Raw genomic sequence first — 57671 nt, forward strand, 5'->3', positions numbered from 1 at the left:
CATGGAACCTCTCGGCTATATCCCACCCGCTGAAGCTGAGGCAAACTACTACCGGCAACTCAGCAACGCAGTTGCGATGCCGGCATCAACTTAAACCAACCAGCCTCCACGATTCCCGGGGCGATTCAGTCCATCGGACCTCAAGAATACCGAGTAGCCGCCGATAGTAAGCCATGATTGAAAACCAAGTAGCGATGACAGCCGTTCCACTCGGTGAGCCCGACTTGGGCCCCGGGGGATCTCCCAATAGGTCCTTTGATCGAGCCCCTCACGTCCGCCGCGCGTTTTCCTATCAGGACTACGCCGCTTATGCGCTGCTTTTGAGGTCCATCGACGGTTTTCCGCATAGAGAGCTTTGGGTCGAACACCACGAAGACATTCTCGCGATTCGGTCGGATGGACGGTATGACCTCTTTCAAGTCAAAACGTCCGACTCGTCGCCTGAACCTTGGATGATTGGGGACAAACCAATACATGATGCGATAGCTCGATTTTGCGCACATGAGGCTATACATCGAGACGAAATCGTTTCGTATTTTCTGTACTCAAACGTTCGTCCCTATGTGCCGGCGAATACCGCGACAGTAGAGAGGCGGGCACGATCATTCAAGATTTTGCAGCACGAGCTTTCCCAGAAGGGTGTTAACCAACTGACGCCCGAAATTGCTGCCTCACTTGCCATCGTTCAAAAGGCGGTGAGCGTGAGTCAGGATACTTTGCTCGAAGTTATCCGTAAGCTCCGTTTCATGGTAGGACCGTCGATAGATACGATCAGCGATAACTGGCCCTCCGCTCTGTGCGTAGCACGCCCGGCTTTGAAGCGCTGGCCGATCCACGAGGTGGTCGACCTGCAAAACATGCTGATACATCGCATTCGGTCAGCCGGGTCAGCCGGTGCTCCCCCACTGCTATTGCATACATCGCCTGTCTCCGCCGGTGGCCTTTCGACCGCCGAAGTGATGTGGCGTCGAATTGACGTTGGCGCTATGCGTCGCAAGGTATCTCGGCGGATGTCGAGACGGAAATGGAGCCGCGTGTTGCTTTCCGTCGGAAAGATTGCAATATGGATGGTCGTCGGAGGCATCGCATTGAGACCAATACTGCAAGTCAGTCCTTTACAGCAGGCGGTAAACGTCATCCAACACAGTCGAAACGGAGTCCTTCCGGCGGATTTCAACGAATCTGTCGCCATCGTACGCGCTGCCCATAAGCCGTTGGAGCACCTCGATCTCGAGGGGGCGACCGTACAATGTTTGGATTTATCCGGTCTTAATATGTTGCAAGCGTCGGGACAGTTTATGCACGCGACTGGCACAAACTTTGACAACAGCATCCTCGGCGGCGCTATCTTCGGCAACAGCGAGCTCAATGGGGCGAAGTTCCGGCACACGCACATGGATGCTATATCGTTCGAGCACAGCAATATGCTCGTCGCCGATTTGGTAGGCGCAGAGGCACGGAACGCACATTTTGATGGAGCGTCACTCACTGGCGCTAATCTTTCTCACGGTGCATTCTCAGGTACTGACTTCAGTGGTGCCGACCTACAATCAACCGAGATAGTTGATACGGATATGAGTAAGACGGATCTCAAGGGGAGCGTGTTAACAGACGCAAATGTTAGTGGCGTCGATTTCACAGGTGCTAAACATCTTACACAGGCGATGCTTTCCTCGGCTTGTATCGTTGGGACCAAAGCGCCCGTGGTCGACGCGCCGTTAAAGCCTCCGTCAAAAGCCTGCTACAACACTCCGCAAGAGCGAGAGGAAAGGCAAACCAAGCGACTATTGACGTTGGCAATGGGGCAATTGGCAGTATCTCAGGGGTACTGCAAGAACTTTCAGCATCAGTTCCGCCCATCTGATTCCAAGCTCTATCCGAACGAAAACGAAGGCATGTGGTTCGGGCCGGAAGAAATCGGGGATGGAACTAGTCACTAGGGATGCTAGCTCGTTGCGCGATGTTTTGTGAATGAATGTATTGACATCGGCACCGGTCGTCCGGCGAAGGGCGACGAAAGGCTGTTCCAGGTCGGTTTGTGCCGAATGTTAGACGTCCGGGCCGCGGCGTCCTTTGCGCACCCGACCTCCGCGGACGTTCCAGGTGTGAGCGCCGGTGTCGTGACACTGAGCGACGGTGCACCGCCTAAAGCGGTCACCCAAGAACCCAAGAACGAAGGGACCCGCGCCGGTCCCTTTGTCGTAGATGGCGTCGATCAGGACGGCGGGTCAGGCTCGTTGAACGGTACTCGTGTTGTCGATGATCTGCCTACCAGGCAGATAACGGGCTCTGACGATTTCACGCAAGTCATCGAGAGGTTCGACGACGGCGAACGCCAGGATCGCGACCGCCGTCGCCAGCGGCCGCGACTAAACACGAAACGCGAAACCGCTTATCTCACGGCCACATCCCCCTGCCCGGCCGGAGCCTTCACCGTGACAGCCGACACGAGCCCTGTCACAACGATATTGGCCACCAACGCGATCAAACCGATATAAGTCGGATACGTGGCTCCCGCAAAATGCAGTGCGAACACCGGCTTCAGTCCCTGCTCCGCCGCCAGCACCGTACCCAGCGTGATCCCAGCCAGCCATCCCAGGAACAACCCCGAAGAAGTCAAGCGCCGCGTATAGAGCGAAAACACCACCGCCGGGAAGATCTGCAAGATCCAAACGCCGCCCAGCAGCTGCATATCGATCGCGTATTGCGTCGGCAGCGCGACGATGAACAGCAGCGCCCCGAACTTCACGACGAGCGACACGAGCTTCGCATTCGCGGCCTCTTTTTGCGGCGTCGCGTTCGGCGCGATCAAGGGCTTATACAGATTGCGCGTGAACAAGTTGGCCGCCCCGATCGACATGATCGCCGCCGGCACGAGCGCGCTAATTGCGATCGCCGCCGCAGCGAAGCCGACGAACCACGACGGAAACAGCGTAAGAAACAGCGTCGGTACGACGTCGGAGGGGGACTTCACCTGCACGCCCGCTGCAATCGCCATATAACCGAGCAATGCGATAAGGCCGAGCAACACGGTATAGGCCGGCAAGAAAATCGCATTCTTCTTGACGGTCGCGGCCGAACTCGACGAAAGCACGCCCGTCATCGTGTGCGGATACATGAAGGCCGCCAGCGCCGAACCCAACGCAAGCGTCGCATAAGCCGTGAATTGCGAAGGCTTCAGCAGAATGCCCGTTGCTCCGCCCTTCGCCGCGAAGTGCTTATCCGCGATATCGAACAGCGCGCCATAGCCGCCAAGCTTGGTCGGAATCCAGCACACGGCAACGATCACCACGATGTAGATCATGATGTCTTTGACGAACGCGATCATCGCCGGCGCGCGCAACCCGCTCGCATAGGTATAGAGCGCCAGGATCACGAACGCGATGATCAACGGCAATTCGCCGGTAATCCCCAGGCTCTTGATGACCACCTGCATCCCGACGAGCTGCAGCGCGATATAAGGCATCGTCGCCACGATGCCCGTGACCGCGATCGCCGCGGCCAGCCACTTGCCGCCGAACACACCCTGCACGTAGTCAGCCGCGGTAATGTGATTGCCGCGGTGGCACGCCTCCCAGAGCTTCGGCATGACAGCGAATACGAACGGATAGACGATGATCGTATAGGGCAACGCAAAGAACCCGTACGCACCGACGGAATAGACGAGCGCAGGGACGGCGATCACGGTGTAAGCGGTGTAGAAGTCGCCGCCCACGAGGAACCACGAGATGACCGTACCGAATTGGCGGCCGCCGAGCCCCCATTCGTGCAATTGCGAGAGATCGCCTCGCTTCCAGCGTGCCGCCACGAAACCGAGCACGGTGATGAACGCAAAGAAAGCGATAAAGATGACCAGAGCGGTCGTATTGACGGAAGTCGGTGCGTTCATTTGGCGCTCCGATAAACGGCGTACATCAGCAGCGAAGTAATCGGCACCCAAAGAAATTGGTACCAGTAAAAGAAAGGGAAACCGAGCAGCGATGGCCGCGCGTCGCTGTAAAACGGTAGCCACAGCAAGGCGAAATACGGCAACAGCAAGATCAGCGGTAGCCACGAGCGACGTGGCACGGTGGAGGTCTCCATGATGCTCCTTAGGGGGCTGACAATCGGGCGACGACCGACGCATGACCTCATGCGGCGACCGAACGCGCTCTGTCTTTATTGAACTATCGTGGGATGAATCGAGCCGAACGCGATGTTTGCTTGCGAAGATGGAACTGCGCTTCTTGCAAATCGAATTGCGTTTGACGGGCGTAGTATTCGCGTGCGGCATATCGGCCGCAAGCGCACAACTACTTAGGCGCGCTACGTAGAATTACGTAGCAGCTAGGTGGCACGCGGCGCGCACGTAACGAACCGTTATTGCGCGCGCAAGGATAGGCAATCCCGTGCGAGTCAAGACAGCGCTTTCTCGGCAATTGCGTCGAGCCTGCGCCATAGCGAGGCGGCCGTGAAGTCGTCGATAACCTCGTTCGCACCGGCATCGAGCAGTGTCTGAGCCGGCAACGCGGTACGCATGCCGAACGTATAGATCCCTGCCGCGCTGGCCGCACGAATGCCCGAGAGGGAATCTTCGAATGCCAACGCACGCTCGGCGATTCCACCCAGCCGCTCGAGCCCGGTCAAGTAAGGCAGTGGATCGGGTTTGCCGCGCGGCAATTCATCGCCGATCACTAGCGCGTCGATTCGGTCGGCCAGCGCAAGCCCGTTCAACATCAGCTCCGCGTTGGCTCGCGGCGCATTCGTCACGACGGCGATCCGCACACCGCGCGAACGCGCCCAATCGAATACCTTCAGCGCGCCCGCGATAGGGTTCATGCGAGTTGCCGAGGCGCGAAACAGCGCCTCCTTGCGGTCGGCCAGCGCTCGATGTTCGCTTGCGGGCACGTCCGGGAAAAACTCGCGCATGATGACGTCGTTCGTCGCGCCCATGATGCGCGATTGATAGGTTTCGATCGTGATACTGCGCCCTCGCTCGCCGAGCAAGACTTGAAAGGCGCCGAAGTGGAGTTCGTCCGTATTGACGAGCGTGCCGTCCAGATCGAACAGCAACGAAAAATTGGGCTGCATAAGTGGGATGTGTCCGCGTGCCGTTCGTCTAATCCACAAGCCGGTGAAGCTTGGCGTATTGCAACAGCATGATCGTCTTGCCGTCCATGATCTCGCCGCGGCCAACGCGAGCGAGCGCGTCGTCGAGCGTCATTTCCAACACTTCGATTTCCTCGCCGTCGGATTCGACGCCGCCGCCGTTGCTCACTTTATCCTTGCCGAAATATTCGCCGACGAAGAAATACAACCGCTCGGTCACGGACCCGGGACTCATGAACGCTTCGAAAACCTTCCGCACGTTCTCGATGCGATAGCCCGTTTCCTCTTCGGTTTCCTTACGGATGCACGTTTCGGCGTCGTCGCGATCGAGCAGGCCGGCGCAGGTTTCGATCAACATGCCGTCGTGTTCGTTCACGAACGCCGGCAGGCGAAACTGACGTGTCAGGACGACCGTCTTCCTTTCGGCGTTATAAAGCAAGATAGTGGCCCCGTTGCCGCGATCGTAGGCTTCGCGCGTCAGCGTTTGCCATTTGCCGTCCCTGCGCAAAAAATCGAACGTGTATTTGCGCAAGACGTACCAGTTGTCGGACAGCACTTCCGTCGATTTGATCCGCACGCGATCGTTCCCGCGCTCGCACTCGCTCGTAGCCAAAGCAACGCTCCTCGATAGACGAAACACGCCATGCCGCAGGCGAAAACGACAAACATACACGCAATTCGCCCGACATTCACGCCAGCGCAGCACCTGCCCTCAATGCGCCCGCGTGCAGCAATGCGGCACGCGCCGCCACGAGCGATGCGCGCGCCGCGCGCGCATCGAACGCCAAACGGATCATGGCCGGCAGTTGTCGGGGATCGCGCGCGAGTTCGCGCAGAATCGGCGCAAGCGCGGTCGTGCCGTCCTCGCGCAAGCCCGCCGTCGCTGCCGGAGGCAGCGTGCGCCACGCAGGATCGACGATCGCGCGACAGACGACGAAGGGCAGCCCACGTGCGCCCGCGTGCGCCGCGGCAATATGCGACTCCATGTCGACGGCCAGCGCCCCCGTCGCACCATGCAGCGAGGCCTTTTGATGTTGCGTCGCGACTGGCACCGTCACCGCTGCCATGGCGCCGCATACGACACGCGTTGCCGGCAGCGAGGCCCGAAGCGCGGACGCGATGCGATCGCGCCACGCGGCGTCGGTCGATATCCGCCCGGACGGCCCGTCGATCGCGTCGGCCACCACCAGCGCGCCGGGCAATAGATCCGGGCTCAAACCGCCCGCGGTGCCGAAGCTCATCACGCCCGATGCGCCACGCGCCAAGGCCTGCTCCAGCGCGCGTTCGAGCCGATCGGCGCGCGCCGCATACACGACTTCGACGCCGGGCGCGCGGGCGATACGCGCCTCGAACGCCATCCCCGTCACGATGACGAGGGGCAACGCCGCTCTCGAATCGGCCGCCATTACATCCCGACCGCGACGCGTTTGAGCCCGTCGCGCTTGAGATTGCGGTACCGTGCCAGCGCCCAGAGCGGGAAGAACTTGCGGTAGCCGTGATAGCGCAGATAGAACACGCGCGGGAAGCCGGTGGCCGTGAAACGCGTTTCGTCCCACAGACCGTGCTCGCGCTGCGCATCGACGAGATACGCGACGCCCTTTGCCACGGCGGGATGCTCGATCACACCGGCCGCCATCAATCCGAGCAGCGCCCACGCCGTTTGCGACGCGGTGCTCGTGGCCTTTTCGTAGCCGTGATAGTCGAGCTTGTAGCTCGCGCCGTCCTCGCCCCAGCCGCCGTCCTCGTTTTGAATCGAGATCAGCCATTGCGCCGCACGTTGGATACGCGCGTCGTCATGGGCGATGCCGGCCGCATTCAACGCGCACAGCGCTGTCCACGTGCCGTAGATGTAGTTCATACCCCAACGGCCGTACCAGCTGCCGTCGTCTTCTTGTTCGTCGAGCAAATAATCGTAGGCGCGACGCGCGGGTTCGCTGTTACCCGGCATTTCGCCCATTTGCGCGAGCATCGACAAGCACCGACCCGAGACGTCCGCCGTCGGCGGATCGAGTAGCGCGCCGTGATCCGAGAACGGAATGTTGTTCAAGTAGTACTGGGTGTTTTCGGGTTCGAAGGCGCCCCATCCCCCGTCGCTGCTCTGCATACCCACGATCCACTCGCGCGCGCGCGCAATGGCTTCGCGGTCGACGTTCGAGCGCGTGAGCGCGGCCGCGCGATGCATCGCCATCACCACGACGGCCGTGTCGTCCACATCGGGGTAGTAAGGGTTCGCGTATTGAAACGCCCAGCCGCCGGGCCGCACGTCGGGACGGCGCGAGATCCAGTCGCCGCGCACGTCGAGCACTTGCAGCGGCCGCAGCCATTGCAAACCGCGCTGGGCCGCTTCCTGGGCCTTCGGCGCCTCGGTTTCGAGCAGCGCATGCGCGACGAGCGACGTATCCCACACCGGCGACAAACAGGGCTGGCAGTACGCTTCGTCTTCGGCAATCGCGAGCAGCTTGTCGATCGACGCGCGCGCGATCGCGCGGGTCGGCTATTCGGTCCCATAGCCGAGCGTGTCGTACATCATAACGGCGTTGGCCATAGCGGGGAAAATCGCCCCGAGACCGTCCTCGCCGTTCAGCCGCTCATCGACAAACGCGACCGCCGCCCGAACCGCGCGCTCGCGCGTCTTCTTCGGAAACAAGCCGTCGACGGCGCGCAGGACCGTATCGATCACGCGAAAGAAGGCGAACCAACCGCGGCTCTGGTGGCCGGCACGCGGCAACAAACCGGTTTGGGACGGGCTGCCGAGAAAGAGTTCGTCGATGCGAACCCCGCGCGGATTTTTCGCGACAGGCCGCCGCGCGTTCAGCACGAGCAACGGCACGATCACCGTCCGCGCCCAATACGACACCTTCGAGAGATGGAACGGGAACCACTGCGGCAGCAGCGTGATCTCCACCGGCATCATCGGCACCGCACTCCACGGAACGATGCCGAACAACGCCAGCAAGATGCGCGTGAAGACGTTGACCGCCTCCGCCCCGCCCGCGCCGAGAATCGCTGCCCGCGCGCGTTGCATGTGCTCGGCGTCTTCGCGTTCGCCGGCCATTTTCAGCGCGAAATACGCCTTCACGCTCGCGCTGACGTCCATCGCTCCGTCGGTGAAAAGAGGCCAGCCGCCGTCGGCGAGTTGAATTCGGCGCAGATAGCGCGCGATCTTGGCCTCGAGTTCGGCATTAGGCGTCTCGCCAAGATAATGACCGAGCAAGATGTACTCGGCTGGAATCGTCGCATCCGCTTCCAGTTCGTACACCCAATGCCCGTCCGGGCGCTGATCGGCCAGGATGGAGTCCGTCGCACGCTCGATGGCGGCGTCTAGTGCAATGCGCCCGTGCGCGGCATCGGCCGTGCTCGAGGCTGCCATCACGGCGGCGGGGGCGGAAATGTCGTTCATCGGCATATCAATGGGTTGGAGACGAAGCGCGCGGCTTCGTCGGTCGTCTTTCGTCAATGGGCGTCGTCGGCTCGGACGCCCTGCGATCCGGGCGGGGCGGCGCGCGCCTCAGAAAAACGCGTAGCGCGCAACGATCCACAACAGGCGCAAACGCGGTTTGGCCACGGGCGTGCGCGGCAGATCGAAACCTCGCTCGAGCGTACGCTCGAGCAAACACCGGTAAACGCCGGACATGATGCGCGGTGCGCGCACGGCTTTGCGCGGCGCGCCGTCCATAATCGCGTCTGCCTGAGCAAAATGCGCCAGCGCGCGCTGTGCAAGCGTCGCGCACACACGCGGCAGCGAAGGATCGTCGGCAATCTCGGTCGGATTCGTCGCGGCGATTCCCTCGCGCGCGAGCAATTCGCGCGGCAAGTAGCACCGGTCGATGGCGGCGTCCTCGTCGATATCGCGCAAGATGTTCGTGAGCTGCAACGCCCGCCCGAGATGGTGAGACAGCGCATGTCCCGCCTCTTCACTCATCCCGAAAACCCTCACCGACAGCCGGCCGGCCGCACTGGCTACGCGGTCGCAGTACAGATCCAGCGTGGCTTCGTCGGGGGCGCAGATATCGGCCGCGGCGTCCATCGCCATGCCGTCGATCATCGCGTAAAAATCTTCGCGGCGCAGATCGAACGCGCGTATCTGCCGTACCAGCGGCGCCAACGCAGGGCGAGGCTCGCCGTCGTAACAGGCGTCGATATCGGCACGCCAGCGTTCGAGCCCGGCACGGCGCTCCGCGCGTGGCGCGTCGCTGTCGGCGATGTCGTCGACGGCACGGCAGAACGCGTAGATCTGAAACATCGCCTCGCGCTGCGCAGCCGGCAAGATGCGCATGGCGAGATAGAACGAGCTGCTCGACGACGCGGCAGCGGCGTCGGGTGCTGCTTCGTCCGCGACGAGATTGGAAACGGCCAAGGCGAACTCCGCTGTGGCGCCCTCGCAGGGCGAATGAGAATCGATGCTATTTGCGGCGCACCGCGTGGGCGCCGCTGGGGCCGCAGTCGGGCGCCGCAGGGGCGCTCCTCGAGCGCACGCCTACGACGCAACGCGCTTCAGTGCGTTTCAGCGCGCTTGAACGTGATTCGACGGCGGCGCGACGCACCGGCAAGGCAGCCGGAAACGGCCAAAAGTATACCAACGTTTCATTCGGTGCCACAGTCCGCGCCCTCGGGTGCGCGCGCGCATGGGCGCTTGGGCCGCAGGTGGCCGGCGTTTAGGCGAGCGCGACGGAGCGATTGCGCCCCTGCCGCTTGGCGCTGTAGAGCGCGGCATCGGCCTCGTTGATGAGGACTTCGTAGGTAGGCAGTCCCGGGCGCGCCGCCGCGCCGCCCACGCTCGCCGTAACCGGCACGCGCACGCCCTCGGCCTCGACGGGCGTGTCGCCGATCGTCATCCGGATTTTTTCCGCCACGAGCATCGCATCGGCCAGCGGCGTGCATGGCAGCAGCAATGCGAATTCCTCGCCGCCGAAGCGGCCGAACGTATCCTGCACGCGCACAGCGTCGGACACGCGCTGCGCCATCACGCGCAGCACCGTGTCGCCGACCGCGTGCCCGAAGCGGTCGTTGATGTCCTTGAAATGATCGAGATCGAACAGCAGCACGGAGAGTTCGCCGCCATAGCGCTGCCAGCGCAGAAACTCGTCGCGCAGCCGATCCTCGAAGAAACGCCGGTTCGCAATGCCCGTCAGCCCGTCCCGATTGGCGTACTCCTGCAGCTTTTCGACGGCTTCCTCGCGTTCGCGCTGCATCACGCTCACATGCGTCACGTCCGAGAGGGTCACGCACACCGCCACGACTTCGCGGCCGCGCGTCAGCGGCATGAACGTACAGTCTTGCTGCATGAAATCGACGCCGCCCGTGATCGGCCGGTCGTGATCGAACTTGAAGAGATAGGGGCGTTGCTCCCACGAGCTGAACGCGAAACTGCCCAGTTGGAAGACGCTTTCGACCTTGCGCGACAGCCACACGCGCGGCAATTCGGGAAAGCTTTCGAAGATCGATCGGCCGACGACGGTTTCGGCCGGTTGCCCGCTATGGTCCTGCATGAACCGGTTCCACATCAGCACCTTCATGTCGCGGTCGAGTACGAAGATACCGAACCCGACGCGCTCGATCACCAAGTCGCTGAGAGATTGGTCCATCGTCGCATCGTTCATAGGCTGGACAGTAGCGCGTCGAGCGCTTCGTTCATCCGACGAATCGAGTCTTCCGCCATCAGCATGACGAGATGGGCGCGGAAGGTCTGGTCTTCGAGCGCGAAATTGACCTCGAGCAGCAACGCGACCTTCCAGGCGAGGACGTCGGCCTGAAAGACATCGTCGAGCGAAATCTGTTCGCCGAGCATGCCGGGCGGCGAGAAAATTGGCGTGCGATCGAGCTGATTGAGAATGCACGACACGCATGCGCCCGTCAGCACGTTGGCCACGTCGAACATCAATTCGGTCTGGCTCACCGTGTCGTAGGCCGAATGCACGTAGGGATCGTTGACTAGCGCGCAGAGCTGCCCAACGCCGCTGCTGCGGCAAATGACGAGCGCCTCGCCCTTGATGTCGGAGCGAAAGCCCTGTCGCACCGCGGTGACGCTCTCGTCGATTCCCGTCATTTCGCGCAGCGTTTGCGCCGCGTCCTCCGCTTGGACGACACGCACGCGCGGCACCGACAGTTCGATGAAGGTATCGAGTAGTCGCGCCAAACGCGTCGCCGCCTGCCCCATCGCCAGATTGGCGATTTCCTGCAAGGCGTCGCGCTGATCTTCGCTAAACACGTTCTCACGCATACAACCCGTACTCCTTGAGGATGGGCAATATTGCCTCTGGGGTCACGGGCTTGGCGATGAACGCGGCGGCGCCGAGGGCACGCACGCGCTCCTGGGCCAGCGGCTGCACGTCGGCAGACACGACAATCACGAACGTATTCAAGTCCTCGTGCTGCAACGCTTCGAGTACTTGGTAGCCGTTCATGTCCGGCATCGTCAGGTCGAGGAACATCACCGAGGCTTTCCCCTCGCGGTAAAGTGCGAGGGCCTCGCGGCCGTTCGATGCGTATGCGATGTCGACGTCCCAGTCTCCCGGCAAGGCTTTCGTCAAAACCTTACGGGCAAGCAGGGAATCATCGGCGATCACAATCGGCAAAGGCATGGCAAGCGTGACGAAAAATCGAAAGCGGTCTATATCGCGTTAACGGCGGCTCGGAGCGTTTTCTTTAACGGGAGCGGAGCGTGTCGACGGGCGGTGGCAAGCGCGAGAGGCTCGCACTTTCAGCGTGCGCTCGTTACAACGAGCGCATCGTATTCCTAAAAGTGAAGCGAAATTCTCGGAGCAAACCGGCGGAAAATCAACTCTCCAATTTCAGAATGGATCGAGCAAGTTCATACGTTTCTTCGGTATGAGGAAAAAAGCATTACGATAACGCACAGATATGCGTAGATTTTTCTTTTGTGTACGTTTGCGCTTCCGATTTCATCGCTGTTTTAGGGCGAACGTTCGGAAAGGTCGCTCGGCGCCAATCCCAACGAAAAGGCCGGCGCGGACCAACTCGCTTATGATGATTACCCGGCGCCCCCGCCGATTGGACGACAAAGGATATGATCCGACGGCTCGATGACTCCACGACGAACGGCTTGCCCGACGATTGGCAAGACAATTCGCCGGCGCTGGGGATGCCCGAGCCCGATTTCGCGGTCCGGCGTTTCACGCTGATCGCCCTGCTCGCCGCCGCAATCGTCTTGCCCGCGATCTACGCCGCGGCAGTCGTCTATTCGAATTTTCGGGCGCGCGTCGCATCGGCCACGGACGCAACCGTCAGAACGGTACGCATTGCCGAAGAGCACGCGCTAAAGGTGTTCGACCTGAACGAAACGCTCGACGCGCGCGTCGACGATCTCGTGCGCGGGCTCGATAACGACGCCATCCGCGCGCACGAAGCCGATATCCACAACAAGCTGCAAACCATCGGTGGAGGCTACCCGCAAGTCGCGTCGGTATCGATCTTCGGCCCGGAAGGCTTGTTGCTGGCGAACAGCCGATACTACCCGGCGCCGCACGCCTCGATCGCGTCGCGGGACGATTTCGTCGGTATCCGCGGCGGCCACATCCTCGAACACGTGTCGAAGGTCATGGTGTGGCACGCCGGCAGCGGCGAGGCCGTCTTCAACACCGGCATCGCACGACGCGCCCCGACGGGTGCCTTCGCGGGGCTCGTCTCGGTGGCGCTGCGCCGTTCGTACTTCGAATCGTTTTATCGCGAACTGCTCGGCTCCGAGCGGGGCGCCATGACGGTGATGCTCACGCGCACCGACGGCGCCGTGCTCGCATCGTATCCGCCACGCCCCGAATCGGCTGTCGTTGCGCCGCGATTCGCCGCGGCGCTGGCAGCCGGCAGCCGTTCGGGCGTGCTCCGGCTGCCGGGCGATCATGCCGGGCACAGCGGACACGACGGGCAAATCCTGGCCTACCGCCAGGTGGGCTCCTATCCCGTCTATGTATCGTGCGCGTACAGCGTCTCGGCAATTTGGGCTGCGTGGTCCCGCCGCGCGCTGGTGTTCGCCGCGTCCGTCTTCACGCCTTCGATCGTGCTGTGGCTCGTGCTCCTTTTGTCGCTCAAACGGCTGGCGGCCGAGAAGCAAGCATGGGAGCAATGGCAAGCCGAAGCGTCGATGCGCCGCTCCATCGAATCGGCCTATCGGCAATCGCGCAAAATGGAGACGCTCGGCAACCTGGTCGGCACGGTCGCACACGATTTCAACAATCTACTGACCATCATCGCCACGAACGTTCAGATCGCCCGCCGGCGCGGCGTGGCGGTCATCGATCGGGAACTGGGCGCAATCGAGCGCGCCTTGAAGAACGGGCAGTCGCTCACGCGGCAGCTCCTAGGCGTCGCACGCAAGCAGCCGCTACGCAGCGAAACGCTCGATCTGTCGCGTTGGATGAGCGCGAGCCGCGAGCTGTTGCGCACCTCGCTCGGCGCGAATGCCGCGCTCGTCGTCGACATCGGCCGCGATGTGTGGCCGATCGAAGTCGATAGCGCCGAACTCGAGCTTGCGCTCATCAACGTGGCCGTCAACGCGCGCGACGCAATGCCGGGCGGTGGGCGCTTCACGGTCCGCGCGACGAACGTCCGACTCGAGCCGGAAGCCGGCTTCGCGCTCACGGGCGAATTCGTCCAGATTTCGCTGGAAGATACGGGTTCGGGCATGCCGCCCGACGTGCTTGCGCATGCGTTCGAACCGCTCTTCACGACCAAACCCAAGGGAATGGGAACGGGGTTGGGCTTGCCGCAAGTCTTCGCGTTTTGCGACCGGTCCGGGGGACTGGCGACGATCGACAGTACGCCCGGTCTCGGCACGTCGGTGCGGCTTTACTTGCCGCGTGCCCACGAAACGCCGGCCGCCGCGCCGGCCGAGCGGGAACGGACGATGGACGCGCCCGCGCTCGGCGGCCTGCACGTGCTGCTCGTGGAAGACAACGACGAAGTGGCGGCCGGAACGGAAGCGCTGCTGCGCATGATGGGCCATCGCGTCACGAGCGCGTTCAATGCGGACGCCGCGTTGCGCCTGATCGCCGATACGGTTTCACGCCTCCCCGATCCCTTCGACGTGCTGATCTCCGATATCCACATGCCCGGCGCCGCCAATGGCATCGATCTGGCGGAAGCGGCCCAAGCGCTCGAGTCGCCTTTGCCCGTCATTCTGATCACGGGCTACGCGCAAGAACTCGAGCGGGCCCGGAATGTCAACGTACGCGTGCTGTCAAAACCTTTCGATATCGCCCTGCTCGAGTCGATGCTTCAGACCATTCGCCGCGAACGCGACGATCGCGCGCATGCGCACGGCAAGGCGAGCTGAGCGACGCGGCGCGAATTTTGCGTGCCGTTATCGCTAATCGAGCCTCGAGGAGGTTGCCATGCAGCACACGGTCATCGCATTCTTCGATACCTACCCCCAAGCCGAAGCCGCGAGGGACGCGCTGTTCGCGGCCGGCATCGCCCCGGAAAACGTGGCGCTCAAGGCAAAATGCGAGCCGACTTTCGCGAGCGATGCGACGACGGCTTACGAATCGGCGCCCGTGGCGGGCGAAGGCCTGCTCGCGAGCATCGAACGCTTCTTCGAATCGCTGTTCGAAAGCGCGCCGCCCGAGCGGGAACGCGCACACTATGCAGAAGCCGTTCGGCGCGGCGCGGTCATGATCTGCGTCGATGCCGCAACCGACGCGCTCGCGCAGCTGACGCGAACGACGCTCGAGGCGATGGGGCCGCTCGATGTGGAGGAACGAGCCGCGACGTGGAGTCCCCCGGCGGACGAAGCCACACGCTCGCATTCGCTGCTGGAAGAACTCGGCCTGCGTTCGAGCGTCCCGGTCCCGCCGACACCGCCTGGGGCCGTCTACACGTACCCACGCGACGAGGCTCGCGCAACCACGGTCAACCCGGGGGCAAGCGCCGAGCGCGCGGCCACCGAGCGTACTGCCACCGACGCGGCGGCGACGGCCGTCGCCGCGGGATCGGCCCCGGGAATGGGCGCCGTCTTCACCTCTGGGCGCAGTACGGCGGCGGCGACCACAGCCGCCCCGGTGCCCGAAAGCGCGCCCGCTCGCTCACCGGCTGTCCCCGACGAGTACCTCCAAGACGAAGAGACGTATCGCGGCGACAAGCCGGATTCGGGAACGACGTGAGTTTTTACTTCGCCGGGTGATGCCGTTTCACCCACGCTTCGAAGCGCTGCACGAAGGTCGTGAGGAATTTGCGCGTGTCGTCGTTGGCGATCGCGCCGGCGCCGTCGAAGAAAGCGTCGGTGTGTTTGAGGAAGATTTCGGGCTGCCCGAGCGTCGGCACGTCCAAATAGGAAAGGACATTGCGCAGATGCTGCTGCGCCAAGGCCGTTCCGGTCGCGCCGACGGAGATCCCGCATACGGCCGCCGGCTTGTCCTTCCACGAATTGGTCCCCCACGGCCGCGAACCCCAGTCGAGCGCGTTCTTCAGAACACCGGGCATCGACCGGTTGTACTCGGGCGTGACGAACAATAATCCGCTCGCGGCCTCGACCCGCGCTTTCAATTGCTTGGCGACGTCGGGGAAATTCGCGTCGTAGTCTTGGCTGTAGAGCGGCAGGGAGCCGATGTCGAGAAACGAGAATTCGAACTCGTCGCTCGCGAGTTGGGTCAAGGCATGCGCGAGTTGTTTGTTGAACGATTCACGCCGCAAGCTGCCGACGACGATTTCTATCTTGTATGCCATGGTCCTTGCTCCTCTAGGTGAGAACGACCAAGCCGAAACGCGCGGCTCGGCCCGAGCCAACCATGATAGACGCCGTTGCGAGAACCCGCCGGCTCGTTTTTCCGGCAACCCACTAAACACCCGGCCGGCCGGGGTTTCGTCCCATCCTTTCCACAACCTTTTCCACAGAAACTGTGGATAACTCGTCGATATCCCGAGCGGATTACGAATCGACACATCTGTGTCCGTCCCGTGACGCGAGGTGACGCAAGCGCGGCTTTTCCACTTTCTTGCGTCCGCCGTGCATCCGTTCGTTCGAGCCCCGCGTATTGAAGACAGCAACGGTCGAGCGTCGAACAAGAACGCCGGCTCGAGCGACTCAAGCCTCAGTTGGGCTTCTCTCACCTCACCTTTAGGAGAATCACATGAACAAGCAATGGATCGCTGCCGCCGCCTTCACCGCCGCGCTGGGTGCGACGCTCGCCACTCCGGTTTTCGCGGCCGATATGGAGAAGTGCTATGGCATCGCAAAGGCCGGACAAAACGATTGCAAGGGCAACAACCACTCGTGCGCGGGTCAGTCGACGAAGAGCATGGATAAGGGCGAGTTCAAGGCCGTCGCCAAGGGCACGTGCTCGCAACTCGGCGGCTCGCTCACGCCGGGGATGTAAGCGCATCGGATCTTGACCGGTCGGCTGCAGAGCGTGTGTGGACGGCCGGTCCGTCGGCTGGATAGCGGGGGACGCAAATGAATCCGAAGGTATTGACGGCAGCAGGGCTCGGGCTGCGCGGGCCGCACGTCGCCGCCGTACTCGCGCGCCAGCCGGCGGTCGGCTGGTGGGAAGTCCACAGCGAGAACTATTTCGGCGGCGGCGAACCCATCGCCGCGCTCGAGCAAGTAAGAGCCGGCTACCCCGTGAGTCTGCATGGCGTGGGGCTCGGCCTCGGGAGTGCGGACGCCCCGCGAAGCGAGCATTTGAGCCAATTGAAGGCGCTCGTCGAACGCATCGAGCCGATACTCGTTTCCGAGCATCTCTGTTGGAATCGTGCAGGCGGGCACTACTTCAACGACTTACTGCCCGTGCCTCGGATCGAGGGCGCACTCGATCTCGTCGCCCGACATATCGATCTCGTTCAGAACGTACTCGGTCGCTCGATTTTGATCGAGAACGTTTCGGCTTATGTCGCCTTCGAGGGCGAACTCTGCACCGAAGCGCAGATGCTCGCCGAACTCGTTGCGCGAACCGGCTGCGGCGTGTTGCTCGATCTGAACAATCTGCATGTCAATGCGCTCAACTTGCGCATCGATCCGTTCGCCGAACTTGCGCGGCTGCCGAAGCACTGCGTGGGCGAGATGCACGTGGCCGGGTTCGAGTGGATGGACGGCACGGCGATCGACACGCACGGCGCAGCGGTTTCCGACGCGGTCTGGACGCTGCTCGATGCGGCGCTCGAACGTTTCGGGCCGACGGCGGTGCTGCTCGAACGCGACACGCATCTGCCGCCGCTCGACTCGCTGCTGCAAGAGTATGCGCAACTGCAAGCGCGCGTGCTTGCGAGTCCGTCTTACGCGCTCATGCCCCCACAGACGACAGCCGAGGCGGCGACATGTTGACGAATCAGGCTTACGGCGCGGTGCTCGATGGCTTTGCCGCATCGCTCCTCGACGATACGGTCGCCGCGAACGGCATCGCAAAGGAGAGCCGCGAGCGGATGAGCCTCTATCGAAACAACGTTCGACTCAACCGCATCGCGGCGCTCACGGACGCCTTCGTCAATGTCGTGCAGCTCGTGGGGGCGGACTATTTCAGCGCGCTTGCGCGGGCGTATGTCGATTGCACGCCGTCGAGTTCGCCGAACCTTCACGATGACGGCGCCACGCTGCCGGCGTTCGTTCGTGGCTTCGCGCCCGCGGCCGATTTGCCCTACTTGGGCGATGTGGCCGACGTCGACTGGCTGCTGCATCGCGCCTACTTCGCCGCCGACGCCCGCGCCATCGATACGTCGGCGCTCGTCGAACTCGGCTCCGAGCGCTTTGCGGCGGCTTCGATTCGATTGATGCCGTCGGTCGGGCTCGCGCGCTCTCCCGCTTGGCCGATTGCCGACATCTTGCGCATGCACGCCGACGGGACGCCCGCGCAGCTTGGCGCCGGCGGCCAATCCGTACTGATCTGGCGGGAAGGCTTCGCGGTTCGTTGGCGAGCGCTCGCGCCGGCCGAAGCGGACGCCATGGCCGCATTGATGACCGGCAAGCCCATGCAGGAAGCACTTTCGCAAACAGAGGTCGATGCCAATTCGTTGCTTGCGCAACTATTCGGTCACCGGCTCGTTCTCGCCATCGAGGAGCATTCGTGAAAACCGTATCCAACTTATTGCGCCGTCTCGATGACGTCGCCGTCGCACTGCAACCGCTCGCCGCGCTTGTGGTCAGGCTTTATCTATTGCGCGTCTTCTTTCTGTCGGGGCTGACCAAATTGCGCAGTTGGGACAGTACGCTTTATTTATTTTCCAACGAATATCACGTCCCCGTTTTGCCACCGGCCGTTGCCGCGGTCATGGGCGCAGGAGGCGAATTGATTTTCCCCATCTTGCTCTTGCTGGGCTGGCAGGGGCGGTTCGCGGCCGCGGGACTCTTCGTCGTCAACCTTGTCGCGGTCATGTCTTACCCCGGGTTGGAGCCGGTGATGATCAAGGACCATGTTCTGTGGGCCGTGCTCATCGCCTACTTGTTCTTTCATGGCGTAGGCCGGTGGTCGCTACAGGGCATGCTTCAGCGGCCGAAGGTGGCGCAAGTCCAGCGCGGACATGTTTGACGGGAGGTGGCGCAGTTCGAGGGCTTGGCCTTTGACTGGCGCGGTCCAACATGAGCGGGGCGAAGCCTTTTGGGGAGCTGAAACGCTCGGTCCGATGCGCGAACCGGCGCATCGGATCAATGTGAATCGGCGGACATCGGCGGGTTCCGCGTCGCTGAACCGATGGAATTAGGCAAACAAAGCTTCGACGTTTTCGGGCGGACGTCCAATTACCGCCTTTCCGTTGCGCACCACGATCGGACGCTGCAACAAAACCGGATGGGCGACTATCGCTTCCAGCAATTGCTCGTCGCCCATCTTCGGATCGGCGAGTCCCAATTCCTTGTACGGCGTCTCGCTGTCACGAATCATGTCTCTGACGGAGCCGCCGAGCATTTGGTGGAGCGCTTTGAGGTCGTCTAGCGTGGGCGGCTCTTTAAGGTATTCCACAATTTCGACTGGCTCGCCGGATTGCTTAAGCCGATCGTTGATTAGGTCGCATGCACCGCGCGACTTGGAGCAGCGAGGGTTGTGATAGATGGTGATCATGATTGCGACGTCGGTTGCTTGGGGGAGTGCCATTTTACGGGTTCGAGCCCGGAACCGAGAACACGCCCGGATCCATATGCTCGATGTTTAAGATTGGAGCCGAACGGTTGCTCGATGCGGGGGGCCTTCGCTCGGGGCCTAGGTGGCGCCTCTCGGCTTACGCACAGCGACGCCCATTCCTACCGGTCAGGCGGTTTCGCGCGTTCGGTGTCCGCGCTGGCCGCTAGCCGTCAGCGACGCTCACGCGAAGTTTATGCGCATAAAGCAGCACGCAGCACGCAGCACGCTGGCGCTGGCGCTGGCCAGGCCAGGCGGGAAGGCGGCAGGCAAGCAGTAAGACAGGCGGGTGTAGGCCGAACGACGCGCACAGGCTGGGCGCTCCGGCGATCGCACAAAGTTTATGCGCATAAAGCTGGGCTGTTAGCCGGGCGACGGGCACAGGGCCACGCTTTCCGGCGATCGCCCGAGCAACTGAACCCTGCGTGCCTCGTGTACCGCGTCGAGGCGGAGCTTGGTCGCACTCCGCTGAAGGGCTTCGAAACGTGGCTAGTCTCACGAGGGTGCCGATCCGCGGTCACGGTCCTACCAGCCGCGGGTAGGCCATCGAACCGACCGGTTTGCGTCATGTGACATCTGGCCAATACGAAGCAACGCTACCAAGCATCGCCGCGCACGCTAGCTGCAGGCAAAACCTCTCGTATCGCGTTTGTCCGTGCGCAGCCGCGCAAGTACGGCGTTGGGAGATTCGGGTGGCTACATATCACACACGTTGGCGGCGTCTCCTGCACGACGAGCGACACCATCACACCATCACACCATCACACCATCACACCATCACACCATCACACCATCACGACATCACGACATCACGACATCACGACATCACGACATCACGACATCACGACATCACGACATCACGACATCACGACATCCGCGGCAGCGGTCATTCCAGCGCCGCGTGCCTTTATGCGCATAAACCGCTATCCAAATGGCTAATCCGTGGTGATCCCGCGACGAATTTATTGAAAATAAAATTCGACAAGGTAGAATTCGGCAATCTGTTAAGGAGCGAAAAAATTGGCAGCCGAAATCGTCGCGGTAACTCAACAGAAGGGCGGGGTAGGGAAAAGTACGATCGCTATGCATCTCGGCGCGGCTTTCCATGAGAAAGGTAAGCGCGTTCTGGTTGTCGATGCCGATGGCCAAAATACCTTGGTCCACTGGGCGAGCGCTTCGGCCGATGGCGATACAGGTATCCCATTTCCCGTCGTCAACTTGTCCGAGGCCGGTGGCCAGATCCATCGAGAGATCAAGAAGTTCATCGGCGATTACGACGTAATCGTGGTCGACTGTCCCCCGTCCATCACAGAGAAGGTCTCGGGCGTCGTATTGTTGGCAGCATCCATTGCAGTCATTCCGACCTCATCGTCGCCGGCGGATTATTGGTCGAGCGTCGGTTTGGTCAAGTTGGTTCAGCAGGCGCAAGTCATGAACGAAGACCTGCGTGCCGTGTTTCTGCTCAATAAGACCGAGGAGAAGCGGATGCTGACGCGTGAACTCAAGCGCGCGCTCGAAGACCTCGGATTCCCGCTGCTGAAGACCCAGATTCCCACTCGAGAAGCCTACAAGCAGGCGATGGCACTCGGGCAAACCGTATTGCAAATGAGCGACCGCGGCGCCAAGCTCGCTGCAGCAGAGATCCGCGCATGCGCGGACGAGATCGCGGCCCTGCTCCCCTGACTTTATGCGCATAAAGGACCCTCAATGAAACCCTCCAAGTTGGCCAAAGGCTTCCAAGCGCGCCCCGATACCACGAGCAGCGAAAAGCGTACGGCATTAGACCGGCTCAATGCGATCGACGATCTCGTCAAAAACGATACGCCGTCTCCGGTGAAACCGGCCGCCGTGCGGCCCGAACCGGTACTTCATGCTGTCCCGTCGCCCGTTGAAGCCGTCAACACTAACGAGTCGGCTCAATATCGCGCCTGGCGCGTCGCGAACGCCTATCAGCCCGGTCAAGTCATCGAACTCGATCTCAAAGCAATCAAGCCGAGCCCGTTCAACCCCCGGCACTTCTATCTGAAAACATCGATCGCGGAGTTGGCGGTCAATCTCGCGAAGCAGGGGCAACAGCAGGCGATCCACGTCATTCCCGATTACTCGAATGACGGCATGTACTTCGTCAGCGACGGCGGGCGCCGCGTCCGCGCCCTCAAGGAAGCGAACAAAGACACCGTCAAAGCCGTTGTCGTCGACTTGCCGATCGGGATCGAAAGCTACAAGCTCGGTTACGACCTCAACGTACAGCGCGACTCGCAAACCGTTTTCGACAATGCAGTCGTCTGGCGCCGGTTTCTCGACGAGAAGCACTTCCAAAGTCAAAAGGAACTCGCCGAACACCTCGGCCTGGACGAATCGACTGTTGCTGTCGCGCTGTCGCTCTCGAAGCTCCCCGAGTCGATCATGCAGGAGATGGTCGCGCGTCCCGATCGCTTCGGCTCGAATATGGCGTACCAAGTGGGCCGCTACCACTCCGCTCGCGGAGTCGATTCCACGTTACGGCTCATCAACCGTATCGTTTCGGACGATCTCAGCACCCGGCAAGTGTCGGACATCGTCAAAGGTCGCGTGAATCCTCAGGAGGACGTCAAGCCAGCCACGCGCCAACGTTACGCCCAGCGTATGGAGATCAAACTCGACGGTGTGGCGGTGGGGGATCTGAAATCGTACGGCGACGACCGCCTCGAACTGCGCTTGCGCGGACTGTCTCGCGATAAGCGCGACGACATCTTGAGGCAAATCGAACAGATGCTGCAGAAGAGCTGAACGAACGTAAAAGTACCGAGGCAGCCCCGACACGGCGGCTGCACGCAGACGGGCGCAAAAAGCGCGGTAGCGGCGCCTGCACAGCCACCGCTACCCCACCTACCCGATAGCCTGCGTGCGGCGAGCCGGACAAGACGGCCCCACGACAAACGTAAGTGCTATCGGGGGATGCCGGCAACCGCGGCATCGAGCCCGCTGCCGGGTCGGCAACGACCGCCGGCCACGCCGCTCAAGCTGCCCGTGACTGGCTCAACGTGAACGCCAATAAGTCGCCGTCGGTCGGTTCGCCCCAAGTCTTGCGCGCGAGCCAGTCGAAAAATGCGGTCTCGCCCAGTTTGGAACTCAGACCGCGGCGACGCCAATCGTCCCGCAGATGGGCGCCGAGTTGCGGAAGCATATCGTCCTCGAACGACTGCCGAGCAACCTCCTGTTCCGACTCACCTTGCTCTTCATACAGCACGCGCGCTTCTTTGCGACGATACGCAGCGTATTCGTCGAGCAGACGCGCCTTCAATTGATCGGCGGGCACAGCCGCCGCTAGCGCCTTGCCGGCCGCACCAGCGGGCTGATCGATCAGATCGACGGGCGGAGCATAGCCCTTCTTCAGGGCGTCCTTGAACAACGCCGGCGCGCTGCGGACAGGCGGCAGCGAGGTGCTGCGCATACGCTGTTCGGTCATCTGCAACGCGGCCCGGATCCGATTTTCCTCACTGTCCGCGTACAGCGTTTGCGCTTCCTTCAACGGAATGCCGATCTTCACCATGCGGTCGATCAGCGTACTGTCGAAGACGTTCGGATGTTCGTCGAGCGCGAGCATCGGCTGCTTGCGCTCGGTGACGCGGAACTGGATCTCTGCCACTCGGCGGCCTTCCCGGTGCTCGATCAGTTCCACGAAGATATTCGTGACCGCATTGACTTCCGCGATGGCCGGACGCAGATAGTCCCGCTTAAAGTACTTGTACTCCCGTTTGGCTTCGTCGCCGGCTTCCGTATCCGGGGTGCCCGACAAAATCGGACGCCACCAAGCCCATGACTCGCGCATTGTCAAATGGCTGGGGTTGGTGAGGTATCGCACGCAGATCTCGTACAGCGCCAGGCCGGCACTGCTACGCAATTGGCTCTGGAACTGCAAGCTCAAGCGCGCGTATTGAACCGGATCCAGGAGCTTCTTCTTGATCTTCGGCGCGAACGAGAATTCGACCCACACGCGGCGCGTGGAGGGATCTTCGAGGATTTCGGCATCCGCGATCAGGGTCGAGATGCCCCACTTGCGGCCGGGCTTCTGGCTCGACGTTCCCTGACTCCACTCCACCTGCACGGACACCATCCGCCGCAAGTGCTCTTTGACCAACGCCGTGTCGTTGGAGTCGAAAGCGGAATTCGCGACGATGTCCGACAACAGCGCGCGATAGGTATCGCCCGACTCGTCGGCCTGCTGCGCAACGGCCAGCAGCACGTTGAACAGCTTCCGTGTGAGGAGCGTGATCTTGCCGCTCTTCGGCTGAATAGCGATCGCTTCGACTGCCTTTCGCAATTCAGCGGAGCTGGGACTCACCACATCGGTTTTCTTCGCGCGCTTCGTTGCCATGCGTCGGTCGGGAAGGAAAATTTCCGACAGGATACAGAGTGCGGTGATGGGCGTCTACAACCGCCCTCTCACCCTTTGCGGTGAAATGGCGTCAACAATCACGGCTCACCTGGTCGGCTCCCGAAAAACCTCACCCCGATCATTGTTGGCGAGCGAACGGCGCCATTGCAGGGCGGACGATTGCTCGCCGAGCGCGCTCAATGCACTGGCGGCACAGACGTCGGTTTGTTCCCGTATCGGCTCACCGTCGCCATTGTCGCTATTTCGCGACGACCGACTCAATGGGAAATTCTGGACAAGACGCGCGCCGATATGGCCTTCGCGGGCGAGTCGATCGCCGAGCCGGCAACCCATGATTCCCCCTTGGCGGACCCTCGTTCCGAACGTGCATTGCGCGAACCGCCCACGTAAAACGTGCCGCGCGCGCGAGTGAAGCAGGTCCCGAACAAGCTCACCTTTTGACAGGCGGGAACGCAGTACTGTCGTGGGCTCCGGCGATCGCGATGCTGTCTACGAGCCGATCTGATCCCGAAAATGCTCACCTAACGACCGCATCGACAGAAAAATGGAGTAGACGGAATCTCGAACGACCATGCTCCCGCAAAACCTCACCTCAGCAACAGCCGGGCAAAATTCTTCAACCGGATCCGATACTTAGCATTCCCGCTTCGCGCACGCGCGGGTCGACAACTTGCTCCCGGATACACTCACCCTATACGAACCATTGGCCCGCGAGCCCAGCAAACCGACCTTAATCGGACGTTCCCGAAAACGCTCACCTCATCGATCGTCACGTCGTTTCCGCAAGGCTCACCAATGCGATGAAGTCTAGCGCTCAGCGAAAGTGGAGACTCACTCCGTTGGCGGCGAGGATTCAGTGTCCAATCCAACTCCCGAAAGCACTCACCTGTCGCGTGGCAATCGCCTGATTTCGAACCTCCACGAACGTCACTGTGATTTCCCGAAAAACCTCACCTTGCGGCACCCGTGTATCGAGCAGACATCGCCCAGCGGCCTACCTGATCCGAAATCCCGTAGCCTCGGCTCCCGAGAACGCTCACCTTTAGGGCTCAAACCGGCGTCTACGCCGATTTTTTTCCTGAAAAGGCTCACCTGCCGTGCGCGTTTCTTCCCGAAACGCCTCACCCACGCCTTTTTGGGGCGTGTTTTAACGACTCGACGAGCCGTTTTACGACCTCCCGCAAACTCTCACCTTCAAGAAATTCGCCGGTGCATGGTCCGCAAGGAGCGACGGGCGTTGCAGATGCATCCGCTCCCGAAACACCTCACCCTCCGTTGAACGCCTGTTTACGCACGTTCCTGAATCCCCTCACAATCTTTCCTGTTCCCGCTCACGCTCGCCCCCGAACCCCATCACGGAGCGATCCCGCGGTAGCTCACTATCCTTCCCGCAAAGCTTCACCCTATCGGCCGGAAAGCCTTGTCTGTCAAGGCTTCGCCGAGGCGTTAACGTTTTTAACAAGGGTTCAAGGGTGTTTACTTCAATTACTCTCTAGGCGCACCCCGCGTGTTCCCTGAGATACAGCACACTAAAAGCGGTTCCGTCCCGTGAAACAACGATGAAAACTCTACCCGAGGCCACTAATTTTTTAAAAACAAGAGGTTAGCCCACATTCCTCGCTTTGTTTCACGATATGCGGCAGGCCAGCGACAGCTACGCAGGCGCTCGATGCGCATCGACGCTCTATTGCAGGCCCCATCAAAGATAGAACCGATAAACGTATCATTTGATACGTAATCCGTTATTATCAACACACTTCTAACACCTCAAACGCCCCTATGACGATCGACGAACAACGCGACGCCATCAAAAGAGAACTCGAGGTACTGCGCGACAGCGGTGTTCATCGGCGCGAACTCTCGTTGCATGCGTGCAAGCGCTTGTTTTTTGACTTGGGTATCCGACCTTCCGCGGCTGCCGTGCGCGAACTCACTCAAACGGGAAGCGCGAGCGACATCCCAAAGGACATCGATCACTTTTGGGAACGGATCCGCGACGCATCGCGCGTTCGGATCGGAGGCGGCGCTATCCCCCACAGTCTCGAAGAAAAAGCGGGCGAATTGCTCGGGGCCTTGTTCGAGCATGCCGTTGCGCAAGCACAGCAAACCCTGGAGAGCGAGCGCAAGGCAATCTTCGACGAACTCGAAAACGCACAGGGCGCTTTGCGCGAGGCACAGATTCGTCGAGACGCGGCAAACGATGCGTTACAACGCAGCGAGGCCCGCGCAGACGCCGCGCTCGAACGCGTCCGAACGCTCGAAGCCCAGCTCAGTGCGTCGGCCGCGACACGGACGAGTCAAGAAGACGCACTCCAAGCCGCGGTGGCCAGACTCGAAAGCGAACGCACGCGACTCGAGCAGCAGATCGACGCGGAACGGGCGACCAACGCCGCCTTGCGCGAGCGCATCGATTCGCTCCACCAGGAACTGCGTCAAAACACGGAACACTACGCCGCACAAATCAAGGATGCGGTGTCGGAAGCCGAACGGCGCGTGAAGCCGATGCTCGTCGAACTAGACTCGCTGCGGAGCATGGCGTCGACCTACCAGACTGGTATTCGCGATGCGAGCCGGAAGGAATTCGATTTTATTCAACAGCTTAGCGCCGCTAAAGGACGAGGCGACCGCCTCGAGGCACAGGTACGCGAGCAGTCCGACGAAATCAATGCGCTCACGCGCGAACTGGCGGCCGTGCGCGAACAGAGCACGCTTTCGCCGGAATTGGCTGCGCTTTTACGTGCTTGGGCGCGAACGGGCAGACTGGCCGATGCGGATTTTGTCGTGCTCGGCACAGCGGTCGATGCCCTCGCGGAAATTCCCCCGCATTGCCCGAAATGCGCCGAAGGCGAGCCGGAGCTGGCGAGAGCGGACGACGGCTTCGAACTGCTGTGCCCCGAATGCGATCACTCGTCCGGGGTCAAACGCTCGCGGTTCGAAGCGGTGACCCGGTTTTCCGAGACAGCACGCACCGACAACGTCAATCTAAGTCATTGATTTTCCGCGGCTCACGGCACTCGGCTCTCGAAGGTGATAATTTCCGGGAGGCGTTAGGTGAGCATTTTCAGGAGCGTTCGGTTCAGCGTTGCCCGCTCGAAGGCCGTTGTACCGAGCCTTGGCGGCGGATCGCATCGCGCGGTTGCTCGAGTTGGGCGTCCTCGTACGCGGCCACGGCGAAGGCAAATGCCGCGGGCAATGCATTGGACCTGCCGAAGGTGGCGGGATCGTCCGTTTCGGGGTAGGTCATGTCTTCTGGACGTTTGAACAGATCGAGCACGTCCGGCTCGTGCCGACTGGCGAACCCGAGGTCCGCCAATGCTTCGGCTTCGATCGCGTGCAACAGCCGCCACGTGAGCGGGACGCCTTGCACGACGTAGCGTGCGGCGATATGACGGACGATGTGTTCTAGGTCGCGCGCCGCGGCCTGAAAGCGCAGCGCGGCAAGATCTTGTTCTTTCACAGCCGCTCTCCGAATATCGAGATACTGTGCAAATATACAGTATCTCGCCCGGACGGCCAATCGAGAGCAGCGACTCGCCCACCCCGATCATGTAAGACCCGGCCGCTCGCTACCCGGCTGGCCTGCGCCGCACCTTCCTTCCAGCATTACCCGTGGATGACGATGAGCAGCGCCTTGGCTTCGGACTTCCCGGCGTTGCGGATGGCGTGCGGGACGTCGGCCTGATAGCGCGCGGTGTCCGCGACCTTGAGGCGCTTCGCTTCCCCGTCCGCTTCGATCTCGATGGAACCGTTTAGAACCGTGAGATGCTCGCGCGTGCCGGGCTCGTGCGCATTCGATACCAGTGCGCCGCCCGGCTGCAACGTCAGTTCGTACCATTCGAACTTGCCCGCCAGTTCGATGGGCCCCCAGACGCGCAACTGATATTTCGCGTCGTGACCGTCGAGCGTCGGAATTTCGTGCGGCCCCGACACGGCGATGGTTTCGTGCGCACGTTGGGCGGCAAACAATTGATCCAGGCTGACGCCCAGCGCGTTCGTGAGCCGCCATGCCACGGCGATGGTCGGATTGGCCTTGTCTCGCTCGATTTCCGACAGCATCGATTTCGAGACACCGGCTGCGCGCGAGAGATCGTCGAGCGTCAATTTTCGCTCCATGCGCAGCCGCTGAATTTGCTCGCCCACGCGGGGCGGCGTCGAGGCCGCGGACGGCGTAGCTTGAGCGGACACAGGCGCGGTGCGCCGAACGGCGGAGCTTGCCATTTCGTTTTGAATCGCTTAAAGTCGTTCGCTATATCGAACTTTGGTTCGGAAAACTGGAATTGTTCGGCAAAACCGGACAACCGACTATAACAGCAATAGACGGCCGCTCGCACTGCCATCCGGTGCGAGCGGCTCCCATCCTGACAGGAGCGAACCGATGCGCGACACCTTCCTCGCCCACTTGCGCGGCACGATCGATCAGATCCGAGCCGACGGCTTCTACAAAACCGAACGCGTGATCGCAAGCCCGCAATCGGCCGACGTGCATCTCGCCAGCGGCGAGGACGTCCTTAATTTTTGCGCGAACAACTATCTGGGGCTCGCGAACGACGCCCGCTTGATCGCGGCGGCGAAAGAAGGACTCGACAACGACGGCTTCGGGATGGCTTCGGTGCGCTTCATCTGCGGCACGCAGACGGTGCATAAGCAACTCGAACGCGCGTTGTCCGCCTTCCTCGGGACCGAAGAGTGCATCTTGTATTCGAGCTGCTTCGATGCGAACGGGGGCTTGTTCGAAACGCTGACCGGCGAGAACGATGCGATCATCAGCGACGAACTCAATCACGCTAGCATCATCGACGGCGTTCGCTTGTCGAAGGCCAAACGCTATCGCTATAAGAACAACGACCTCGCCGATCTCGAAGCGAAGCTGCGCGAAGCCGATGCGGCCGGCGCCCGCTTCAAGCTGATTGCGACGGACGGCGTCTTTTCGATGGACGGCATCATCGCGAACCTCGCCGGTATCTGCGATTTGGCCGATCGATATGGCGCGATCGTGATGGTCGACGATTCGCATGCCGTCGGTTTCATCGGCGAGCAGGGGCGCGGAACGCCCGAGTTCTGCGGTGTGCAAGGGCGCGTCGACATCATCACGGGCACGCTCGGGAAGGCGCTCGGCGGCGCGTCGGGTGGCTACGTCGCGGCGCGCAAAGAGGTGATCGAACTGTTGCGGCAACGGTCCCGGCCGTACTTGTTTTCGAACACGTTGACGCCGAGCATCGCGGCCGCTTCGCTCAAGGTGCTCGAATTGCTCGCCAGCGACGAAGGCGCCCGACTGCGCCAGCGCGTGCGCGCCAACGGTGAGCACTTTCGGGAGGCGATGAGCGCGGCCGGCTTCGACCTCGTGCCGGGCCAGCACCCGATCATCCCCGTCATGCTCGGCGATGCCTCGGTGGCTTCTCGAATGGCCGATGCGCTGCTTAAGGAAGGCGTGTACGTCATCGGTTTCTCGTATCCCGTCGTACCGAAGGGCCGCGCCCGCATCCGTACGCAGATGAGCGCCGCGCATACGCCGCAGCAGATCGATCGCGCCGTCGACGCCTTCACGCGCGTTGGCCGTTCCCTCGGTATCGTGTAAGGAGCCCGCAAATGAAGGTACTGGCTAAACTCGAACGCGCTCCCGGGCTCACGCTGACGCAAGCGGACAAACCCGAAGTCGGTCACAACGACGTCATGATCCGCATCAAGCGCACGGCGATATGCGGCACCGACATCCATATCTGGAAGTGGGACGACTGGGCACAAAAGACGATTCCCGTCCCGATGCACGTGGGGCACGAGTATGTCGGCGAAATCGTCGAGATGGGACAGGAGGTGCGGGGGTTCGCCATCGGCGATCGGGTGTCGGGCGAAGGGCACATCACGTGCGGCTTCTGTCGTAATTGCCGCGCGGGGCGGCGCCATCTTTGCCGCAACACGATCGGCGTCGGCGTGAATCGAGAGGGGGCATTCGCGGAATATCTCGTGATTCCCGCCTTCAATGCGTTCAAGATTCCCGATGAAATTTCCGACGATCTCGCCGCGATCTTCGATCCGTTCGGCAACGCGACGCATACGGCGCTATCGTTCAACTTGGTGGGCGAGGACGTGCTGATCACCGGTGCGGGACCCATTGGCATCATGGCGGTCGCGATCGCCCGGCACGTCGGTGCGCGCAACGTCGTAATCACCGACGTCAACGAGTATCGCCTCGGGCTTGCGCGGAAGATGGGCGCAACGCGAGCGGTCAACATCGCGAAGGAGTCGCTGCGCGATGTCATGGCCGAGCTGCATATGACCGAAGGCTTCGACGTCGGCCTCGAAATGTCGGGGGTGCCCAGCGCGTTTACGGGCATGCTCGAAGCGATGAACCACGGCGGCAAGATCGCGCTGCTGGGGATTCCGCCGGCACAAACCGCGATCGACTGGAATCAAGTGATCTTCAAAGGGCTGGAAATCAAAGGCATTTACGGGCGCGAGATGTTCGAGACTTGGTACAAGATGGTCGCGATGCTGCAAAGCGGCCTCGACCTCTCGCCGATTCTCACGCACCATTTCGCCGTCGACGATTACGAGAAAGCCTTCGCCACGATGCTCTCGGGCGAAAGCGGAAAAGTCATTTTGGACTGGACGGCTTAGACGGACCGCTGCTCCGATTCGCGCTTCCTCCGCGGCGCCCGCATCGCAACGGGCGCCGTTTCGTTCTCCTAAGCAATCCGGCTGCGGGCCGAGCCTAGTCGTTCGCCGTCGGCGCTGCCGCCTGCTCGAATTCGGCCTCGATACGCACATGCACGTCGTCGCCGACCGCGGGATACCACGTCGCTAATCCGAACTGGGCGCGGCTGAACGCGCCTTGCGCCGAAAATCCGAGCGTGCCGGCCTTCGTCAGCGGGTTGCGCCCGTAGCCGTTGAAGGTGACGTCGAGCGTCACCGGACGCGTCACCGCGCGGATCGTCAAGTCGCCTTCCAGCTTGCCCTGCGCAGGCCCCGTTCGAACGAAGTGCCTGCCGACGAAACGAATCGTCGGGTACGTGGCGGCGTCGAACATGTCGGGGCCCTTCACCATCTTGTCCAGCAACGGCACTTTCGTATCGACACTACCCGCATCGATCGTCACGTCGACTGTGCTGGCGTCGAGTCCCCCCGGCTTCCAATCGAGCGCGCCTTGCGCACGGTCGAAACGCATCGCGAAGCGCGAGTACTTCAAGTGCTCGACATCGAACGTAATGCTCCAATGATCGGCATCGAGCTTGTATGTGCCCGCGGGCACGTTCGCCTCGTCGGCGGATACCGTATGCGATACGACGCGCAGCGGCGTACAGGCCGGTATCGATAGCGCCGCCGAGGCAAAGGCCGCGGCGGTCAGCACCGCGCGTACTGCCGCACAGGGCGTCATCCGACGCTTCGTCTTCGTTTTCATTGCGCTTGTTTCATCCAAGTGACACTCACCGTTCCGAGGGGAAGGACGCGCTCGCCGAGTCCCGTAAATGCTCACCGATCGGCCGATAGCCTATCGGTGCTTCGCCGGTCGATAAAGCATTATGATCGCAACGCGGCGTCGCCTCGCATCGGACGCAACGTTTGTCGTGCATCGTGTCGACTCGAATCGTCTCTCTATTCATCACGCACGCATGTTGCTGTAGTAGAGTGCGCGACGAACGGCGCGAAGCCACATGCGCCGGACGAAGAACAACTACCCAAGCCGGCGGCGTCCGGCATACGGAGCGGACATGCATTTCAGGATGGCGGCGGCGCGTACGATCGGCGCGCGGGCCGTGAAGGCTGCTTTGACTGTCGTGGTCGGCACGGCGGTCGTCGCGTTCGGATCGACTCGCGCGCAAGCGGCCGATTGGTGCGGCGGTGGTGTCTGGGTCGATGCCATGCTCGCCTCGCATCACATCAAACCGAAGAAATCGTTCGAAGACGTGAACCCGGGGCTCGGCGTCGAATGCTGGCTTAACGGTCAGTGGGCCGTCACGGCGGGCGGATTCCGCAATTCGCTTTCGCATCCGTCGTGGTACGGCGGCGGCGTCTGGGCGCCCGAGTTCGCGCATTGGGGCTTTGTGCGCTTGGCCGTCATGGGCGGACTGATCTCGGGCTACAACTACGGGCGCTACGGGTTCGGCCACGATCATTCGATCGGACCCGTCGCAGCGCCGATCGTCATGGTCACGTATAAGCGCGTCGGGATGAACTTCATTCTGGTGCCGCCCATTCCGTCGGATAACCTGCCGTTCACGATCGGCTTCCAATTGAAGGTCGGGTTCTGACGCGCGCCGGCTCCCGAAGAAGCTCACAGTTGAACATCGGCTAGGCGGCGCGTCGCGCGACGTATCGTTCGGTCCCGGATCACCGGCCACCTTCGGAGGGTGAGCCGAGGCGAGTCCCGTAGATACTCACCATTGCCTGCGTACAAGATCGCAGCACAGAGGGGAGGGCCGTCGGATGGTGAGCGTTTACGGGAGAAGGCCGAACGCTTGGCTTCGGTCGCACGCATCGCGAAATGGCCGCTCGAGCTTGGTCCGGCGTATCGATCGGCCTGTTCCGCGCGACCGAGCTAGGTGAGCTTTTCCGGGAGAGCTCGAACCACACACTACAGCCGGCCTTCAGGCCGGAGTCCCGGCTCACCGCCCTGAAGGGTGGGGTTTCGAACCGGAGTCCGTTCCACGATGAAGTGCGTCGATGTTCGGCTATTGATAGGCAGGCGTGCGAACGTTCAGTCCGCCGAACGCGGTTTCACCGACAAAGGTGAGCGTTTTCGGGGGCATGAAAACATCGCATCTTTAGCGTCTCGAGAGCGACGGCGCAAGTTGTATTAGCGGCGACGACTGCGGATACGTGCCGTCGTTAAAGGGCTCGCGTCTCGGTGGCCGATGGGGGATGCAAACGCTGCGGTCGCATCACGGGCGCGCTTGAGGTGAGCCTTTTCGGGAGCGGGCTTTCGACGGTTTCGGCCATGCGTTGGCCGCAACGCGCGCGCGCCCGTTCGATCATATCGATCGCGCAACGGCTACTGCTACGTTTTCCTTTTCGTTCTCCTCGATGGAGCGACCGTTGTCGTTGCTTCACGCCCTGTGAAAAAAAGAAACGGTTCTCCCGTCCCTTCCCCTCGGGATAGGCACGGCGAATCGGATCGCCCCTATCCCTTGGAGTCGACGCCAGGCCGCGGCCGATCGCGCCATTGGCCTGGAGGCGCAGGTGCAATGGAGCGAACTGGCGACCACGCGCGCCGTTCCCGATACCCGCATGGCATGCGCCGTGCTTATTCACCCGATCGAGCCTTCGTGTCGCCGTTTCGGCGAGCGAACGTCAGGAGCGGGTGGGCCCGATGCATTCGGCAAGACGCTTGGTTGGCCCGCCCCATTGCGGTCGGTCCGAATGCCCGGCGCTCGGCCTGCATGGCGAGTTGCGCCACGGGCGAATTCCTCGTGCGCGATTCCCCCACTCCCGGTTACCCTCGACGCGCAGAACAGACGAGCAGACGAGCGGCTGTTGGGAGTTCGCGCGCATCGAGCACCTCTTTGCTGTGGGACTCCCTATGAGCGACGCCTCTAGCATGTTGCCCAACAACGACGAAAAAGGTTTCCTATCCGGTGGGGGCGAGCTGGGAAGGCTCATCCGCGGCTACGACTGGCGTTCGACGCCGCTTGGCGATCCCGACGGTTGGCCCCAGAACCTGAAAGTCGCCCTATGCATCATCCTTAATTCTCGACAGCCGATGTGGATCGGTTGGGGGCCGTCTCTGATCTATTTCTACAACGATGCCTATCAGTCGATCATCGGCGGCAAGCATCCGTGGGCGCTCGGGCGCCCGACCTTTGAAGTTTGGCACGAGATTTGGGACGAGATCGGCGGCAGGCTGGAGCTGGCCATGAGCGGCCGCGAAGCCACCTATGTGGAAGCCCAGCCGCTGATCATGGAGCGCAACGGCTACCCGGAGGAAACGTATTACACGTTTTCTTATAGCCCGATTCCGAACGACGACGGTAGCGTCGGAGGCATCCTCTGCGCGAACACGGACGATACGCGGCGCGTGCTCGGCGAACGGCAATTGGCGCTGCTGCGCGAACTCGCGGCGGGAGCGGCCGATGCGCGCACGTGGCAAGAAGCGAGCGAATGCAGCGTCCGCGCGCTCGCCCGAAACGCCCGCGACCTGCCGTTTGCGATGCTCTATCTAGCCGAGCCCGGGACCGACGACGTGACGCTCGTCGGCGCGTCGGGTATCGACGCCGGGCACGAGGTGGCGCCAACTAGCATTGCGGCAGATGAACTCGAACGGTGGCCGGTGCAGGAGGCGCTACGTAGCCATCGACCGATTGTCGTGGACAATCTTCGAGAGCGCATCGCCGCTGCCTTACCCACGGGGCCGTGGCACGAGATGCCGAGACAGGCGGTCGTGATGCCGATCGTGCCTTCGGCGGAGTCGGGGCGCGCGGGCGCGCTGATCGTCGGCTTGAACCCGTTTCGCTTGTTCGACGAACACTACCGCGGCTTCTTGAGCCTCGTTGCCGGCCAGATCGGCGCCGCGGTGGCGCACGCGCAGTCTTATGACGAAGAGCGTCGCCGTGCCGAGGCGCTGGCGGAAATCGACCGCGCAAAAACGGCCTTCTTCTCCAACGTCAGTCACGAGTTTCGTACGCCGCTCACGCTGATGCTCGGGCCGATCGAAGACGCGCTGGCGGATACGGCGACGGCGTTGCCGCCGTCGCAACGGCAGCGCCTAGCCACGGCGCACCGCAACGGCTTGCGTCTGCTCAAGCTCGTGAATTCGCTGCTCGATTTTTCGCGGATCGAGGCGGGGCGCGTCGTTGCGACGTTCGAGCCGACCGATCTGGCGAAACTGACGGCCGAACTCGCATCGAATTTCGAATCCGCCACCGACCGTGCGGGCCTCGCATTGACGATCGACTGCGAGCCTTTGCCGCAGCCGGTTTATGTCGATCGGGACATGTGGGAGAAGATCGTTCTGAACTTGCTGTCGAACGCATTCAAGTTCACGTTCGAAGGAGAGATCGGCGTAGCGACGCGTTTATCCGCGGACGGCACCGCTGCCGAGGTGATCGTGCGCGATACCGGCGTGGGCGTTCCGCCGCATGAACTGCCGCGGCTTTTCGAGCGATTTCATCGCGTGGAGGGCCAGCGTAGCCGCTCGTTCGAAGGGTCCGGCATCGGGCTTGCACTCGTTCAAGAACTCGTCAAGCTGCACGGCGGCACGATTTCGGTGGCGAGCACGGTGGGCGGGGGCACGCGCTTCACGTTGCGGCTGCCGCTCGGCTGCTCGCATTTGCCGGCCGAACATGTCGGCCCTACGCGCACGCCGCCACTACGATCCGCTCGTGCCGACGCCTATGTCGAGGAAGCGCTGCGCTGGCTGCCGCACGGCGATGCATCCAGCGCCGATGCCGATGCCGATGCCGACGGCGACGCGCCGGCCGAGCGCGGCGACGAAATCTCGGAGTGGTCGTTCGGCCGAGGAACGATGGGCGCCCGCGTGCTGATTGTCGACGACAACGCCGATATGCGCGATTACGTCGGCCGCTTGCTCGGAACGCGCTGGGAGGTGGAGACGGCACAGGACGGCTGCGCGGCATTGGAGGCGATTCGGCGAAACAAGCCTGACCTGATCCTAAGCGACGTAATGATGCCCGGGCTCGATGGATTCGGTTTGTTGCGAGCGATTCGCGGCGATGCGCAATTGCGCCATTTGCCCTTTGTCATGCTTTCGGCGCGCGCCGGTGAAGAGGCTCGGGTCGAAGGGCTCGAATCGGGTGCGGACGATTACTTGACGAAGCCGTTCTCGGCCCGCGAACTCATGGCGCGCGTGAACGCGAATCTGGAGATGGCGCGTTTGCGGCGAGACGCCACGCGCGAATTGCTCGAAAGCGAAGCGCGCTTTCGAAACATGGCGAACCACGCGCCCGTGATGATGTGGGTTAGCGATCCCACCGGCTCGCTCTCGTATCTGAATCGTCTGTGGTGCGAGTTCACCGGGCAATCGCTCGATGAAGCGCTGGGCGCGGGCGCATGGCAAGCGCTGCATCCCGATGATCGCGATCCCTACGAGGCGTCCTTCGCGGCCGCTAACAGGAACGGGCAGGCATTCAGCGCCGAGTGCCGCGTGCGCCGCGCGGACGGCGTTTATCGATGGGCGCTGAGCGCGGCCGCACCGCGCTTCAGCGACGACGGCACGTTTCTCGGCTATATCGGCTCGATCATCGATATCACGCATCGTAAGGAAGCCGAACGCATTTTGCAGGAGGCGAACGTCGTGCTCGAACGGCGCGTAGCCGGCGCGATTGCCGAGCGCGTGCATACCGAGGCGCAGTTGAGGCAGGCGCAGAAGATGGAAGCGATCGGCAAGCTAACGGGCGGTGTGGCGCACGATTTCAACAACGTGTTGCAAGTGATCGCCGGCAATCTTCAATTGTTGAGTCGCGACGTCGCTGGCAATTTACGCGCGGAGCAGCGTCTGCAAACGGCGATCGCGGCGACCTCGCGCGGATCGCGTTTGGCCTCGCAACTGCTTGCGTTCGGCCGCAGACAACCGCTATCTCCGAAGACCGTCAATCTGGGGCGGCTGATCCGCGGTATCGACGATATGCTGCGGCGTTCGTTGGGCGAAAGCGTCGAGATCGAGACGGTGATCTCCGGCGGTCTTTGGAATACGTTCGTCGATACCGTTCAGGTCGAGAACGCGCTGTTGAACTTGGCGATCAACGCGCGCGATGCGATGCAAGGGCAAGGCAAGCTCACGATCGAAGCGGGCAACGCTTTTCTCGACGACACCTACGTCGCACGTCACGGCGATGTGGCGGCGGGGCAATACGTGATGGTGGCCGTGACCGATACGGGATGCGGGATTCCCGCCGAGCTGCTCGAGCGCGTCTTCGAGCCGTTTTACACGACCAAACCCGAGGGGCAGGGGACAGGACTCGGCTTGAGCATGGTGTACGGCTTCGTGAAGCAATCGGGCGGGCATATCAAGATCTACAGCGAAGTCGGACACGGCACAACGGTGCGCATTTATTTGCCGCGCGCGCGGCAACCGGAAGACGTCGAGACCGACATCGAGGCCGGGGCGATTACCGGCGGCAGCGAAACGGTGCTGGTGGTCGAGGACGATGAAGACGTTCGCGGCACCGTCGTCGATCTGCTGTCGGAACTCGGCTATCGCGTGCTGCGTGCCAAGGATGCGCAAAGCGCGTTGGCGATCGTCGAGAGCGGTGTGCCGATCGATCTGCTGTTCACCGACGTCGTGATGCCGGGTCCGCTCGGCAGTCCCGAGCTCGCGCGCAAAGCGCGCGAACGGCTGCCCAACATCGCCGTGCTTTTTACATCCGGCTATACGGACAATGCGATCGTGCATGGCGGCCGGCTCGACGAGGGGGTGGATCTGCTGAGCAAGCCTTACACCCGCGAAGCGATGGCCCGCAAGATCCGCCATGTGCTGCGCACCCAGACACGCGGCGCGGCACCGGCGGTGCCGACGTTGCCGGCGCCGAAGCCCGACGATGTGCTGCCTGAGCCTTCTCGGCTGGCTGCGCGCGTGCTGCTGGTCGACGACGACGCGATGGTTCGCTTCACGACAGCCGATATGCTCGGCTACCTCGGGCACGCGGTCACCGAAGCCGGCGATGCGACCGACGCTTTGCGGCTGCTGAGCGAGCACGCCTTCGACGTGATCGTCACCGACATTTCGTTGCCCGACCTCTCGGGCGACGAACTGGCGATGCGTGCATTGGCCCTGCAGCCGGGGCTGCGCGTCATCTTCGCGACCGGCTACGACGCACTGCCCGACGATAGCGATCATCAAGCGCTTGCGGGTGCCATGCTGCTGCGCAAGCCATACAACAAGGAGCGGATCGAAGAAGCGATGAATGCTGCGATGGCGGCGCGCCTGGCGGCGGGCGCGTCGTGTGCGTTGATCGAGGAGCGTGCGGGGGCGGCCGCCGCATCGAAATCCGCCAAACCTTTGCCGTCGATCTGACGCTTGGCCGCCGTAGCGCGGACGGCGGCCAAGTGCTCAACTGCTCGATCGTCGCCGAAGGTGAGGAAATTCGGGAGCTAGGTGTCGGTCGTTCGTCGAGAGCCTTATCTCCCGGAAAGGCTCACCTTATGCGAGCCGGCGCTTTCAATGGTGAGGATTTTCGGGATCACGTGGTCGATCGGCTTTTCGGTCGATCGGGCCGGATCGCTTCGTCTTTAACTGGACATGATGGAAAAAATTATGCAATGCATCGGTGAAAACGATTATGAGCGGAATATCGGAATGTCCGCGATCGCATGTTAATCGCGGATAAAATGTTCCACGATGCGCATGCGAGCGACGGCGTGCCGGCGGGTGCGCCGAGCCGGCCAGGTTCGGCGTCTCGAAACTCTCGAAGTGCTCGGCCGGTGCCGTCTATATGTGTGACAAAAGCGTTGCCGCGACGGGACTGCGGCGACGGCAAGCGCCGATCGGCAGCGTTGAACGGTCCGTGCATGCGAAAAGGTACACTGGCTTTTTGCCGGTTTTGCTTTTTGCCGATTTTGTATCGATAATTCAAGCCGACACCGCTTGACGACATCTTGCGCTGCCTTCAGGGCACGCGCTTGCGGGCGGCTGCAACCTATCGGCCGCGAGTCGAGTATGATTCGGCTCGGGTCAACGGGGGCATTTAGCGACCTCCGCATCAACCATAACCGGAATCATCGATGGAACAGCTTGAAGGCGAAGCTCGCGAACGGTTGATTCGCTGGCTGCGACGCCGCATGGAAGAGTACGGCATTACCGTGGAAGCCGTCGCCGAATCGATTTCCGCCGATAAGGCGGCGGAGCGGCCAATTCTTTATCGCGACGCGATGGGCAACACCTGGGACGGATACGGGGATCCTCCCGATTGGCTGCGCCGAGCCGTGGCGGCGGGCCAGCAAATGGATTTCTACCGCTGCGAAAGCTGACGTCCGACGCGAGCGCGCAAGACGTCATTCGTCTTGGGATGTCGGGGCCGTTGCCTGATCGGCCGGCCAATGATTCTCGAACACGCATTCGCCGATCGGCATCCGTTTGTCCCAATGTTCGAGTTCGAGCATCGGCTTCGGATAAAAGCCTTCAACGTGTCCGAGGCATAGGATGGCCACGGGCTTCGCGCCTGGCGGCATTCGCATCAGCGTACGCACTTCGTCGACGTCGAACAGCGAGACCCACCCCATGCCGAGGCCTTCGGCACGCGCCGCGAGCCACATGTTTTGAATGGCGCATGCAACCGAAGCGAGATCCATCTCGGGCATCGTGCGCCGCCCGAATACGTATCGTTCGCGGCCGTCCATCAATGCCATGACGAGCAGTTCGCCGCATTCGAGCATCCCTTCCACCTTCAAGCGCATGAATTCGTCGTGGCGCTCGCCGAGGGCATCGGCGGTGCGCACGCGTTCCCGTTCCACGGCATCGTGCAACGCCGCGCGCAGCGCAGGATCCGTGATGCGCGCGATGCGCCACGGCTGCATGAAGCCGACGCTCGGCGCGTGGTGGGCGGCATCGATCAAGCGGGCCAAAACGTCCGCATCGACTGGACCGCGCACGAAGTGCCGCATGTCGCGCCGTTCGTAAATCGCGCGATAGACTGCCGCGCGTTCGTCGTCTGCAAATTGCATCGCCATGAAATTGTGCGGTTTTTGAAAGCCGCGGGGGCGGCAATACGCGCAGTGTAAAGCGCCTGACCCTCGCGCGCACGGCAACGACGCGTTCGGGAATGCGCGTTGCTGTGTCCTATGACGAATATCGCAACCGACGATCCAATGGAGGACTGCCATGTCGCATGCAAAGCCTAGCAATGCCGCCCCCAGCAATCCGCGTCAACAGCAGCACAGCAAGCCGATGGGTCAGCAGCAGCAAAATCAGCAGAAGCGACCGCGTCAGCAAGGGGGACAACGGCAGCCGTGACGGTGCTGCGCAGCGCGGGACGCATGGCGTCTTCGACACGTCATGCGTTGCTTTTATTCAGGAGACCTAACGATGACCGGTGGGGCGAGGCTCTTCAGATAATGCGCGATCGCGAGCAAATCGGCATCGGTGTAGTACTGGGTGCTGTCTTCGATTGGCTCGACCATGCCGCCGTACGCTATGTTGCCGCGAGCGTGGCCGCTTTTCAGGAAGCGGGCAATATCGGCCTCGCCCAGGCGGCCGAGTCCCGATCCGGCGTCGCCGGTCAGATTCGGCGCGAACCGGTGCTCGCCGCTCCCGCCGGTGAGGAAGCGCGGCGCGGACTCGTCGTACCCGCGCTCTTCGTCGCCCCAACCGCGCGGCGTATGACAGGCGCCGCAGTGTCCCAGCGACTGGACGAGATAGGCGCCGCGCGTCCATTGCGGGTCGTTTGGGGCGAGAGACCTGAATCCGCCGCGCGGCATGAACAAGAACTGCCAACCATAGAGCGTCCAGCGCTGGTTGAATGGAAAAGCGATGTCGGCCGGCTCGTTCGGTTTCGCGACAGGCGGCACGCGGTACATGAGATAGGCATAGAGCGCGCGCAGGTCGTCGTCCGACATCTTCGAGAATTCGGGATAAGGCATGGCCGGATAAAGCGCTTTGCCGCCGCGCGCGACGCCGTGGCGGACGGCGCGCTCGAAGTCCCGGTAGCTGTAGCGGCCGATACCGAAGTGGCGGTCGGGGGTGATGTTGCTCGTCTTGATCGTGCCGAACGGCGATCCCATGCCGAGCCCGCCGGCGAAGGGCGCGCCGCCGTTCGGAGCCGTGTGGCAGCCGGCGCAATCGGCGGCTTTGGCCACGTACTCGCCGTGCGAAAGTAACGCTGCGTCGACGGGCACGACATCCTGCGCGCTCGGGCGAGCGTTGTGTCGCGCGCTGCCCATGGCGATCGCGAGAATGGCGGGCAAAGTCAGCACGAACAGATCGGTTGCCATGCGCGGCGGCTTTTTCATGATGTTCGTTTCCCCGAGGTGAGGCGCACGGCGCCGCGAGCAAACCGGGCCAAGTTTTCACCGCTGCGATGCCTCCTCGCCCGCGGTGCCTCGGGATTGAACCCGTGGCGCAATGTAGATAACCGCATAGTTCGGCAGCCAGCTCAATACGACGAAATACCAATAGAGTGCGTTCTCGCTCACATCGACGAAGAGTTTGCCTTGGAAAGCACCGCGGTATCGATCGTGTCGGTCACCCCATGCGTGGTGTGCAGCCCGAGCAAGAACCGGACGATCGAGCCGTCAGCATTCGCATACCCGGCGACGTTCAATCTCGCGAGCGGCATGGCCTTTGCAATGACATCCCCGCCCCGTAGCTGGGAGCAGGTGCCATTCCCGGCCGTGGGCGGCGAGCGGGATCGGCGCGGGCCACCGCAAGCGCAAAACGCTGCCAAACTGACAGGTATCAGACTCAGACGCGAGGCTGGGCCACCGGATGTTCTCCTTGGCCGCCCCTTTTTGCGTTTCCGAGCGAGGCTAGCCCATGAACGACACGCCGGTGTCCGAGCGCGAACGCAGCTGGAGCGCACGGACCACGTTGCAAATTCGCGAAGCGCTGGCGGGGCACCGCCGCGGCGTGCACGTGCTGCTGCCGCTGGCCGGGCCGGCCGTCGTCGTATCGGTGGCCTACATGGACCCGGGCAATCTCGCGACGAACCTGCAGGCCGGGGCCGGGTACGGCTACGGGCTGCTGTGGGCCGTCCTATTCGCGAACGTGGCGGCGATGCTCTTTCAGGCGATTTCGGCGCGGCTCGGCGTTGCAACGGGGGTGAGCTTAGCGAAGCTATGCGCGCGCAGCCTGCCGCGCCCGGTCGTGTTCGCGATATGGATCGTGAGCGAGGTGGCCGCGATGGCAACGGACCTAGCGGAATTTCTCGGTGGCGCCATCGGTTTTTCGCTCCTGGCACACGTGCCCCTGCTGATCGGCATGGGGATCACCGCCGTCGTCACGTACGCGCTCCTGTCGTTGCAACGGCGCGGCTTTCGCCCGATCGAGCTGGCGATCGGTGCGCTCGTCGGGCTGATCGCCGTGGCCTACATCGCGCAGCTCGGCTTCGTTGCCGTGCCTTGGCGGCCGGTCATGCGGGGCATGTTCGTGCCGACGGTGCCCGATCGCGAAGCGCTCGTCCTATGCGCCGGTATCGTCGGGGCGACCGTCATGCCGCACGCGCTGTTTTTGCACTCGGGGCTGACGGGCGAGCGTATCAAGCCGCACACCGAGCAAGAGCGAGCGGCACTCGTGCGCTATGCGAACGCCGAGTCGATGCTCGCGCTCACGGTTGCGGGGCTCGTCAACATGGCCATGGTCATCATGGCGTGCGGCGCGTTTCACGGCGGCCATCGCGAGATGACGGACATTGGCGCGGCCTACCGGACGTTGACGCCGTTGTTCGGCTCGATGGCAGCGGGCCTTTTTTTGACCTCGTTGATGGCATCGGGCATCTCCAGTTCGGTCGTGGGCACGATGGCGGGGCAAATGATCATGCTCGATTTCCTCGGCGTCTCGCTGCCCCTGTGGGTGAGGCGCCTCGTGACGATGGTGCCCAGTTTCATCGTGGTCGCGCTCGGGATGGGGGCGACGCGCGCATTGGTGCTCAGCCAAGTCGTGCTGAGCCTTGCCGTGCCGGTGCCGATGCTTGCCTTGATCGGCTTCGCCGGTAGCCGCGCCGTCATGGGCGATCATCGTCTGGGGCGCGCCATGCTGGTCTTCGCCGCGACGACGTTTCTCGTCGTCGTCGGGATGAACGCGTTGCTGCTCGCGCAGAGCTGGCCGTTTTCCTGAGCGCTGCAATGGGGCTGCACGCAGGCGCTTTCTCGTTCGGCCGTTTGCGTCGACCGTCCGGTTCGCGGCGACCTCGCGCCGTCAAGGTGAGCGTTTTCGGGATTCCGGTGACGGTGAGGTCTGTGCCACATTCTTGCTTCACTTAACCGGGGGTCTAACCGGCTGTCGAAGCGCGAAATGCATTCCGGCAGGACGAATCGCCCGGCTTTGACTAACGGAAAGCGGCCCTCGACCCGTCTTCGGTGAAGTATCGACCCATCATGCTCTTCACCGCGACGGGGCGGCGGACTCCCAAGGTGAGCGTTTTCGGGAGCACGCCGTTCCAACATTTGGGCAATGCGGATGGGGGTCCTCGTCAAGCTGGGATTCATGCGATCATCAACGGTTCCGACGCGGTTAGTGTCCTATCCCGCGAGTGCCTTCGATCGAAGCACTGACGGGACAGGACACTAGGCGCATCACCGCCATTGCGACTACTGCCGGACTGCGAGCCGGCTCAACTGGAGAATCCGACGATGCAGATCACGGGAGACATGCTGATTGGCGGCACCGCGGTACGCGGCACCGCCGGGACGCTGCGCGCGTTCGACCCGGCCCGTAACGCGGAAATCGAACCGGCCTTCGGCGCGGGCGACGCCGGCGACGTGGATCGCGCTTGCCGGCTGGCGCAAGCGGCGTTCGATCCGTTCCGCCAAGCGCCGCTCGAAACGCGCGCGCAGCTGCTGGACGCGATCGGCGAGCGCATCCTTGCGCTCGGCGATGCATTGATCGAGCGCGCTCACGTCGAATCGGCGCTGCCGAAAGCGCGCCTCGAAGGCGAGCGCGCGCGCACGGTGGGTCAGCTCAAGCTGTTTGCCCAGCTCGTGCGCGACGGCCGCTGGCTCGGCGCGACGCTCGATTCGGCGATGCCCGAGCGCAAGCCTCTGCCGCGTTCCGATTTGCGCCTGCAGAAGATTCCCGTGGGCCCGGTGGCCGTGTTCGGTGCCAGCAATTTTCCGCTTGCGTTCTCCGTGGCGGGCGGCGATACCGCGTCGGCGCTGGCTGCCGGCTGTCCCGTGGTCGTGAAGGCGCACCCGGCGCATTTGGGGACATCCGAACTCGTGGGCCGCGCGATCCAAGAGGCCGTTGCGCAATGCGGTTTGCCGGCTGGCGTGTTCGCGCTCGTGCTCGGCGTCGGCAATGCGGTGGGTGAGGCGCTCGTCGCGCATCCGGCCATCAAGGCCGTCGGTTTCACGGGTTCGCGCGGCGGCGGCATTGCGCTGATGAATATCGCGGCACGCCGCCGCGAGCCGATTCCCGTCTACGCCGAAATGAGCAGTATCAACCCGTGCTTCGTCTTGCCGGGGGCGCTGGCTGCGCGCACCGAGGCCATCGCGAACGGCTTCGTCGATTCGTTGACGCTCGGCGTGGGCCAGTTCTGCACGAACCCGGGGCTGCTCGTGCTGCTCGACGGCCCGCATTGCCAAGCGTTCATCGATGCGGCATCGAAAGCGCTCGAGAAAAAGGGCGCTCAAACGATGCTGACCGCCGGTATCGCCAGCGCATACCGCGACGGCGTGAGCAAGCGTGCGGCTGTTTTAGGGGTGACGCGCGTCGGACAAGGGGCGAGCACGGATGCGCCGCATTCGGCCTTGCCCGAGCTGTTTTCGACGACACAATCGCGTTTTATCGCCGAGGCCCCGCTCGAAGACGAGATCTTTGGGCCGACCTCGCTCGTCGTGACCTGCGCGAACGTCGACGAAATGATCGAGTTGGCCGAGCACGTGGAAGGCCAACTGACGGCGACGCTGCAAATGGAAGCCGAGGACGTCGAACTCGCACGCAAGCTGTTGCCGACGCTCGAACGCAAGGCCGGCCGCATTTTGGCGAACGGCTTCTCGACGGGCGTCGAAGTGGCGCATGCGATGGTGCACGGCGGGCCGTTCCCGGCAACGTCGGATCCGCGTTCGACTTCGGTGGGTTCGCTCGCGATCGAGCGTTTCCTGCGGCCCGTCTGCTATCAGGACTTGCCGGCGCAGTTGCTGCCCGAGGCCGTGCAAGACGGCAACCCGCTGAACCTGTGGCGCTTGCGCGACGGCACGTTCGAGCGCCCCTGATCGCGTTAGCCGCCCACGCGATAGATTCGGCCCGTTTGGGCGCCCTCCACGCTGCGGCAGTAGGCGAGCGCAGCGCGTTGCGCGCTCACGGGTTCGAATCCGCGGAAGTACGCGGCGAGGGCATCGAACGACTCTTCGAGGATGGTCGGGCTGACGAGGTTGATCCGTAGGCCGCGCGGCAATTCGATGGCCGCGCCACGGACGAAGCCTTCGAGCGCGAGGTTCACGGTGGTGGCGTTAATGCCCTCGCGGATCGGCTCGTCGGCCAAGACGCCGCTCGTCAAGGTGAACGAGCCACCGTCGTTCACATGATGCTGCGCGGCCAGCACGACGTTGACTTGACCCATGAGTTTGTCGCGCAGCCCGATCCAGAACTGATCTGCCGTCATTTCGTGAAACGGCCCGAAATGGACTTTGCCGATCGTGGCGACGACGGCGTCGACGCGGCCGATCTCATGAAATAGCCGTTCCACGCTTGGCAAGTGGGTGGCATCGACGTGGTAATCGCCGTGCGATGCACCGACTTCGATCACTTCGTGACGCGGTTTCAATTGCGCGCAAACAGCCTGGCCGAGCGTGCCGCTCGCCCCGATAACGACGATCTTCATGTTTGCACCTCGCTGAAGGAATGAGCGCGCCGCGAGTCTCGGCGCCGAAGCATTATGGACGTTCGTCGTGCCGGGTGCGTAAGGGAAGCGTCAACAAGATGGCCGCAATTGCTTTGCCCGCCAGCCCGAGGCCCGTCACGCAAGCGCCGAGGGCGAACACGTGCCACTCCGCCGGCAGCAACGGCCCTGTGAAGACGATCGAGGCGAAGCCGAGCGCAACCGTGAGCCAGCGCGCCCAAGCATGGCGCAACGCCACGAAGGCATAGAGCAAGCCGACGAGGAGGCGGGCGATCAGCGCGGCCGCGAGCGCGGACGAGGCGGCCGATGCGCCGTCTGTCGGCGTCGATGCGAGCTGCCCGAGCGGCAGCTCGATCCAGGCGAGCGCGTAGCTGACGCCTAGGCAAGCGAGCGCGACGGCAAATCGCCGCGCCGAGGCGGGCTCGAGCGGCGCTCGGCGCGTACCGCGCGCTTCGCGTTGACGTCGCACGGCGGCGCCGGGTAAGGAGGGGCTCCGGCGGCTCGGGTGGGTCGCATTCATCGTGTGCTCGAAAGGTAGGTGGGCACGAACTTCGTCTCTCCAACGCTCGAGCATGCAGCGTGCGCACTCGTTCCTTCATCGTAGCGCAGCCGAACCCAACTGCAAGCGCCCGCAAAGTGCGCGGCCGCACACTCTGGGCTCGACGCGCCCCGTTGCCCGCCTTTGGTGCCCGAGATGCAAGAGCCGTTCCGGCTTCGGCGGGGCTTGGGCCCGCGGGCGCTTGGCGCCGACGAAAGAAAAACGGCTATTTTTTCGATAGAACCGACGTTCCCTACAGAGTATGATTCGAATCCTGCGAGCCGGCGCCCGTGGTCAAAACGCAGTCAGGCGCTCGCGGTCGCGGCTGCGCGACGCATCGCACGACGTCGCAGCAAGCGTATTCAGGGAGGCAGGTGACTCATGCATCACCCCGACGCCGCATTCACGCATCGCGGATACTTGCTCAATTGCGCGCCCGCGCGGGCAGGAGATGGCCGCTTTCAGCCGTACGTCGTGATCTCGCGCTCTAGCGATGGCGAACTCGTCGCGAACCGTTTTTTCCCGAACGATCTGCGTTTCGCCGACGAAGCCGCAGCGATCGCGCATGCGCGCGATTGGGCCGTGCGCTGGATCGACGCCAGTAGCTTGACGGTGTAGCGTGAATCGCTATGTTGGGCATGAAGTGTCCGTCGATCATCGGACGACATTGCACGAAACGCGGTAATCTTTTCGGATATTCGACTTTACACGCCGCATCGCTGCCGTTTTCACCATCATGCCGAATTCGCTTACCCGCCATTGGGGCCTTGACCAAATCGTGGCCGACCTGCGCGCCTCGCGCGAGCAATTGCATCGAACCCGCCATCCCCGTGGGATTCGAGAGCTGCCCTCGCGCCAAGCGATCGTCGGTATCGTCGAGGGCCTGCGTGCGGTCATGTTTCCGACGCACTACGGCGCGGCCGATCTGACCGACGAAAGCGTCGATTACTACGTCGGACGGACGCTCGAAAGCACGTTGCGGCTGCTGTGCGAGCAAGTGCGCCGTGCCCTGCGCTTTTTGCCCGAGCACGCCGATACGCCGGCACCCGAACTCGAAGCGCGCGCCTTCGAGATCGCGCGTGCGCTGGGCGCACAACTGCCGAGCATCCGGGCCACACTCGTGAGCGACATTCAAGCCGCGCACGTCGGCGATCCGGCCGCGCAGCACATCACCGAGATCTTGCTGTGCTATCCGGGCGTGCTCGCCATCATGCATCACCGGCTCGCGCATGCGCTGCACGAATTGGGCGTGCCGTTGCTCGCGCGGTTCATCAACGAGATCGCACATTCGGCAACGGGGATCGATATCCACCCCGGCGCGCAAATCGGCCGGAGCTTTTTCATCGATCATGGAACCGGCGTTGTCATCGGCGAGACCGCCATCATCGGCGAGCGAGTGCGGCTCTATCAGGCCGTCACACTCGGGGCGAAGACCTTTCCGGCCGATGCCGACGGGACGCTCGTCAAGGGGCATGCCCGTCACCCGATCGTCGAAGACGACGTCGTCATCTACGCCGGTGCGACGATTCTCGGCCGCGTCACGATCGGGCGCGGCTCGGTGATCGGCGGCAACGTCTGGCTCACGCATAGCGTCGTGGCCGGCACCAGCGTGTCGCAAGGCAACGTGCGCGAAGGCATGCGCGGCGAAGAGCCCGAGCCGCGAGGGCGCGCTCGCCGATGAATCGCGGACACGTCGTCATGCCTCGTTGCCTCGTGGCCGGCGTGCAGGCGACGGCGGCGGATACGGCGCGATCGTTCGCGCGCCACTCGCACGACACGTTCGGCGTAGGCGTCGTCCTGCGCGGCGCGCAGCGATCGGCAAGCGGGCGCGGGCCCGTGCAGGCGCGCGCCGGCGACGTCATCACCGTCAATCCGGGCGAAGTCCACGACGGCAGTCCGTTCGACGAACGCGGCCGCGCCTGGCACATGCTCTACCTGGAGCCGGAACTCGTCCACGACGTGGCGGGCGAACTCGGTGCGGCCCGGCCGGCATCGGTCGAACTCGAGCGGCCCGTCTTGCACGACGACGCATTCGTCGAGTGCTTCGAGCACGCGTTCGCGGCGGTGACGGGCGCGCCCGCCGCATCGGAGCCATTAGCCTGCGACGAGGCGCTGTTTGCCTTGATCGTCGCATTCGTTCGCCGTCATACGACCGTGCGGCTGCCAGCGCCGACGAACACCTCGGCCGACGGTGCGAGCGCTTCGATCCGACGCGCGAAGGCGCGTATCGACGACGATCCCTGCGCGGCTGTTTCGCTGGCCGACTTGGCGGCCGAAGCGGGCCTGAGCCGCTTTCAATTGCTGCGCGGTTTTGTGCGCGATACGGGACTCCCGCCCCACGCCTATCTGATTCAGCGGCGCATCTCGCTCGCGCGGCGTCTCATCGAACGAGGGCTGTCGCTCGCCGATGCCGCTGCCGGCGCCGGCTTTGCCGATCAAAGTCACATGACGCGTGCGTTCGTGCGGGCGTTCGGCGTGACACCGGCGCAATACGCTTGCGCGGTCCGGTAGCGGTTTCCACTCGATCTTCGCACGACGGCTGTCGACGATTGGCGTTCGATCGTCGCCATACCGTCGCGCATCGTGTGGCGCAGGCTCGAAGCGGTGCCACCCAGGTCGGCGCCTCGCTCGCGCTCCCCTGCAATTTCGTTCAAGACCGCGTGGGACCGCGTCCCTATCCTGCATCGCATCCTTTTATGTCGGGAGCGACGCGATGGGTTCACGTTTGACGGGCTATTTCTTTTGCGCGCTGGCGATGATCGGCGTGGGCAGCACGGTGGTGGCGAGCAAGCTGATCGCACACGGGCTGCCGCCCTTCGCCGCCACGGCACTGCGCTTCGGTATCGCCTTTCCGCTATTCGTCCTGGCGATGAAGGCGAAGGGCGAGGCTTGGCCGCGCGTGAGCCGGCGCGAAGCATGGCTGCTCGTCTTGCAGTCGGGTTCGGGCAGCGTCGGCTATACGGTGTTGCTGCTGAGCGGCATGCGGTTGACCTCGGCCACCGACGCCGGCGTCATTGCCGGCACGCTGCCGGCCGTCGCGGCGCTCGTCGCGGTCGTGATCTTGCGCGAGCGCCCGAGCGCGTTCACGCTCGGTGCAGTTGCTCTCGCGACCGTCGGCGTGTTCGTTTGCACGGTGCATCCGGCCGATCTCTCGACACACAGCGGCGTCGGCGCATCGGGGTCGCTGCTGCTCGGCAACGCCTTTATTCTGCTCGCCGTCACAGGCGAAGCCTTATTCATCTTGCTCAACAAACGCCTGCGCACACCCGTATCGCCGCTGCAGATGTCCGCGCTGATGTCGGGCATCGGCCTTGCGCTCTCGCTCGTCCCTGCGCTGATCGAACGACCGTGGACCGTCCATTACGACGGGGTCGCCATCGCGGGTGTCGTGTATTACGCGCTGGTGCCCACCGTCGGCGGATTCTTGCTTTGGTTCGCGGGCGCCGCGCGTATCGACGGCGCGCAAGCGAGCGCTTTGACAGCATTTGTCCCGGTCTCGGCCGCCGCGTTTGCCGCCGTTGTGCTGCACGAAGCGATCGGTGCGGCGCAAGGGTGGGCGATTGCATGCGTGCTCGGGGCCGTTGCGCTCATCGCTTACGATGGCGCCCAACGGCGCGGGCGCCCGGCATCGGTGTCCACCCCTCCTCGCGTGCATGTCGATTAGAGATCCTAAGCGAAACGATTGGCTCGAGTGGACGGCGGCTTAGCTAAGGCGGATGCGGCCCGGCAAGGGGCGTGCGCCGCTTAAGCGTTCGGCGGGCTGCCGCCCGTGCCGTTGCCGACGATGGACAAGAACTCGCGGCGCGTCGACGGATCGTCGCGGAACGAGCCCAGCATGCGCGAGGTCACCATCTGCACGCCGGGCTTGTGCACGCCGCGTGTCGTGATGCATTGATGGGCGGCTTCGAGAATCACGCCGACGCCCTTGGGCTGCAGAATTTCGTTGAGCGTATCGGCAATTTGCACCGTCATCTTTTCTTGGATCTGCAGGCGCTTGGCGAACGCATCGACGAGCCGGGCCAGCTTGGAGATGCCGACCACGCGATGATTGGGCAGATAGGCAACATGTGCGCGGCCGATGATCGGCACCATGTGATGCTCGCAATAGCTTTCGAAGCGAATGTCCTTCAGTACGACCATTTCGTCGTAGCCGTCCACCTCCGAAAAGGTGCGGGCCAGGATCTCGCGCGGGTCGTGCGCATAACCCTCGAAAAATTCTTCGTAGGCGCGCACCACGCGGGCCGGCGTATCGAGCAAGCCCTCGCGCGCCGGGTCGTCGCCGGCCCAGCGTAGCAGCACCCGCACGGCGTCTTCCGCTTCGGCGCGGCTCGGGCGCACCGGGCCCGCGGCCGAAACCGCCGCGCGCTTGCCGCCTTGGGCTGCCTTGTCGGCCTTCTTCGCTCGGGATCCTTCCTTCATCGCTTGCTCCTCGTGCGCTTCGCTTGCGCGACTCTACGAAATTGGGGCCATTGTTTCACGATTTCCGCTGCCGCGCGCATCGCCGACTTGCGCGCATCCGTAGCACAATATCCGGCACCCATCCCCCATCGATCCCGGAGGAGTTGCCGCCATGTCATTTGCTACCGTCAACGGGATACGCCTGCACTACCGAATCGACGACACCGGCCGCGCCGATGCGCCATGGCTCGTCCTGGCGAATGCGCTGGGCGCCGACCTGACGATGTGGACGCCGCAGTTGGCGGCGTTCTCTTCGCGGTTTCGCCTCTTGCGGTTCGATACGCGCGGCCTAGGCTGTTCCGACGCGCCATCCGGCCCGTACACCGTGGAGCAGTGGGCGGCCGACCTGCTCGGCTTGCTCGATGCGCTCTCGATCGAACGTGCGCATTTTTGCGGGATATCGATGAGCGGCTTGACCGGGATCGCGTTGGCTGCGCGACACGCGGAGCGAATCGATCGCCTCGTGCTGGCCCATACGGCAGCGCGGATCGGTGCGGCCGAAGTTTGGCAGGCCCGCGCGCATCAAGTTCGCGAGCAAGGGACGCGCGCGCTGGCCGATGCCACGTTGCAGCGCTGGTTCAGCCCTGGCTTCGCCGCGCGCGAGCCGCTCATGTGTGCGGCGATTCGCGACGCATTCGTGCACGCGGATAGCGAAGGGTACGCAAGCAATTGCGAGGCCATCGGGGCGGCGGATCTGCGGGCGGAACTCGGCGCAATCCGCGCGCCGACACTTGTCATGGCGGGAAGGGCCGATGCGTCGGTGCCGCCCGGCGACAGCCGTGCGCTCGCCGATGGCGTGGCCGGTGCGCGCTTCGTCGAACTGGACGCCCAGCACCTGTCGAATATCGAACGGGCTGCGGAATTTACGCAGGCCGTGCTCGATTTTCTGAGGGCGCCGCCCGCGGCGTAGCGCTAGGCATAGGCGTGCCCCGACAAGCGCAAGCGGCGGCCTATCGCCCGAATGCGGCGTCGGGCTTTATTCCTCGGCGTCGTGTTCGGCGACGAAACGCAGCAGATAGGCGCGCAAGGCAGCTTCGAGCGCGCGATGATCGGCAACGCTTTTCGATCCGGCTTCCTCCTCTTCGCCGAACAGGCTGGGCGGCGCGTCGCATACGCCCACTTCCAACCCTTCGCGGAGCACGCGAATTTCATGCGTGCCTTCCAGGTATTCGGCGACCCAATGAATCTTTTCGATATGGACGCCTGTGCGAACCGGTGCGGTCATCGAGAGCCTCCTCACGAGCAAAGCGGTGAACACTGCGGCAGTCGGCGAAAGCGGGCGCTTGCGCGCCGGCTTTCGATGTCGTGCCAGGTGCCTACTTCGCAAAAAGAGTACGCCACTCGGGCACCGAGCGCACGCGCTATCGTGTTGGCCGGTATTGGCCGGGGCACGATTAGCGACTGATGGCCTCGAGCGCCCGGCCTTTCGTCGACGGTCCGAGCAAGATCATGCAGATGCCCACGATCATGGCTGCACCGATGAAGACGGCCACACCGGGCACGCCGTACCGATGCAGCAAGACGCCGATCGCGAGGCCTGCGAAGGCGACGGCGAGCCGGCTCCACGAGTAGACGAAGCCCACCGCGCGCGCACGCACGCGCGTCGGGAACAATTCGGCTTGATAGCCGTGGTACGCGTACGACATGACGTTCGACGCCAGCGTGAAGAGCACGCCAAGCGCGATCAGCAGCCCGGGCGACGATGCCTGCGAGAACAGGGCGATCACGATCCCCATGATCAGCAAGCCGCCGCAGATCTGCGTTTTGCGTTCGATCTTGTCGGCGAACAGTGTGCCGAGCAGCGGGCCGAACGGGTTGGCGATGGCGATGATGAAGGCGTATTGCAGGCTCGTCGTGACGTGAACGCCACGGCTGATGAGCAGCGTCGGCACCCATGCGGCGAAGCCGTAAAAACCGATGGCCTGCGCCATGTTGAAAATCGAGAGTATGACCGTGCGCTTTAGATAGAGCGGGCCGAAGATTTCCCCGAACGAGCCGCGCCCTTCCACCTCGTCGCCGATCGGCCGAGGCGGCGACAGCTTGATGCCCTTTTCGGCTTCGACGCGGCGCTCGATATCGGCCACGATGCGCTCGGCTTCATCCGCTCGTCCGTGCCGGGCGAGCCAGCGCGGGCTTTCGGGAACGTTGCGGCGGATGATCCAGACGAACGCGGCGCCGAGCGTGCCGATCAGAATGACGACGCGCCAATATTCGAGCCCGAACGGATGCGTGCCCTTGAGGACGAACGCGAGAAACGCGACGAGCGGCACGACGCAGAACGTGATGAACTGGTTGATCGCATAGGCGCGGCCGCGTTCGCCGCTCGGGATCAGCTCGGAGATGTACGAGTCGATCGTCACGAGTTCCACCCCGATACCGATGCCGGCGACGATCCGCCACAAGTTGATTGCCTCGCCCGAACGCTGGAACGCCATGATCGCTGTGCAGACGACGTACCAGATCAGCGACCAGGTGAAGATGAAGCGCCGCCCGAAGCGATCCGCGACGAAGCCGAAGACGAGCGTGCCGAGCCACAAGCCGGCGAACGTGGAAAAGACGAAGGTGCCGAATCCCGCGACGGCGATCGGCGCGAGCGCCGAAAACACGCCGAGCGATTCAGGCTTGAACAGCCCCGACTGAACCATGCCTGGCGCGACATAGCCGGTGAAAAACAGATCGTAGAACTCGAATACGCCGCCGAGCGAGATCAGCATCACCATGGTCCACACGGTGCGCGATGGCGGCAAGCGGTCGAACCGCGCTGCGATTGCTAAGGATTGTCGATCGGTCATCTTCGCCTCTTTCCGTTCTTTTGCGTTTGGCTGTCGATTGCTTGCAGATGGCTTTTAGCGCGCGAGCGCCGGGAAAACCCCAAGGCAATGTGGCATGTCGTCAACTACTTAACAATGGGTGCGAACACGGACACTCGGCCCGCTCGATCAAGATATGCGCATAGTGGGCGGTGTTCGCGCCAGCAAGGGTGCGAATTGAGGGGGTATCGGGAGGCAATGGGAGGGGATCGAGGTGCCAACTGCATGTTGCACCACCGCATATCGCGATGTACCGCAGGCAGGAAAAAAAGCGCGCCGGCGATGTCGAAACGGCCTGCGCTCGCTCGTCGTATGGTCGGAGCCTCTCGATTCGCGAGTGCGCGAGCCGCGGCCCATTCATCCACGACATCATGACATTGGAGCGCCACAATGACCTCATCCGTTAAACCCATTCCCGAAGGCATGCATACGGTTACGCCCCACCTCATTTGCCGTAACGCGTCCGATGCGATCGCGTTCTATGAAAAGGCCTTCGGCGCGGTAGAACTGTTTCGCATGCTCGGCCCCAACGGCAAGATCGCGCACGCTCAGATCAAGATCGGCGATTCGGTGCTGATGATGACCGACGAAAGCGACGAATGCGGCATGGCTGGACCGCTGACGCTGAAGGGGACGCCGGTTAGCCTCTATCTGTACTTCGAGAATGCGGACAAGGCGTTCGAGCGCGCCGTGTCCGCCGGCGTTACCGTCAAGATGCCGTTGGCGGACATGTTCTGGGGCGACCGCTGGGCCGCGGTCGATGATCCGTTTGGGCACCATTGGCATATCGCCAGCCGTACGCGCGAACCGAGCATGGACGAGATGCAGCGCGCGATGGCGGAGATGCCGAATAAGTGAACGACTGAACGAATCGGGGCAACTTGCGCGCCGGCCCGCTACTCGAGGGGGGCCGGCGTGTCGCTGCAAACGCGCCGCAGACAGGTTCGCCGCCAACGGCGATCTATCGCTGACAGTGGCTGGGGTAACGGAGGGTTCGACAACACGAACGGCCAGCTGAGCGCGGCGCACAATGCGGCGCTTTCGTTGGCGAATATGGCGTGGGATCCGTCGGTAGGGTCGGGCGGCGGGATATACGCTGGCGCACAGTTGGCAATGCGTGCCGCCGCCAACAGCCAAACTCCCCACCGCCATCTCATCGACCAATTGCATCCATTGGCATTCGCATTGGGTGCAAGAGACGGGCGATTTCAGCGCGGACAAACGTCACGAGGTATGGGGCTGCGGCAGCGCGGCCGAATGCACGGCACTTTACGGGAGTGCCTACACGAACGTGGGCGGTGTAATCGATCCTCCGACTCCGGTGGGCAACATCGCTGCGACGATCCAAGCGCCGAACCTCTCGATCACCTCGGGCGGAAAGATCGTCAACGTCGGGAATGTGGTTGGCCAGTCGGTGTCGCTCACGGGTACGAACCTGTCGAACGGCATCACGAAATCGAACACGTATACCCCGGTAGTGGGCAACCCACCCCAGGTGATTAGTCTGGCGCCGGCCGCGGGCGGGCTGAACCTTTCCATTCCGGCAACATTGGGCGGCTCGGCACTGACGCAGACGAAGCTGGCGCAGCAAGGCAACGCGTCTTCGAGTGACACGGGTTCTACAGGCGTCGATTACGTTTTGGGCGGCACGGGCACGACGCTCGATCCAGTTTCGCCGCAGGTGCTGGTGCGGAACCTGCCGTCGAACCTTCAGCCGAGCACCTCGCTGTTCTATTACAACCCGCAAGCCGAGGACGCGGCGCTGCAAACGGCCGCGCTCAAGCAGACCGGACAGGCGACGTTCGTGAATGGGTTATCGAGCGATAGCAAACAGCAGTTGTCGGTCACCGATCAAGAAAAGTTGGTGTTGTATGCGAACGCAACGGAGTATGCGAAGGCAAACAATATCCAGCTCGGGCAAGCGCTGACACAGCAACAAATTGGCGAGCTGACGCAGCCGATGCTGTGGTACGTGGAGCAGACGGTGCCGGAGCCGGGGTGTTCGGCGACGGGTACGCTCACTTGCCCGACAGTGACCGCGCTGATGCCGCAGGTGTACTTGCCGGCGAATACGTCGGCGCTGTCGGCGGACGGGAACATTGTCGCGAGCGACAGTATCAAGCTGAACTTCGGCAACAAGGATAACGGCGGCAGCATCCTCAATACGGGGACGATCGCGTCCAATGGCTCGCTGACGGTAACGACGGGGACGCTGACGAATCAGCAAAACCAAGTCGACGTGGGTCAGATTTGGACGAACGTGAGCGGCGGGTACCTGGAAACGACGGGCACGCTGGTACAGCCTGGCGGGTTCATGAGCGCCGCGGCTGGGCAGATGACGCTGAATGTGTCGCAGCTCAACCAGATCGGTGGGTTACTGCAGGAGGCGAATCCAGACGGCTCAGCCAACAACGCTGCGACGCAGCAATTGCTGGGCCAGGTGCTGCAGCAGTTGGGCGGCAATTTCACGAAGACGACGGTAAGCGACGACCTGCATACGAACTTCGTGGCGGCGGGGGGGTTTGGCGTTCAGCAACTGGCTGCGATCGTGGCGGCCATTGCGGCGTCGATTGTGACCGCGGGGGCGGCAGCCGCAGCGATGGGGGCGACATTGGCGACAATGACGCTCGGCGAATCGATCGTTGTAGGCATGGCCAGCGGCATGGCAGGGAGCCTCGCAAGCCAGGTGATTTCGGGTAACGGGATCAACTTCGGTTCAATTTTGGAAGCAGGGGCGATCGGTGGGGTGACGGCTGGCCTGACCAATGGCATTACTTACAACAGCACGACTGGGTCACTCGGTATCGGAAACTGGGACCAGGGGCTGAACAGTCTGCCGCAGGATACGAGCACGCTGGGGCAGTTGGCGGGGATCTCCAACATCGGTAGTTCACTAGTGCCCGAAGCGGGACAAACGGCGGCGAGCAATTTGCCGACGGAATTAGCTGCGATGGGAGCGACGGCGACGATCAACGCCGGTGTGCAGACCGCGATTGAAGGTGGGAGCTTCCTTAATAACCTGAAGAATGCCGCCGTTGGAGACTTGGCAGCGGCAGGCGCTTACGCAATTGGCAATGCCGGCGAGAACTCGGACTCGTTCCTTGCGCAGGGATCTATCGGCTACGATTTGGCCCACGCGGCGTTGGGTTGCGCTGCATCGGCGGCCGAGGGGACTGGGTGCGTTGGCGGGGCCATTGGCGGGGCGGCTAGTGCGGCGCTGACGCCGTTGTTCGCGGGGGTGATTGATCCGCAGCACGACCCTCTTACCCAAGGCCAGACGGCCGCGCTCGGGGCCTTCGGAACATTGGTGGGTGGAGCGCTGGCGGGGTTGTCGGGAGCCAACGCTCAGGGCGGAGCGCAAGCGGGCCAAAATGAGGCCCTGAACAATACCGGCGGCTTCGGGCATTGGGGCAACCGTAAGCTCGTCGATCCGTCAATACACAACCCGAGCGCAGAGGCGGAGCTTGACGCTGAGGAGGAAGCGAAGAGTGACGTGGTGCGACTTTCGCCGGGACACATGCCGACTCAGCAGGAGCAGGAGGAAGGCGATTTTACGATCAAGCCCGGCGGTGGTCCGTTGCCGGTTGGCACGCCGTCCAATGGCGACTCCTATACGATCTATCCGCTTGGTTCCGGGGCTGCAAGTGGTCCATTGCCGGCCGGCTATACAATGGTTACCCGTTGGGTATCGCCTGAAGAGGCAAGTCAGTGGCTTGCGACACAGGGAACTGCCATCCCGGCTGGCATTGGGGCAGGTGGTCGGGTATATGTAACGATACCAGGGGCTCCTCAGCCAGGTGGCACGGGGCCCGTGCAAATTAACTTCGCGGTTCCGCAAGTCGCGATTAGTCCAGCGGGCAATGCTCAATGGGGGCAGATATTCCAACCAGTAACGAGCACGCCAATCTATAACACGACCATTGTTGTCCCGAAAGGCGTGACGATCCCAGGACATTAAGAGATGAGCTTTATCGACGTTACGCCTGAGTATGGCTTAGTGGTCCGGAAGGACGCGCTCCGGGAACGCGGCGTGTCGTTCGAGATGTTGCTGGCTGTGATGAAGACGGACGCTCCATTGGATAGTGATGATCGGCTAATCTCATTTGGGCCATCGTTTGGCCAAGAGGCTCTTGACGGATTGATTGAAGGGCTTTCTGGCTTGGGGCTGCACTACTTCGATGACTTCATCGAAGTAGTGGGCAACTATCCTGAGTGGTGCCGGTTCAAGGTCGGCTATGCGGCGAAATAAAAGTAGCAACCTGGCGAGGTCATAAGGCAGCGACCCCATTGCATCGGGATTCTGCGTATGAAATCACTTACGCATGCGTGATGACGAGCTTGCCGAGTTGCACTTCGATCTTGAGTCGTTGGTAAGGCATGAAGCCGGCTTGCTCGAGCCATCGGCCGGAGAGCTTGAACCAAGGCACGAGGGGCGGTGCGGGCCGTCGGCGAGGCGAGTAAGGTCGCCAGCGTGGCGATTGCTGAATCGTGACGCTGCGTGAGGGGTGTGCGTCGTCAAATGCTTTAAGATTGGCGTCAGCCATATCGACTCCTGGTATGAGTTGATGTTGGTCAGCGGGCCGTGAGTGTTGGTAGCACTTGCGGCCCGCGCTGCGTTTACGGCGATGGGAGGGGTGGCCGTTCTCCTGTTAGCTGCGATGTTAAGTCTTTGATTGTATTAAAAATAAGTAGTCCTAACAATTAGCCGATCGGCCTAGGACGCTGAGTAATGCAGTGCGGGCCATGCGGCCCGATACCTTGACGAATGAAGAAGTGCCGGTCCGGAGCGGCCCGGAAATGCGACATTACTACTTGGTTTCTACAGCCGGTGTAGCGGCTATATGCCCGGCCGTGGATAACGCAGCGTTATGTCTTGCGCCCCCGGTCCTGATGCATGGCGCTTGCGCG

At 62.7% G+C, this 57671-nt stretch carries 48 protein-coding genes and 4 pseudogenes; 26 read left to right on the forward strand and 26 right to left on the reverse strand.

The genetic code is table 11. From position 1 onward, the window contains the following. The first annotated feature begins 173 nt into the window (after positions 1–173). The gene (locus ACTHN9_RS12690) at positions 174–1940 is read left to right on the forward strand and encodes a dsDNA nuclease domain-containing protein (protein WP_440537116.1); all 1767 of its coding nucleotides are present in this window, start codon (positions 174–176) and stop codon (positions 1938–1940) included. 452 nt (positions 1941–2392) lie between these two features. On the opposite strand, the gene mctP is transcribed toward ACTHN9_RS12690, so the two are convergent. From mctP to ACTHN9_RS12740, 10 genes and pseudogenes are all read right to left on the reverse strand, one after another. After that, positions 2393–3889, reverse strand: coding sequence for a monocarboxylate uptake permease MctP (gene mctP / locus ACTHN9_RS12695; protein ID WP_440537117.1), 1497 nt, complete (start codon positions 3887–3889; stop codon positions 2393–2395). Continuing rightward, positions 3886–4083 carry a DUF3311 domain-containing protein gene (locus ACTHN9_RS12700; protein ID WP_440537118.1) on the reverse strand — a complete coding sequence of 66 codons (198 nt, stop codon included), beginning with the start codon at positions 4081–4083 and terminating at the stop codon, positions 3886–3888. Before ACTHN9_RS12700 ends, mctP begins: the two co-directional genes overlap by 4 nt. A 312-nt stretch (positions 4084–4395) precedes the next feature. Next, on the reverse strand, positions 4396–5070 hold the full coding sequence (locus ACTHN9_RS12705) for an HAD family hydrolase (RefSeq protein WP_440537119.1): 675 nt from the start codon (positions 5068–5070) through the stop codon (positions 4396–4398). Between the two features lie 28 nt (positions 5071–5098). After that, positions 5099–5701 carry an NUDIX domain-containing protein gene (locus ACTHN9_RS12710; RefSeq protein WP_440537120.1) on the reverse strand — a complete coding sequence of 201 codons (603 nt, stop codon included), beginning with the start codon at positions 5699–5701 and terminating at the stop codon, positions 5099–5101. A 76-nt stretch (positions 5702–5777) separates the two neighbouring features. Next, entirely contained in the window at positions 5778–6494 is a 717-nt protein-coding gene (locus ACTHN9_RS12715; RefSeq protein WP_440537121.1) for a phosphorylase, read from the reverse strand. After that, positions 6494–8488: pseudogene (gene shc / locus ACTHN9_RS12720) on the reverse strand (squalene--hopene cyclase). Before shc ends, ACTHN9_RS12715 begins: the two are co-directional and overlap by 1 nt. Before the next feature lie 108 nt (positions 8489–8596). Beyond that, positions 8597–9445, reverse strand: coding sequence for a presqualene diphosphate synthase HpnD (gene hpnD, locus ACTHN9_RS12725; protein WP_440537122.1), 849 nt, complete (start codon positions 9443–9445; stop codon positions 8597–8599). A 298-nt stretch (positions 9446–9743) separates the two neighbouring features. After that, positions 9744–10673 carry a sensor domain-containing diguanylate cyclase gene (locus tag ACTHN9_RS12730; protein WP_440537123.1) on the reverse strand — a complete coding sequence of 310 codons (930 nt, stop codon included), beginning with the start codon at positions 10671–10673 and terminating at the stop codon, positions 9744–9746. Positions 10674–10684: 11 nt separating this feature from the next. Continuing rightward, positions 10685–11308, reverse strand: coding sequence for a chemotaxis protein CheC (locus ACTHN9_RS12735; protein ID WP_440537124.1), 624 nt, complete (start codon positions 11306–11308; stop codon positions 10685–10687). After that, positions 11301–11669 carry a response regulator gene (locus ACTHN9_RS12740; protein WP_440537125.1) on the reverse strand — a complete coding sequence of 123 codons (369 nt, stop codon included), beginning with the start codon at positions 11667–11669 and terminating at the stop codon, positions 11301–11303. The genes ACTHN9_RS12735 and ACTHN9_RS12740 overlap by 8 nt, the downstream gene beginning before the upstream one ends. Positions 11670–12115: 446 nt before the next feature. Here ACTHN9_RS12740 and ACTHN9_RS12745 point away from each other — a divergent pair, with 446 nt between their 5' ends. Together ACTHN9_RS12745 and ACTHN9_RS12750 are read left to right on the forward strand one after the other, a co-directional pair. After that, entirely contained in the window at positions 12116–14377 is a 2262-nt protein-coding gene (locus tag ACTHN9_RS12745; RefSeq protein WP_440537126.1) for an ATP-binding protein, read from the forward strand. Positions 14378–14435: 58 nt separating this feature from the next. Beyond that, positions 14436–15203 (forward strand): hypothetical protein, encoded by a 768-nt coding sequence (locus tag ACTHN9_RS12750; RefSeq protein ID WP_440537127.1) that lies wholly within the window; start codon positions 14436–14438, stop codon positions 15201–15203. A gap of 4 nt (positions 15204–15207) precedes the next feature. On the opposite strand, the gene ACTHN9_RS12755 is transcribed toward ACTHN9_RS12750, so the two are convergent. Then, entirely contained in the window at positions 15208–15765 is a 558-nt protein-coding gene (locus ACTHN9_RS12755) for an NADPH-dependent FMN reductase (protein WP_440537128.1), read from the reverse strand. Between the two features lie 404 nt (positions 15766–16169). Here ACTHN9_RS12755 and ACTHN9_RS12760 point away from each other — a divergent pair, with 404 nt between their 5' ends. From ACTHN9_RS12760 to ACTHN9_RS12775, 4 genes are all read left to right on the forward strand, one after another. Continuing rightward, on the forward strand, positions 16170–16415 hold the full coding sequence (locus ACTHN9_RS12760; protein ID WP_440537129.1) for a BufA1 family periplasmic bufferin-type metallophore: 246 nt from the start codon (positions 16170–16172) through the stop codon (positions 16413–16415). A gap of 77 nt (positions 16416–16492) precedes the next feature. Continuing rightward, the gene (gene bufB / locus ACTHN9_RS12765; protein ID WP_440537130.1) at positions 16493–17359 is read left to right on the forward strand and encodes an MNIO family bufferin maturase; all 867 of its coding nucleotides are present in this window, start codon (positions 16493–16495) and stop codon (positions 17357–17359) included. Then, positions 17353–18099 (forward strand): HvfC/BufC family peptide modification chaperone, encoded by a 747-nt coding sequence (locus ACTHN9_RS12770; protein WP_440537131.1) that lies wholly within the window; start codon positions 17353–17355, stop codon positions 18097–18099. The genes bufB and ACTHN9_RS12770 overlap by 7 nt, the downstream gene beginning before the upstream one ends. Then, the gene (locus ACTHN9_RS12775) at positions 18096–18557 is read left to right on the forward strand and encodes a DoxX family protein (protein WP_440537132.1); all 462 of its coding nucleotides are present in this window, start codon (positions 18096–18098) and stop codon (positions 18555–18557) included. Before ACTHN9_RS12770 ends, ACTHN9_RS12775 begins: the two co-directional genes overlap by 4 nt. 168 nt (positions 18558–18725) lie before the next feature. On the opposite strand, the gene arsC is transcribed toward ACTHN9_RS12775, so the two are convergent. After that, the gene (arsC, locus tag ACTHN9_RS12780) at positions 18726–19085 is read right to left on the reverse strand and encodes an arsenate reductase (glutaredoxin) (protein WP_440537133.1); all 360 of its coding nucleotides are present in this window, start codon (positions 19083–19085) and stop codon (positions 18726–18728) included. 1077 nt (positions 19086–20162) lie between these two features. On the opposite strand from arsC, the gene parA reads away from it, so the two are divergent. Both parA and ACTHN9_RS12790 read left to right on the forward strand, forming a co-directional pair. After that, on the forward strand, positions 20163–20825 hold the full coding sequence (parA, locus tag ACTHN9_RS12785; RefSeq protein ID WP_440537134.1) for a ParA family partition ATPase: 663 nt from the start codon (positions 20163–20165) through the stop codon (positions 20823–20825). A 24-nt stretch (positions 20826–20849) separates the two neighbouring features. Then, on the forward strand, positions 20850–21911 hold the full coding sequence (locus ACTHN9_RS12790; RefSeq protein ID WP_440537135.1) for a ParB/RepB/Spo0J family partition protein: 1062 nt from the start codon (positions 20850–20852) through the stop codon (positions 21909–21911). 229 nt (positions 21912–22140) lie between these two features. Here ACTHN9_RS12790 and ACTHN9_RS12795 read toward each other — a convergent pair whose 3' ends face one another. Both ACTHN9_RS12795 and ACTHN9_RS12800 read right to left on the reverse strand, forming a co-directional pair. Continuing rightward, a complete protein-coding gene (locus tag ACTHN9_RS12795; RefSeq protein WP_440537136.1) occupies positions 22141–23499 on the reverse strand; it encodes a replication initiation protein in 1359 nt (452 codons plus the stop codon). A gap of 105 nt (positions 23500–23604) precedes the next feature. Further along, positions 23605–23853, reverse strand: a complete 249-nt coding sequence (locus ACTHN9_RS12800) for a hypothetical protein (RefSeq protein WP_440537137.1) — start codon at positions 23851–23853, stop codon at positions 23605–23607. A 1446-nt stretch (positions 23854–25299) separates the two neighbouring features. On the opposite strand from ACTHN9_RS12800, the gene ACTHN9_RS12805 reads away from it, so the two are divergent. Continuing rightward, positions 25300–26514: a DNA-binding protein gene (locus tag ACTHN9_RS12805; protein WP_440537138.1), complete on the forward strand. Its 1215-nt coding sequence runs from the start codon at positions 25300–25302 to the stop codon at positions 26512–26514. Between the two features lie 82 nt (positions 26515–26596). Here ACTHN9_RS12805 and ACTHN9_RS12810 read toward each other — a convergent pair whose 3' ends face one another. Next, the gene (locus tag ACTHN9_RS12810; protein WP_440537139.1) at positions 26597–26977 is read right to left on the reverse strand and encodes a DUF2471 family protein; all 381 of its coding nucleotides are present in this window, start codon (positions 26975–26977) and stop codon (positions 26597–26599) included. A gap of 146 nt (positions 26978–27123) precedes the next feature. Continuing rightward, the gene (locus ACTHN9_RS12815; RefSeq protein WP_440537140.1) at positions 27124–27738 is read right to left on the reverse strand and encodes a helix-turn-helix domain-containing protein; all 615 of its coding nucleotides are present in this window, start codon (positions 27736–27738) and stop codon (positions 27124–27126) included. 157 nt (positions 27739–27895) lie between these two features. Here ACTHN9_RS12815 and ACTHN9_RS12820 point away from each other — a divergent pair, with 157 nt between their 5' ends. Then, positions 27896–29095, forward strand: coding sequence for a glycine C-acetyltransferase (locus ACTHN9_RS12820; protein ID WP_440537141.1), 1200 nt, complete (start codon positions 27896–27898; stop codon positions 29093–29095). A gap of 11 nt (positions 29096–29106) precedes the next feature. Further along, entirely contained in the window at positions 29107–30135 is a 1029-nt protein-coding gene (gene tdh, locus ACTHN9_RS12825) for an L-threonine 3-dehydrogenase (protein ID WP_440537142.1), read from the forward strand. 94 nt (positions 30136–30229) lie between these two features. Here tdh and ACTHN9_RS12830 read toward each other — a convergent pair whose 3' ends face one another. Next, complete coding sequence (locus ACTHN9_RS12830) at positions 30230–30916, reverse strand: YceI family protein (protein ID WP_440537143.1); 687 nt, start codon at positions 30914–30916, stop codon at positions 30230–30232. A 310-nt stretch (positions 30917–31226) separates the two neighbouring features. Here ACTHN9_RS12830 and ACTHN9_RS12835 point away from each other — a divergent pair, with 310 nt between their 5' ends. From ACTHN9_RS12835 to ACTHN9_RS12845, 3 genes are all read left to right on the forward strand, one after another. Beyond that, entirely contained in the window at positions 31227–31766 is a 540-nt protein-coding gene (locus ACTHN9_RS12835) for a hypothetical protein (RefSeq protein WP_440537144.1), read from the forward strand. Positions 31767–33034: 1268 nt separating this feature from the next. Next, positions 33035–37483 carry a response regulator gene (locus ACTHN9_RS12840; protein ID WP_440537145.1) on the forward strand — a complete coding sequence of 1483 codons (4449 nt, stop codon included), beginning with the start codon at positions 33035–33037 and terminating at the stop codon, positions 37481–37483. Positions 37484–38190: 707 nt separating this feature from the next. After that, positions 38191–38436, forward strand: coding sequence for an H-NS family nucleoid-associated regulatory protein (locus tag ACTHN9_RS12845; RefSeq protein WP_440537146.1), 246 nt, complete (start codon positions 38191–38193; stop codon positions 38434–38436). Positions 38437–38460: 24 nt separating this feature from the next. Here ACTHN9_RS12845 and bluB read toward each other — a convergent pair whose 3' ends face one another. Continuing rightward, positions 38461–39135: a 5,6-dimethylbenzimidazole synthase gene (bluB, locus tag ACTHN9_RS12850; protein WP_440537147.1), complete on the reverse strand. Its 675-nt coding sequence runs from the start codon at positions 39133–39135 to the stop codon at positions 38461–38463. Positions 39136–39286: 151 nt separating this feature from the next. Between bluB and ACTHN9_RS12855 the strand changes: the two genes are divergently transcribed. Then, entirely contained in the window at positions 39287–39418 is a 132-nt protein-coding gene (locus ACTHN9_RS12855) for a hypothetical protein (protein WP_440537148.1), read from the forward strand. Positions 39419–39504: 86 nt separating this feature from the next. Here the strand turns inward: ACTHN9_RS12855 and ACTHN9_RS12860 are convergent. Beyond that, positions 39505–40344: pseudogene (locus ACTHN9_RS12860) on the reverse strand (c-type cytochrome); the annotation flags it as partial. A gap of 248 nt (positions 40345–40592) precedes the next feature. After that, complete coding sequence (locus ACTHN9_RS12865) at positions 40593–40739, reverse strand: hypothetical protein (RefSeq protein ID WP_440537149.1); 147 nt, start codon at positions 40737–40739, stop codon at positions 40593–40595. 197 nt (positions 40740–40936) lie between these two features. Here ACTHN9_RS12865 and ACTHN9_RS12870 point away from each other — a divergent pair, with 197 nt between their 5' ends. Together ACTHN9_RS12870 and ACTHN9_RS12875 are read left to right on the forward strand one after the other, a co-directional pair. Beyond that, positions 40937–42235 (forward strand): Nramp family divalent metal transporter, encoded by a 1299-nt coding sequence (locus ACTHN9_RS12870; RefSeq protein ID WP_440537150.1) that lies wholly within the window; start codon positions 40937–40939, stop codon positions 42233–42235. A gap of 515 nt (positions 42236–42750) precedes the next feature. Beyond that, positions 42751–44331 carry an aldehyde dehydrogenase (NADP(+)) gene (locus tag ACTHN9_RS12875; protein WP_440537151.1) on the forward strand — a complete coding sequence of 527 codons (1581 nt, stop codon included), beginning with the start codon at positions 42751–42753 and terminating at the stop codon, positions 44329–44331. A gap of 5 nt (positions 44332–44336) precedes the next feature. Here ACTHN9_RS12875 and ACTHN9_RS12880 read toward each other — a convergent pair. Then, positions 44337–44960 (reverse strand): annotated as a pseudogene (locus ACTHN9_RS12880) (short chain dehydrogenase); the annotation flags it as partial. A 31-nt stretch (positions 44961–44991) separates the two neighbouring features. After that, the gene (locus ACTHN9_RS12885) at positions 44992–45477 is read right to left on the reverse strand and encodes a hypothetical protein (protein ID WP_440537152.1); all 486 of its coding nucleotides are present in this window, start codon (positions 45475–45477) and stop codon (positions 44992–44994) included. A 399-nt stretch (positions 45478–45876) separates the two neighbouring features. On the opposite strand from ACTHN9_RS12885, the gene ACTHN9_RS12890 reads away from it, so the two are divergent. The 4 genes from ACTHN9_RS12890 (at position 45877) to ACTHN9_RS12905 (ending at position 49159) form a co-directional block, all read left to right on the forward strand. Further along, on the forward strand, positions 45877–46113 hold the full coding sequence (locus tag ACTHN9_RS12890) for a hypothetical protein (RefSeq protein WP_440537153.1): 237 nt from the start codon (positions 45877–45879) through the stop codon (positions 46111–46113). 118 nt (positions 46114–46231) lie between these two features. Next, positions 46232–47176, forward strand: coding sequence for a serine O-acetyltransferase EpsC (gene epsC / locus ACTHN9_RS12895; RefSeq protein ID WP_440537154.1), 945 nt, complete (start codon positions 46232–46234; stop codon positions 47174–47176). Beyond that, positions 47173–48006 carry an AraC family transcriptional regulator gene (locus ACTHN9_RS12900; protein WP_440537155.1) on the forward strand — a complete coding sequence of 278 codons (834 nt, stop codon included), beginning with the start codon at positions 47173–47175 and terminating at the stop codon, positions 48004–48006. Before epsC ends, ACTHN9_RS12900 begins: the two co-directional genes overlap by 4 nt. A 202-nt stretch (positions 48007–48208) precedes the next feature. Next, positions 48209–49159: a DMT family transporter gene (locus ACTHN9_RS12905; RefSeq protein ID WP_440537156.1), complete on the forward strand. Its 951-nt coding sequence runs from the start codon at positions 48209–48211 to the stop codon at positions 49157–49159. An 80-nt stretch (positions 49160–49239) separates the two neighbouring features. Here ACTHN9_RS12905 and folE read toward each other — a convergent pair whose 3' ends face one another. After that, positions 49240–49914: a GTP cyclohydrolase I FolE gene (gene folE / locus ACTHN9_RS12910; RefSeq protein WP_440537157.1), complete on the reverse strand. Its 675-nt coding sequence runs from the start codon at positions 49912–49914 to the stop codon at positions 49240–49242. A 151-nt stretch (positions 49915–50065) separates the two neighbouring features. Between folE and pcaD the strand changes: the two genes are divergently transcribed. After that, positions 50066–50863, forward strand: coding sequence for a 3-oxoadipate enol-lactonase (gene pcaD / locus ACTHN9_RS12915; RefSeq protein WP_440537158.1), 798 nt, complete (start codon positions 50066–50068; stop codon positions 50861–50863). Positions 50864–50929: 66 nt separating this feature from the next. On the opposite strand, the gene ACTHN9_RS12920 is transcribed toward pcaD, so the two are convergent. After that, a complete protein-coding gene (locus tag ACTHN9_RS12920) occupies positions 50930–51178 on the reverse strand; it encodes a hypothetical protein (RefSeq protein ID WP_440537159.1) in 249 nt (82 codons plus the stop codon). Positions 51179–51347: 169 nt separating this feature from the next. Further along, complete coding sequence (locus ACTHN9_RS12925) at positions 51348–52673, reverse strand: MFS transporter (RefSeq protein ID WP_440537188.1); 1326 nt, start codon at positions 52671–52673, stop codon at positions 51348–51350. Between the two features lie 480 nt (positions 52674–53153). On the opposite strand from ACTHN9_RS12925, the gene ACTHN9_RS12930 reads away from it, so the two are divergent. From ACTHN9_RS12930 to ACTHN9_RS12940, 3 genes and pseudogenes are all read left to right on the forward strand, one after another. After that, a complete protein-coding gene (locus ACTHN9_RS12930) occupies positions 53154–53621 on the forward strand; it encodes a VOC family protein (RefSeq protein WP_440537160.1) in 468 nt (155 codons plus the stop codon). 313 nt (positions 53622–53934) lie between these two features. Next, a pseudogene (locus ACTHN9_RS12935) lies at positions 53935–56721 on the forward strand (DUF637 domain-containing protein); the annotation flags it as partial. A gap of 3 nt (positions 56722–56724) precedes the next feature. Further along, the gene (locus ACTHN9_RS12940) at positions 56725–57012 is read left to right on the forward strand and encodes a hypothetical protein (RefSeq protein WP_440537161.1); all 288 of its coding nucleotides are present in this window, start codon (positions 56725–56727) and stop codon (positions 57010–57012) included. Positions 57013–57079: 67 nt separating this feature from the next. On the opposite strand, the gene ACTHN9_RS12945 is transcribed toward ACTHN9_RS12940, so the two are convergent. Next, positions 57080–57307: a SymE family type I addiction module toxin gene (locus tag ACTHN9_RS12945; protein WP_440537162.1), complete on the reverse strand. Its 228-nt coding sequence runs from the start codon at positions 57305–57307 to the stop codon at positions 57080–57082. Positions 57308–57671 lie beyond the last annotated feature (364 nt).

It is taken from the genome of Trinickia sp., from assembly GCF_051953405.1.
Classification (GTDB): Bacteria; Pseudomonadota; Gammaproteobacteria; order Burkholderiales; family Burkholderiaceae; genus Trinickia.

Bases quoted from the DNA above. Each gene is read 5' to 3' on its own strand.
- ACTHN9_RS12740 (WP_440537125.1), bottom strand. From the start codon at position 11,669: ATGCCTTTGCCGATTGTGATCGCCGATGATTCCCTGCTTGCCCGTAAG.
- ACTHN9_RS12840 (WP_440537145.1), top strand. From the start codon at position 33,035: ATGAGCGACGCCTCTAGCATGTTGCCCAACAACGACGAAAAAGGTTTC.
- bufB (WP_440537130.1), top strand. From the start codon at position 16,493: ATGAATCCGAAGGTATTGACGGCAGCAGGGCTCGGGCTGCGCGGGCCG.
- ACTHN9_RS12705 (WP_440537119.1), bottom strand. From the start codon at position 5,070: ATGCAGCCCAATTTTTCGTTGCTGTTCGATCTGGACGGCACGCTCGTC.
- ACTHN9_RS12835 (WP_440537144.1), top strand. From the start codon at position 31,227: ATGCATTTCAGGATGGCGGCGGCGCGTACGATCGGCGCGCGGGCCGTG.
- ACTHN9_RS12930 (WP_440537160.1), top strand. From the start codon at position 53,154: ATGACCTCATCCGTTAAACCCATTCCCGAAGGCATGCATACGGTTACG.
- ACTHN9_RS12820 (WP_440537141.1), top strand. From the start codon at position 27,896: ATGCGCGACACCTTCCTCGCCCACTTGCGCGGCACGATCGATCAGATC.
- ACTHN9_RS12875 (WP_440537151.1), top strand. From the start codon at position 42,751: ATGCAGATCACGGGAGACATGCTGATTGGCGGCACCGCGGTACGCGGC.
- ACTHN9_RS12735 (WP_440537124.1), bottom strand. From the start codon at position 11,308: ATGCGTGAGAACGTGTTTAGCGAAGATCAGCGCGACGCCTTGCAGGAA.
- mctP (WP_440537117.1), bottom strand. From the start codon at position 3,889: ATGAACGCACCGACTTCCGTCAATACGACCGCTCTGGTCATCTTTATC.
- ACTHN9_RS12760 (WP_440537129.1), top strand. From the start codon at position 16,170: ATGAACAAGCAATGGATCGCTGCCGCCGCCTTCACCGCCGCGCTGGGT.
- tdh (WP_440537142.1), top strand. From the start codon at position 29,107: ATGAAGGTACTGGCTAAACTCGAACGCGCTCCCGGGCTCACGCTGACG.
- bluB (WP_440537147.1), bottom strand. From the start codon at position 39,135: ATGGCGATGCAATTTGCAGACGACGAACGCGCGGCAGTCTATCGCGCG.
- ACTHN9_RS12830 (WP_440537143.1), bottom strand. From the start codon at position 30,916: ATGAAAACGAAGACGAAGCGTCGGATGACGCCCTGTGCGGCAGTACGC.
- folE (WP_440537157.1), bottom strand. From the start codon at position 49,914: ATGAAGGAAGGATCCCGAGCGAAGAAGGCCGACAAGGCAGCCCAAGGC.
- ACTHN9_RS12795 (WP_440537136.1), bottom strand. From the start codon at position 23,499: ATGGCAACGAAGCGCGCGAAGAAAACCGATGTGGTGAGTCCCAGCTCC.
- ACTHN9_RS12690 (WP_440537116.1), top strand. From the start codon at position 174: ATGATTGAAAACCAAGTAGCGATGACAGCCGTTCCACTCGGTGAGCCC.
- ACTHN9_RS12845 (WP_440537146.1), top strand. From the start codon at position 38,191: ATGGAACAGCTTGAAGGCGAAGCTCGCGAACGGTTGATTCGCTGGCTG.
- ACTHN9_RS12755 (WP_440537128.1), bottom strand. From the start codon at position 15,765: ATGGCATACAAGATAGAAATCGTCGTCGGCAGCTTGCGGCGTGAATCG.
- ACTHN9_RS12920 (WP_440537159.1), bottom strand. From the start codon at position 51,178: ATGACCGCACCGGTTCGCACAGGCGTCCATATCGAAAAGATTCATTGG.
- ACTHN9_RS12925 (WP_440537188.1), bottom strand. From the start codon at position 52,673: ATGGTGATGCTGATCTCGCTCGGCGGCGTATTCGAGTTCTACGATCTG.
- ACTHN9_RS12905 (WP_440537156.1), top strand. From the start codon at position 48,209: ATGGGTTCACGTTTGACGGGCTATTTCTTTTGCGCGCTGGCGATGATC.
- ACTHN9_RS12900 (WP_440537155.1), top strand. From the start codon at position 47,173: ATGAATCGCGGACACGTCGTCATGCCTCGTTGCCTCGTGGCCGGCGTG.
- ACTHN9_RS12945 (WP_440537162.1), bottom strand. From the start codon at position 57,307: ATGGCTGACGCCAATCTTAAAGCATTTGACGACGCACACCCCTCACGC.
- ACTHN9_RS12770 (WP_440537131.1), top strand. From the start codon at position 17,353: ATGTTGACGAATCAGGCTTACGGCGCGGTGCTCGATGGCTTTGCCGCA.
- pcaD (WP_440537158.1), top strand. From the start codon at position 50,066: ATGTCATTTGCTACCGTCAACGGGATACGCCTGCACTACCGAATCGAC.
- ACTHN9_RS12855 (WP_440537148.1), top strand. From the start codon at position 39,287: ATGTCGCATGCAAAGCCTAGCAATGCCGCCCCCAGCAATCCGCGTCAA.
- ACTHN9_RS12750 (WP_440537127.1), top strand. From the start codon at position 14,436: ATGCAGCACACGGTCATCGCATTCTTCGATACCTACCCCCAAGCCGAA.
- ACTHN9_RS12715 (WP_440537121.1), bottom strand. From the start codon at position 6,494: ATGGCGGCCGATTCGAGAGCGGCGTTGCCCCTCGTCATCGTGACGGGG.
- ACTHN9_RS12870 (WP_440537150.1), top strand. From the start codon at position 40,937: ATGAACGACACGCCGGTGTCCGAGCGCGAACGCAGCTGGAGCGCACGG.
- ACTHN9_RS12700 (WP_440537118.1), bottom strand. From the start codon at position 4,083: ATGGAGACCTCCACCGTGCCACGTCGCTCGTGGCTACCGCTGATCTTG.
- ACTHN9_RS12885 (WP_440537152.1), bottom strand. From the start codon at position 45,477: ATGAATGCGACCCACCCGAGCCGCCGGAGCCCCTCCTTACCCGGCGCC.
- arsC (WP_440537133.1), bottom strand. From the start codon at position 19,085: ATGATCACCATCTATCACAACCCTCGCTGCTCCAAGTCGCGCGGTGCA.
- ACTHN9_RS12730 (WP_440537123.1), bottom strand. From the start codon at position 10,673: ATGGACCAATCTCTCAGCGACTTGGTGATCGAGCGCGTCGGGTTCGGT.
- ACTHN9_RS12940 (WP_440537161.1), top strand. From the start codon at position 56,725: ATGAGCTTTATCGACGTTACGCCTGAGTATGGCTTAGTGGTCCGGAAG.
- epsC (WP_440537154.1), top strand. From the start codon at position 46,232: ATGCCGAATTCGCTTACCCGCCATTGGGGCCTTGACCAAATCGTGGCC.
- ACTHN9_RS12890 (WP_440537153.1), top strand. From the start codon at position 45,877: ATGCATCACCCCGACGCCGCATTCACGCATCGCGGATACTTGCTCAAT.
- ACTHN9_RS12790 (WP_440537135.1), top strand. From the start codon at position 20,850: ATGAAACCCTCCAAGTTGGCCAAAGGCTTCCAAGCGCGCCCCGATACC.
- ACTHN9_RS12745 (WP_440537126.1), top strand. From the start codon at position 12,116: ATGATCCGACGGCTCGATGACTCCACGACGAACGGCTTGCCCGACGAT.
- ACTHN9_RS12815 (WP_440537140.1), bottom strand. From the start codon at position 27,738: ATGGCAAGCTCCGCCGTTCGGCGCACCGCGCCTGTGTCCGCTCAAGCT.
- ACTHN9_RS12800 (WP_440537137.1), bottom strand. From the start codon at position 23,853: ATGGGTTGCCGGCTCGGCGATCGACTCGCCCGCGAAGGCCATATCGGC.
- ACTHN9_RS12865 (WP_440537149.1), bottom strand. From the start codon at position 40,739: ATGCCGCTCGCGAGATTGAACGTCGCCGGGTATGCGAATGCTGACGGC.
- ACTHN9_RS12805 (WP_440537138.1), top strand. From the start codon at position 25,300: ATGACGATCGACGAACAACGCGACGCCATCAAAAGAGAACTCGAGGTA.